Source organism: Collinsella aerofaciens, assembly GCF_009876115.1.
Classification (GTDB): domain Bacteria; phylum Actinomycetota; class Coriobacteriia; order Coriobacteriales; family Coriobacteriaceae; genus Collinsella; species Collinsella aerofaciens_N.
Genome location: NZ_WWSY01000017.1, coordinates 1 through 43,570, shown reverse-complemented (window position 1 = coordinate 43,570; position 43,570 = coordinate 1). Strand labels below are relative to the sequence as shown.

The window sequence follows — 43,570 nt, the reverse complement described above, 5'->3', positions numbered from 1 at the left end:
ACCCCGGAGGAGTTCCGGAGACAGTCCCTTGCGGCGTAGTTCTTATTTAAGCCGTCCAAGTTTTGGGGTGCAGTTCAGTGCGCAGCGGGGGTTCTTTCATGTCCGAGGACGCGCTGGGAAGTTACCCCATGCGGCCAGCGGACAACTATGTAGCCTTAGCCTAGAACATGCCCAAGAAACCGTGCACAAACAGCGCAGCCACGATAGCACCGACAAACGGAGCGATGCCAGGAACGAGCAGGCCATACATCCAGTTGTTGTCAGCCTTGTTCTTGATCGGCAGCACCTGATAGGCCATGCGAGGACCAAGGTCACGAGCCTGGTTCATGGCGAAGCCGGTGATGCCGCCCATGCCCATGCCAACAGCCCAAACGATCAGACCGACGCAGATAGCGAGCATCAGAACGTTCTCGCCGGCGCGGTTAGCGGCAGCAAGGATGGCGCTGATGAACACAAAGGTGCAGATAGCCTCGCAGAAGAAGTTACGGGCATAGTTCGTGCCCTCGGTGGTGGGGTTGGTCGAGAAGATATTGCGCTGGGCAATGGGATCGACGACACCATCGGAAGCCTTGAACTCATCGGCATACATAAGCCAAGCGATTACGGCGCCCACAAAGCCGCCGAGCATATCGGCAATCATGAAGGGGATGCAACTACTCCACGGCACCAGGCCGACGATGCACTGGGCAAGCACCATGGCGGGGTTCATGCACACGGCACCGCCAAAGACAAACAGGCAGACCGAGATGCCAAAAGACCAAGTGGTGATGGCAAACATGTGGCCGGAGCCCTGATACTTGGTGCCCTTGAGCACCGTATCGCAGTGCACGCCCACGCCAAAGATGATCATGAGGGCCGTTGCGCCGAATTCGCAGAGGAGTTTGGTAAGCATAAAACCTTATCTTTCTTGTCGGTTATAAACGATTCGTTTGGGCCACGCACTAGTGCTGCGCGACGACAACGCCCAGGCCATCGGGAATAACGGCAACCTTGGCATCGGCACCCTTCATCTCAAAGGCGAGCTTGAGTGCCTCCTCGATAGTGTTGACCGGCGTCATGTGCATATCCTTGAGCATCTGGTGATCGCACAGATCGGTGACCATGATCACGGGGTGATGCGCCAGGATGCGGGCAAAGATCTGGCTCGTCCACTGATCGGGCAGGGTCTCGTCCTTGGGACGATCGATGCAGGCGCGCTCAAACTCTGCCGGATCGTTGTCGGCGATGTTGTGATAGAAGCCCTCGCCGCCGTGACCGTCGGCACAACCGGCGACGTCGATGATCACACCGCCCTCGGGAAGCGTGGCCTCGGCAGCGCACATGCCCTTCACGGCCTGATAGATGTTCTGATCGAGAGGATAGCCACCGTTGGTGGTGATGGCGATCTCGCACTCGACGGGCTCAACGCCGGCAAGGCTCTTCACGAACTCGCAGCCGGCCTCGTGCGCCTTGTGGATGTCGCCGGCAAAGGAGCCGATGACCTCGTGCTTGCCGTTGAGCACCACGTTGAGCACAAAGGCAAGGTGAGCCATCTCGGCGGCGGCAAACATGTCCTCGCTCACGTGGTTGTGGCACAGGTTGCCGGCACGCGAGTGGGAATCATTCACAAACTGACCGTTGTGGTTGTACATGATGGTCTTGTAGCTGGCGATGCCAGGCAGGACGGACTTGCGGCTGCCAGAGAAACCGGCAAAGAAGTGCGGCTCAATGAAGCCCTCGGCAAGCAGCAGATCGCAATCGGCGGCAATCTTGTTGATGATGCACTCGCCGCCAGAAGGCAGGGTACCGATCTTTTTCATCATGCTGTCATCAGTCGCGACATGCATAACGATTTCCTCGTTGGCAACGATCTCCTCGCCGTACTTGTTGACGAGCTCCTCGTGCGTCGACGGACGATGCATGCCCGTAGCAACCAGAATGCGAACGCGCGCCTCAGGCGCAGCGGAGTGGATGTGATGCAGCAGAATAGGCATCGTCACACGCGAGGGAACGGGACGCGTATGGTCGGAGCTAATGATGACGATATCCTTCTTGCCAGCACAAAGCTCCTCGAGCGAAGGCGAGCCATAAGGGTTGGCAAGCGACTCCTCTACCAGCTCTTCCTGAGATTTTGTAGTCTTAAACTCGTTTTGATGACCTTCCATCACACCCGCGAAGTTCTTATCCTCGAGCTCCAGATGCAACGTCTTGTGGTCAAACGGCAGTTCACATTCAAACAATGATGAGCGCCCTCTTCCTTTCAACTGACACACTAGATAAACCGTTGGAAGGATACGCCGCTCACCGAAAAACACCACCGTCCACCGACTCATTAACACAACGTTCATATTTGACCCACAACAAAACGGCCGCGATCCCAAACGGGACCGCAGTCGCTACAGTCGTGAGGTGAGAATCGCCAAATGCATCTCAATCCCGATCGATAAGACGCGAGGCGCGAAGCGCCAAACGCGCCGCCGGGACAGACCCCATTCAAAAAGCGCGAAGCGCACTTTATTCTCATCAGCTCCAATCCCTGAAGACCGAGGACGAAGGGACCCGAAGGGTTTCCCTCTGAATGCATTCCGCAGCACGAAGCCCCCTTATCCGCAGCTCCGAAGGAGCAGGATAAGGGGGCTTCAAGTGCGAGGACGCATTCAGAGGGAAACCCTTCGGGTCCCGGTGAGAGCCACAGGGCTATTGATTACCCCGTGTTCTGCAGTCCTGCCGAAACGCCGGTCACAGTCGAAAGAATCAGGCTCATGTACTCGGCCTTCTTCTCCTCGGCCATCTCGTCCTGGTTCATACGCACCTCGCGAAGGGCGCGGACCTGGGCGATGGACAGGGCGTCGACGTAGGGGTTGCGCACGCGGACGGCGCAGCCGAGCACGCGGCGGCGCTGCAGCGGCCACTCGTCACCGACGATGGCAAGGACCCACTTACGCGTGAGCTGCATCTCGGTGAAGACCTTCTTGGACAGATCCTGGCGGTCGCCCAGGTGCAGATACATCTTGGCGATACGCTGGTCAGTCTTGGCGATCGACATCTCGATGTTGTCGATAAAGGTGCGGAAGAACGGCCACTCTTGGTAGGCAGCCTTAAGCTGGTCCAGATCGCCAAACTGCTCGCAGGCGGTACCCAGGCCGTACCAAGCGGCCAGATTGATGCGCGCCTGGCTCCAGCTAAAGATCCACGGAATGGTACGCAGGTCATCGAGCGACTTGGCGCCCAAGCCGCGCTTGGCGGGACGCGAGCCGATCGGCAGCAGACCGACCTCGGTCAGCGGCGTCACGGTCGAGAACCACGGTGTAAAGTCCTCGGTGTTCAGCAGGTCCAGATAGCGCTCGTGGCTTGCGGCGTTGAGCTTGTCGGCCATATCCCAGAACTTCTGCGTGGTCTCGGTGTTGATCTTCTCGACACTCGGGGCCGACTGCAAAAGCGTTGCGGCGGCAACGGACTCAACATGGCGCTGAGCCAGCGTGCGGTTGCCGTAACGGGCAAAGATGACCTCGCCCTGCTCGGTGAGCTTAAAGAAGCAGTTGACCGAACCCTTGGGCTGCGCCAGCACGGCCTTGTTGGCCGGGCCGCCGCCACGGCCCACGGCACCGCCGCGACCGTGCATGAGCACCAGGTCGATATCGTTCTTCTCGGCCCACTTGGCGATGCGCTCCTGCGCGGAGTGCAGCGCGAGCATGGCCGTGGTAGGACCGGCATCCTTGGAAGAGTCGGAGTAGCCCAGCATGACCTCCATGCGGCGGTTGGTCTGGGCAAGGCGCTTTTGCACCACGGGCAGCGTAAGCATCTGGTCGAGCACGTCGACGCAGCCCTCGAGGTCCTCAAGCTGCTCGAACAGCGGGATCACGTCGAGCTCGGGGACATCCTCTTCGTGTGCAAAAGACAGGTGGGCGAGCTCAAAGACGTCGGCCACATGCTGGGCGCTCTTGGTGAACGAGATGATGTAGCGGTGCGCCATCTTCTTGCCGTAGCGCTTTTGGATGGAACCGATGGCACGGAAGGTGTCGATGACCTCGCGCGTCATGGGCTGCAGGTCGCCGTGGATACCGTTCTCGTGGATATCCTTGAGGGCGCGGGCGTGCACCACGGAGTGCTGACGGAACTCCATCTCGACCATGTGGAAGCCGAAGGACTCGACCTGCCAGATGATGGTCTGGACCGGGCCGTAGGCAGCACGGACGGCACCGCAAGCGGCCAGCGAGCGCTGGACGACGCGCAGGTCCTCCAGGAACTCATCGGCGCTGTGGTACATGGTGTCGGTGATGCGACGCACGGTGGCGTTCAGACGGTCGGCCATGACGAGCATGACGGCGCGATGCGGCTCATGCTCGGAAATCAGCTCGGCGCGAGCCGTGTACTGGGTGCTCATCTCGACCTGATGGTTCCACAGGTTGATGAGCTCGGCAGACGGCTTGCTGTAGGTGGCCTCGAGCGTGAGGTTGCGGCCAATGCGGCGGCACTTGTCCTCGAGCTTGAGCACCATATGGGTGAAGTACTTGGCGGCGACCTCGCGGCTCACCTTGGCGGTAACGTTGGGGTTGCCGTCACGGTCGGAACCGATCCAGCTGCCGGGGTGGAAGAACGCCGGGCACAGCGGCGGCACGGTGCCGGCCTTGTCGCCCAGCACCCAGTCGTCAAAACGACGGTAGATGACGGGGATAACGTCGAACAGCGTGTTATCGAAGATGTCGATGATGGTATCGGCTTCCTCGACCGGCGTGGGCTTCTTCAACGCGATGGGGCTCGTACGTACCAGGGCGTCAATCTCCTGCAGCATATGGCGCTCGTTCTCCACCAGGTCGGAGCCGCCCAGACGCGGACGCTCCTCCAGCAGGTTGGAGATACGGCGAATCTTGCCCTCAACGGCCTTGCGACGGGCCTCGGTGGGATGCGCGGTAAAGACGGGATGGAACTCAAGCTTGCCGAGCAGCTCGTTGGCGCCCTCGGCGCCCAGCTCATTTACCAACTGGTGATAGGCGACGGTGAGTTCGTTGGCGGGATCGACCTCGGTATCGGTCGATGCGCCGGCCTCGCGCTCGCGCAGCTGCGCCACGCGGTAGTTCTCCTCCGACAGGTTTGCCAGATGGAAGAAGCTCGTAAAGGCGCGAACGATGACTTGCTGCTTATCGAGCGGCAAGCTGTCGATCAGATCGACGACTTCGCGAAACGCCACGGCGGTGGGTTCATCGGCGGTGGGCACGCCCTGCTCGTCGACGGCCTCGTCGGCAGCACGGCTGCCGGGGTTACCGGCATTGGCCACAATCTCGGCTGTCAAAATCTTGTCGAACAGGTCCGCGATCTCGGGATCATACTCGCTAAGCACGCGGCGCTCCAGGCGCAAGAACAGCGCCAGATTGTCGCGCAGCTCCTCGGGGATCTCGATCTCGGCGAGACGCTCCTTGGATTCGGCATTCGAGCCGATTCGGTTAACGAGGCGGTTGACCACGGCAGCGACGCGCGCCGCGGCTTCGGGTACAGACTGGTTGCTTAGGTTCTCAGCCACGTTTCCTCCCATTCCTCCTTCTATGCACGTAACATGCGGTATTCATTATAGGCACTTGGCAAAAACTTTCGACGCTGATTGCGCTTTACCACACAAAAGTATTTTCTGCATTGCAAGGCTTTTTGCCCCAAATGGTCGTATTTCTCGGTGGGCGGCATATGCAAACGGGGGCATTCCGCATAAATGCGAAACACCCCCGTAACAATCGCTCTCCATGAGCAGGGCACGCTAGCAGACCCGCAGCTCAAAAATCATGCGCTACAGGCGCTCGCGAACCGCCTCGACCACGTTGGCCAGATCGGCGAGAACCTCGTCATGGCTCTGCATGTCGCGTACCTTGACCTTGCCGGCGGCAAGCTCGTCGCCGCCCAGGACTAGGATGAGCTTAGCGCCCACCTTGTCGGCCTGCTTAAACTGAGCCTTGAGCGAACGACCCTGGTAGTCGGCCTCGGTCACGATACCTGCAGCGCGAAGCTCCTGCGTAATGGCGAAGACGTTCTGGCGCAAGTCCTTGCCGGCGTTGGCGACGTAGACACACGGGGCCTCATCGGCACCCAGGTCGCTGCCAAAGGCCTGCAGGGCCAGCAGGGCGCGCTCAAAACCGACGGCGAAGCCGACGCCGGCCGTAGGCTTGCCGCCCTCGAGCTCGACCAGGCCGTCGTAGCGACCGCCGCCACCGATGGAGCCGACACCGGCGCCGGGGGCCTCGACCTCAAAAACGGTGCGGGTGTAGTAGTCCAGACCGCGCACCAGGGTCGGATCCTCGACATACTCGATGCCGGCGGCATCCAGATAACGCTTGACCTGCTCGTAGTGCTCGCGGCACTCGTCGCACAGGTTGTCGCCCATCAGCGGAGCCTCGGCCATGATCTCGCGGCAATGGTCGTTCTTGCAGTCGAAGGCGCGCAGCGGATTGAGCTCGGCGCGCTCGCGGCACTCGTCGCACATCTCGTCGGCGTGGTCGAGAATGAACTGCTTGACCTGCTCGCGATAGGCCGGACGGCATTGGGCATCGCCCATCGAGTTAATGAGCAGACGGAGCTTGGAAAGATCGAAGCCCAGGCGCTTGTAGAACTCCATGAGCATAATGATGCACTCGGCGTCTGCCGCCGGATCGGGAGCGCCGAGCCACTCGATGCCCACCTGGTGGAACTGACGCAGGCGACCCTTCTGGGGACGCTCGCCACGGAACATGGCCTCGGCGTAATAAGCCTTAAACGGCGTGGAGCCCTGCGGCACCAGGTTGTTCTCCACGACGGCGCGCACCACGCCGGCCGTGCCCTCGGGACGAAGCGCCAAGCGCTGTTTGGGCTTGAGCTTGGTGTCGGTGCCCTCGGTAAAGACGCGCTCCAGGTTGGCGCCGCTAAACACGCGGAACATTTCCTTGCGCACGACGTCGGTCGACTGGCCGATGCCGTGGACAAAGACGTCCACCTGCTCGATCGCGGGCGTCTCGATGGGCTTAAAGCCAAACGGCTCGAATACGCCGGCCGCAATCTGCTGCATCTTTTGCCAAGCGCGCATCTCGGCGCCGATAAGGTCGCGGGTTCCCTCCGCCTTCTGTGCCTGCATGGGCAAACACCTTTCTTTTGTATCGCGTCATAGGTAGTGGTCATTATACGGCACAAACACAAACAGCGGCGGCGCGTCTGACCGAACGAGGGTATGGGGACTCGTTCGGCCAGACGCGCCGCCGCTGTTTGTGATCCCTTTTCCTCCGTCCCCTTCGGATCACGTGATCTGTTGGGGACGGAGGAAAAGGGATCGCCCTTTGGCCTGCGGCGACCTTGGAAACCGAATGATGGTACGAGCATCCATTCGGCTTCCAGGGCGGCCGCAGACAGAACGGGGCGAACAGAAAAGAGCGACGGACGTCTACTCCCCCGCCACGCTCGCGCGCAGCCTGGCGGCGATGGGCTCGGATGCCAGCAGGAACACGAGCATGACCACGGAGCACGCCAGGCACACAATCCAGGTGCTCGCAAAAGAGCCCGTGGCGTCGAACAGCACGCCCGACACGATGGCGCCCACGGTGCCGCCGACCATCTCGAGCGAGGTAATGGTGCCCGTGACCTTGCCGAGATCGGCCATGCCAAACTGCTTGGACGCGGCAATGGTAAGCGTGATGGTGCCCATGCACGTTCCGATACCAAAGCTCACAGCGGCCACAATAGGACCAAGGTCCGTCGTCGGGAAGCACAGCGCCACACAGGCGACAATACACGCAACGGAACCCAGCACGTTGCCAAAGCGCAAACCAAAGCGATCGTAGATGGCGCCGAGCGAAATCTTGGCGATAACGACGGTAACCATGTAGGCCGAAAGCACGGTACCTGCCCACATAGGGTCGTGGCCGCCCGTGACGATCTTGGCGCCGATGACGGTAACGCTCGTCATGTTGGTGACCTGGTTGGGCAAGATGGCGCCGTTAACGAGTCCCATAAAGAGGAAGGCGACGACAAGCAGCCAAAACGCCGGGCTCTTCTTGATGCGAGACCAACCAACGTTAACCTCGGGAGCAGTGTGCTCGTCCTTGTCGCCAGCCGTCGAGACGGACGGATCGCCCAGGTTCTCGCCGAGCGGTTTAAGGCCGATCTCGGAAGGCTTGGTGCGGAAGGAATAGTCATGCAGTTAACGAAAATCGTGTAGCACGTGGCCATGATGACAAAGCCGGAGACCACCACGAGCCAGCCAGGGAAGAACTTACGCTGCTGGGACATACTGCTCCCTTTTAAACAAACGAGTAGCAAGATTGGGTGCTACCGGTGGTCGGCGATGTAGCCCAAAGCGACGGCGGCATAAGCCGCGGCGCCAAGGGGAAGCTCGGCATCGCTAAAACGTGCCTTGGGATGATGCTGAGCAAAATGCTCGTCCGTATCAGTCACGGCAGCGCCCACGGTAAAGTACGCACTCGGGATCTCGCTCGAAATCAACGCGAAGTCCTCGCTCGCCATGGCGTGGAACAGCGGCAGGAAGGTGGCCTTGGGCAGCGTCGCACCCACATAACCAAGCGAAGCCTGGGTCATATCGTCATCGAGTACCAGCGGCGGAACATCCGAGAGCGTCTCGATAGTCGCCGGCGTACGATAGGTCGTGGCAACGCCGTTGACGACCTCCGCGATGCGGGTCTTGAGGTGCTCCATGAGCTCGACGTCGAAGCCGCGCAGCGTGCCTTCGAGCACACAAGTGTCGGGGATGACATTTGCGGCCTGACCGCCGGCAAACTTACCAACGGTCAGTGCGACCTCCTTGGCCGCCGGCACTTCGCGAGCGATGAGCTCCTGAAGCGCCAGGTGCACATGCACGCCGGCCGTGATGGGGTCGATGCAGATCTCGGGGCTCGAGCCATGGCCACCCTTGCCCTGCAGCGTGATGCGGAAACCGTACACGCCCGAGAGTGCCGGGCTCCCATAGAGCACCAGGCCAAGCGGCGACTGGCTGTTGACATGCATGGCAAAAGCCGCCTGAGGACGCGGGTTCTGCAGCAGACCGTCGGCGATGGCGGCGCGGGCACCCTCAAAGGTTTCCTCGCCCGGCTGGAACAGCAACTTGACCGTAGCGTTGGCATCAACAAGCTCTGCCTCGCGCGCTTTGAGCATACGAGCCGCACCAAGCAGCGCCGTCGCGTGCATATCGTGTCCGCATGCGTGCATGCAGCCATTGATAGAGGCAAACGGCTCTCCCGACTCCTCGGCAACAGGCAGGGCATCCATATCGCCACGGAGCATGATGACCGTGCCGGCCTGATCGTCCGCGCACGTACCGTTACCCCGAGCAGCAGCTGCCGCGCCGGCACCGATAAGGCCAACGACACAGGAGCCGTCAACAAGCACGGCATAGGGAATATCCATCTCGTCCAGACGTGCCTGGATAAAGGCGGACGTCTGCGGAAGGTTGTTACCGAGCTCAGGCGTTTGATGGAGATCGTGTCGCCACGCAGCGAGCTCGTCTGCAAAAGCCTGAGCTTCTGTGACCAGGCCATTGCCGATAGCGGCCTGCGCCACCGTAGTGGTCTGAGGCGCTGGTTGCGGTTGAAGATCGGACAGAGCTGGTGCCATAAATGCCCTCCAGTAACGTTTTTGCAGCAAGCACTTTGATAGCGTAAAGTGCAAGGTACAACTTTAAGGGCGACGCATAAAAAATGCCGCCCCGGGAGGGCGGCGCAACAAGTTGTTTACAATTGCGGGCGCGGCTTTTTGCGCAAAAAATCGAAGTGAGTCTCGCTCAAGATAATCGACAGGAAGATAAGCACGAAGCCGGCGAGCAGGCGCGAGGTGAGCGCCTCCCCCATCAGCAGCACCGAAAACAACACGCCCGAAGGCGACTCCATCGAAAGGAGCAGCGAGCCCGTCGAGGCTGGGACATGCGCCAGGCCGACGTTTTGGATGAGCAGGGCCACGCACGTGCAGCCCACCGAGAGAAACGCCATCACACCGATAAAGTTCGGCGTCCACACGGACAGAGGCGCCTGGGTCTCGAATAGCAGCGACGAGACCAGGCTCAGCACGCCGTTGCCCACAAACATCCAAAACGTGATAACGTTGATGTCCATTTTGCGACCGTACTTGGCGGTCACCGCCATCTGGATGGCGAAGAAGACCGCGCCTGCCAGCGTAATGACGTCACCGATGTTGAACTCGACGCTATCGAGCGCCACCAAGCCAATGCCCGCCAAGCACAGCAGTGCCGCGCCCAGGTTATAGCGGGTGAGTTTTTCTCCGCTCAGAAAATAGCTCGCGAACGGCACGAAGATGCAATACGTGCCCGTCAAAAAAGCATTCTTGCCCGCCGTAGTATGTGCCAGACCGACCGTCTGCAACGCATAGGCCGCCCACATGAGCACGCCCATACTCAGGCCAACGATCAGATTGCGAGCATTGAAATGTGCGGTGATGCGCTTGTGGAAGACGGCAAACATGACCAACGCTGCAGGCAGAAAGCGTACATAGAGCAGCTCGAACACCGGAATGGTGCCGAGTGCGTCCTTCATAGTGGTAAAGGAGTAGCCCCAGATGACCGCCACTGAAAGTAGCAAAACTTTCCAGAACAGCGGAGAGCGTGCGCCGGCGCCCCTGGGAATACCGCCCGCGCCCAAATCCTCACGGGCCACAGGGCTATCGGGCATGTTTTCGATTTCGTTGGCAGCGTATTGGGCCATGGAACATCCTCACACTCAATCTGGGCGTGGTGTCCGCACGCGTATGGCTGCGTGCCGCCTCATGGTCAAATAAAAACGGGGCGCACCGGACCCCCGGCGCCCCCCGCTACTGTAGCAACAACCAAGCAGCCCACGCAATTCACCGCACTAAAGCGTCGGTACAGAAAACCTCGATGTTCCGGCAACGTCAGATTGCCGCTTAGGGGCGTTTGCAGCGTCGAGCCGTTACGCGGTTTGGTAAAACCGCGTAACTAAATAAGTTTAGTACTCTCCAGCTTTTCGATAATCCAGTCGTTGGCTTTGATGACCGGACGGCGGAAGACGACGCCCAGGGCCAGTGACGGAATCAGATAGCTCGCCAAAATGCCCAGCTCAACCCAGTACTCCATATGGTAGGCGCCAGCCATGGCGGCATGCATGGCGTTGATGCCGTGGGTGAACGGCAGGAACGGATAGATTGCCTGGAACACGGGGCCGGTCATCTCGATGGGGAACGTGCCGCCCGAACCACCGACCTGCATGACCAACAGCACGACAGCGAGCGCCTTGCCGATATCGCCAAACGACACCGTAAGCGTGTAGACGATATTGGAGAACACGAGGCTCGCGACCCAGCCCGCCAACACAAACTGCAGCGGGTTATCGCACTGGATGCCAAAGAACAGGATGTCGCCCGCGCACACGAGCGTTGCCTGCAGCAGGGCCAGACCGCCAAAGAACAGGTAACGGCCCAGATAGATCTCGTGCAGGCGCACAGGGATAAGCTCGTTGACGAGCTCATCGTCAACCGAGACCTTCATCATGGCCGCCAGTACGATCGAGCCGACCCAGAGCGACAGAATCGTGTAGAACGGTGCCATGGCAGAGCCGTAATTGCGAATCGGATAGACCGGCTTGCGGTCGAGCGCGACGGGGCCGGAAAGCGACACGGCCAAACCCTCGGGATCGTTGCCGATCATCGTCTTGATCGTGGCCAAATCGTCCGACATAAGGGCACCGTCGAGCTCGTCCTTGAAAGCGCTAATCTTGTCCGACGCCTCACCCAGCTGGTCAGAAGCCTTGTTGACGAGCTTTGCGGCTTTGGAGAGGCCCTTCGCCAGCGAACCGGATGCGTCGGTCAGGCCGTCTACGGCGCTATCCAGATCGCTCGAAATACCATTCAGTGAATCCAGAACCCCCGAGACGGTCTTCTTGAGCTCCTTGGCCTTAACCGAAAACGTAGAGTCGTAGTCAGTCTTGGCGCCCGAGATACCAGCCTTGGCATCGGCGATGGCCTGATCGACCTCGGCACGCGACTTATTAACCTCTGCCATGCTGTCAGAGAGAGACTTCGCGGTGGCCGTCAAGTCCTTGGCGTTGTTGCGATACTCCACAGCAATCCTGCTCAGCGATGTTGCCACAGACTTGAGGCTGTCCTGGAGTTTTTCGTCAGTCACCTGATCGGCAAAGCTGCGGAGCTGGTCGGCCGTGGCGTCGATATCGTCGGCACGCGTGTTGAGCGCCGCCGCGGCATCGTTGAGCTGGGACACTGTAAGGTCGACATGTTGATTCGCGGCATCAAATGCCTTCGCAAGCTCGGCGGACACGTTGTCAAACGAGCCCGCGCTTCCGTCAATCGCGGCATTGATGGCGTCGTTGGCGTCCTTCAGCGCTTCCTTGGAATCGCTAATACCGCTCTTGACATGCTCCATCAGCTGCTTCGTTGACTCATCGACCGTGCCCGTCTGCTTGAGCATGCCGCTCGCCGACGTCAGCGAATCGGACGTGGAGCTCAAAATGCCCGCCAGCGACGAAGCATTTGCCCGAACGTCTCGCAGGTCCTCAATCGAATCGCCGAGCGTCGAGGACAGGTTGGCGATAAAGTTACCCACCTGGTCGGTGCTCATGTAATCGAGCAGGCTGGACACCGTCTTAAGACCGATCGTCGTAATGGTCTCGGTAAAAGTTTTGTTAACCTGGCTCTGGACGGCGCTCGAACCCTTCTCGGTCACGATCTGCGCAATGGCGTTGGCCTTCTGATTCTCGTAGAACTCGATATCGGCATGCTTCACGTCGGTCGAGAAAAGCGTCATCATGTCAGCGCTAAACGTTTTGGGGATAACGACGGCAGCATAGTACGCGCCCGACTTAACGCCCTCGATAGCCTTTTCGCGATTGTTGAGCACAACCCAATCGAAGCTCTCGTTGCCGCGTAGGGTGGCGGTCACGTTTTCGCCCACGTTAACCTCGACGGGGATCAAATCGCTCTCGTAACCCTCATCGGTGTTGACCACGGCGATCTTAAGATTGCCGGTGTTGCCGTACGGATCCCAGCTGCCGGCGATGTTAAACCACGCGTACAGACACGGTACGATAATGAGGCCCATCACGACAACCAAGCCGATCACGGAGCGAGACACGTTTTGGACATCGCGCTTAAACAGATGCAGGATGTTCTTCATTTATGCCTCACCTCCTTTGGAGTGCTTGCCAAGCGCGGTGGTATCTCCATCATTTGTGGCTGTGCTGTCGCTGCCCTGAGATTTATGGTGCGAGCCGATATGCGGCAAGCGGCCCGTGGACTGATCGCCGCCCTTGGCACCACGCTCGCTGGCGTTGAGGCCAAACATGTGGCGGGCGGCAGGAATGGCGGCCGTGTGTTCGCGCATCTCGCGACGCAGGTCCTCATCCGAAAGCGCCGAGATGCGCATCTGGGTATTGAGGCTCGCTCGGATATATTCGATATTGATAAGCCAGCCGCAGATGGCAATAACCGAGATGATCCAAATGACAAGCAGGATGATCTTGCCGTTATTGTCGATATCGAGAACCGTCGACAGGACAAAGAGCAGGACCTGAACGCCCACCACGGCGGCAAAACCGCCCTTGATGTAGTACGGGTAGCGATGTTCAAAGGCGACCGCATGATCGAGCAGTTCGCGACGGTACGAATCGGAATCGAGCATGACGCGCATGGCCGTGCGCAGCGAGTAGCGCTGGCGCGGCAGGTCGTTGGACTCGCAAATCATCATACCGGTCGTGGAGAGCTGTTTATCAAAGAGCAGGTTAAGGTTGAGCAGCAGCGGACGCAGCTGCAGGCCGATAAAGAGCGCCACGATCAAGAACACGCCCAGAATGCACAGGTTAAACAGGTAGTTGAACGAATACATGCCGCCGACCGTCTCGCGCAGCAGATTGATGCCGTAGGTAAAGGGCAGCAGCGGGTGCAGCCACTGGAAGAAGCCGGGCATCATCTCGATGGGGTACATGCCCGACGAACCCGGGATCTGCACGATGACGAGAATGACGCCGATAGCCTTGCCGATATGCTTAAACGTGGTGGACAGCGCATAGATGATATTGACGTAGGTGAACGAAATGGCGATGCCGCCCAGCACGAACAGCAGCGGGCTGACGCACTGCACGCCAATCACCAGATCGCCTACCGTAACGATGATGGCCTGCAACGCGCCCAGGATCACCATGAGCAACCAGCGGCCAAAGTAGCCTTGGCGCGCCGTAAAGCTGCCAACACCTTCACGGTCGACCTCGAGCTTGTAAATGGCGATGAGCACATAGCCGCCCACCCAAAGCGCCAGATTGGTGTAGAAGGGAGCGATGCCCGAGCCAAAGCTCTTGACCGGATAGATTGGCTTGGACGTCAACTCAACCGGAGACGCCATGAAATCTGCCACGTCATTGACATCGACGCCCATCAGATCGGCCAGCTCGCCCATGGACTCGGAGGTCTGCAGCGCCGCGATGTCATTGGCGGCGGTTGCAAGCTTGTCCTGGACCTTGGCAAGCGAGGAATCGGTCTGGGACAGCGTGGTCTTGGCCTGGCCGAGTGTAGCGCTAAGCTGCGCCAACGTGCCGCGCGCATTTGCAAGTGTAGGTGTCATACCCGAGACGATACCGGTCAGGTCGCCCGAAACGGCAGCAAAAGAGTCGAGCGCGCTCGAGGCCTTCGGCAGCGCGTTTTGGCCCAAGTCCGTCTGGGCTTGGCCAAGGTTGGTCGCACCGGTATGAATTGCGTTATTGATAGCGTCACTGGCACCCGAAACAGCCGCTGCGTCATTCGCCATGGCGCTCGACTGCGCGGACAGACCGTCCTTGATGCTCTGAAGCTTTTCATTCTGCTCTCGAAGCAAATCGATGGTCGATACAATGCGCGCGTCAATTTCCTCGGAACCTGTCGACGTGTCATTGGCGAGAATCTCCAAGTGCCCGATAACGGCCTTATTGTGGTCGATCGTCGCTTGAAGAGACTCGAGCGAGTTGTCGATACGGGTGGTCGTAGATGTGACCGCGCCCGTCAGCTTGCCGATGGCAGCGTTCGCAGAGGCCGACGTCTTGGTGAGCGCAAGGCTGCCTTCCGAGAGCGCCTTGGAGAGCGAGGTGATGGAGTTGCCCGCCGTGGTGCGAGCTTCGCTCAGCAGATCGTTGCCCTGGGAGATCGCCTGCGTCAGCGACGGTGCCTGGCCTTGCAAGCCGGCAAGTGCCGCATCAGCCGAGGCGATAGCGCCACTCGTCTTATCGATGGCGGCATTCATATCGCCAATCGAATCGCGCACCTCGCCCAAGGTGTCGGACGCCTCGGACACCGAACTTGCCAGCGAGTCCTGAGTCTGGGTTGCCTTGTCCTTTAAATCGACACCGGCATCCTTGGCGATACCGGCAACAGTCTTGCCTACCGTAGAGACAAATTCCGAGTTGATCTGCTCCTCGATGGTGTTTGCACCGGTATCGGTAACCTTGGGCGCAATGGCGCTCTTCTTCTCATTGACGTAGTACGTGAGCTTGGGCTGATGGTAGTTGCCGTCGAGCATCGAAACCAGGTTATCCGAGAAGTTCTTGGGAATCACGATAGCGGCATAGTACTCGCCGCTCTCGACGCCCTCCTTGGCATCGGCCGTCGAGTCGACGAACGTCCAGCCCAGCTGATCGTTCTCCTTGAGCTGATCGACGACCTGATCGCCCGCGTTGAGCTCGCCCACCAGGTCGTTTTGGGTGCCCCGATCGTTGTTGGCGATGGCAATCTTGATGCCCTGGGTGTTTCCGTACGGATCCCAGTTGGCCACGATGTTGTACCAGGCATACAGCGAGGGAATAACGCACACGCCAAGGGTAACCACCAAGGCGACGGGGTTCACAAGCAGTCGCTTAATGTCGCGCTTAAATATCGCAAAGGAGACCTTTGCATTGGATAGTTTGCTGCCGAGACTCACGCTTGGACCATCCATCCTGTCGTTGAATCGAATCGTACTATCGATAACCATTGTACGTAAGCGCTTTAGCGTCTCAGAGCACAATGGTATTGAGTTTTGCGGGTAGCAATATACTACGAAGACGAATTAACGTACAGTTGTACAGTATCTTTAATTTCAGCAGGTCACAAAACCACAACCCGCACAAATTAGCAATTCAAATAGTCATCGGGGACGTTCTTAAACGACTGGTCAAACAAGAACGCCCCCAACGACTAGTTTGGACCACGGTAACATCGATGTTTTAGCAATGCCAGCGAGCGGGCGCCAGAGCGAACAAATTGGCATGAAAAGAGGACGGCATAGACCTTCTGGTCATGCCGTCCTCTTTGAATGACAAGTTGTCGCTCTGGCGCCCGCGCAGCGTCGACTGGTCCGCCGTTCGTTAGAACGGCGGAACTGAGGGCAGCGTCGAGCCGTTACGCGGTTTGGTAAAACCGCGTAAATACCTAACTACATCAAGTTGCAAACAGCTGCTGCGAAGGCAACGGGGTCCTCGGGCAGAATGCCCTCGACCAGCAGGGCCTGGTCATAGAGCAAACCGGAGTACTGCTTGATCTTGTCGGCGTCGCCCACCTTCTGAGCGGCGACGAGCTTGGAAAAGACCGGGTGCTTGGCGTTGAGCTCGAGCACGCGCTGGCTCTTGGGCATACCGTCGGGCGCGCCCTCGGGACCCTTCTGGAGCACCTTCTCCATCTCGAGCGAAAGCGGGCCCTCGGTGGTGATGCACGCGGGAGCATCGGTCAGGCGCGCAGAGACGGCAACCTTCTCGACCTTGTCGCCGAGTGCCTCCTTCATGGCGTTAAAGAGGTCCTCGTTCTCCTTGGTGGCGTCCTCGGCCTCCTTTTTCTCGTCCTCGGTCGCCAGGTCAAGATCACCGGTTGCGACGTTCTTGAGCTCCAGGTGACGATCCTCAACCTCGGGCTCGGCACCATCGGCCACGGCCTTCTCGGCAGCCTCGCGGGCGGCATCGTCCTCGTAGATCTTGGGCATATCGGCGGCAACGTACTCACGCATAGCCTGGAACGTGAACTCATCCACATCCTGCGTCAGCAGCAGCACGTCATAGCCGCGGTCGAGCACGCCCTTTACCACGGGCATCTTGGCCAAGCGCTCACGCGAGTCGCCGGCGGCGTAGTAGATGGCCTTCTGATCCTCGGGCATGCCCTTGGCATACTCGGCCAGGGTAATCATCTTCTGTTCCTTGGCAGACCAGAACAGCAACAGGTCGGCGAGCTCATCGGCCTTCATGCCATAGCTCGAGTAGATGCCGTACTTAAGACCGCGGCCAAAGTTCTCAAAGAACTTCTCGTAGGCCTCGTGGTCGTTGTCACGCATATCCTCAAGGTCGGCGGTAATCTTCTTTTCCACACGCTTGGCGATGGCCTTGAGCTGACGGTTCTGCTGCAGCGTCTCGCGCGAGATGTTGAGCGACACGTCGGCGGAATCCACGACGCCGCGGACAAAGTTGTAGTAGTCGGGCAGCAGGTCGTCGCACTTCTCCATGATCAGGACGTTGGAGCTGTAGAGCGCCAGACCCTTCTCGTAGTCCTTGCTGTACAGATCGAACGGCGCGCGTCCCGGCACAAACAGCAGGGCGTCATACTCGAGCGTGCCCTCGGCGTGGAAGCTGATGGTGCGCGCAGGATCGTCAAAGTCGTGGAACGTGGACTTGTAGAACTCGTCGTAGTCCTTCTGCTCGACATCGGAGCTGCGCTTCTTCCAGATCGGTGTCATGGAATTGACGGTCTCGAGCTCCTGATAGTCCTCGTACTCGGGCTTGTAATCGTCGCCGGCGTCCTCGGGCTTGGGTTTCTGGCGGCTCTTGGACACCATCATCTGAATCGGGTAGCGCACATAGTTGCTGTACTGCTGAATCAGGCTCTTGAGGCCCCACTCGGTCAGGAAGCGATCGTAGGTCTCGGCCTCGCCGTCGGCATCGAGCTTCTCGTTCTCGCGCAGCGTCAGGATGACATCGGTACCGTGCTCGGCGCGCTCACCGTCCTCGATGGTGTAGCCCTCAAGACCGTCGGATTCCCACACATGGGCGACATCCTCGCCATAGGCGCGGCTGACGACCTTCACATGGCTGGCAACCATAAAGGCAGAGTAGAAGCCCACGCCAAACTGGCCGATGATGTCGACATCGGAGCCCTGCTGCTCGGCGTTCTCGGTCTTAAACTCCTCGGAGCCGGAATGGGCGATGGTGCCCAGATTGCGCTCGAGCTCCTCGGCGGTCATGCCAATGCCGTTATCCGAGATGGTAATGGTGCGGGCGTCTTTATCAAAGGAGACGCGAATGGCCAGGTCGCCCTGGTTGATCTTGACGCTCGGATCCTGCAGGCTCTTAAAGTTGAGCTTGTCGACGGCGTCGCTCGCGTTAGAGATAAGCTCGCGCAGGAAGATTTCCTTATTGGTGTAGATGGAGTTGATCATGAGGTCGAGCAGTTTTTTGCTCTCGGTCTTAAATTGACGCATGTGCAGTCCTTTCGCGCTACCCCCGTCCGCAAAAACGGCCCGGTTGCCCGAGCCGCATCGCAGACCTGCTATGTTCAGACTTAGATTTTATAACCCAATAGCGCGCATATATACATACGGAATCGAAAAACTGTATGTCCGAGCGCTCCAATGCGTCAATTGCCAAGGAGTGTCCCCAGCTGCCGGCAGAAAAGGAACGTCCCTATCTGCCATCTACGCGCTTGGCCATCCAGACATGGGGCTGGCCCTCGTCTTCGTAATCTACCGGGGCAATTTGCGTGTAGCCCGCCTTTGCATAGAGCGGCAACACGTATTCCTGCGCATGCAGCTTAATAAGCTTAGCGCCGGCATCGCGTGCACACGAAGCACTGGCCTCGACGATCGCACTCGCCAGTCCGCGACGACGCATAGCCGGCAGCACGGCGACGCGCCCCATAATGTAGGCCTCCCCCGCCGCAACGCCTTCGTCCATGTCGCATGCCGGCAACACCGGAGCCTCTGCGTCAGCCGCGCGCTCAAGCTCTTCGGGAAACACGCGCGAGCAACCGGCAAGCTCGCCGTCTACATAGAGCGTCACATGAATGCAGTTCGGATCCTCGTCGATAGCGTCGAACTCATTCTCGTAGCCCTGCTCGTCCATAAAAATGACGCGGCGCACCAACGCCGCGTCATCAAAGCATCCCGTCTTAAGTTGGATATCCATGGCTGCCCTTTCATTCAATGCGAACGTTAGGGACAGATTTTAGCGAAAATGAGCTCCGCGCACGCTAAACTTCGCGCGAGCCTTCGCCAGGCAATCGTAATGACCCACGTTATGGGCATCGCTCGCGATGAAGCTGTACAGGTTCTGATCGAACAGGCGCTGTGCCGGCTTTCTCTCGCGACCAAAGCGACCGCCGGCAATAAAGTCCGCCGAAGCCTGCAGCTTGCAGCCCATATCGACCAGGCGCTCCGCCACGCTTACATCCTTTTGAACCGCACGATAGCGCTCAGGATGAGCGATGATCACCTGGTAGCCACGGCACTGCAAATCGTAAATCGTGTTCTCGTACTCTCTAAACGCATACGCATCGGCATGCGTCGAAAGCTCGAGCAGAAACTCGTTGGTCCCATCGAAATGCAAGTGCTCCGCGGCATCGATACCAAGCTCAACGAGCTTTCGATGGTTGACCTCGAAGCCCATCTGGAGCGGAAAACCGTCAGCGTTATCGCGCAGCAGCTCAAAGGCATCCCACATCTTGTCGTAATCAAAATAGGGATCACGGCAGTGAGGAGTGCAAACAATTCTGGTTACACCAGCCCGCTTGGCAGCCTCGAGCATCGCCAAGCTCTCATCGAGATCGGCGGCGCCGTCGTCTACACCCGGCAAGATATGGCAATGAATGTCACGCATAGGTCAGCCTTAATCAACTAAACGTTTGCTCGGTTGGTGAAGATGCCCTTTTTGGAAGTCCCCTGATCGTCGGAGCCCTTCTTCACCTTCTTACCGTCCTTGGTGTAGTAGGAGTAGTAGTACTCGCTGGTCTCGGTCTCGCAGTAGTTCATAACGGTACCGATGAGCTTGACCTTCTCGGACTTTTTTAGCTGACCGATGGCGTTGAGCGCCTCCTCGCGCTTGGTGAAATCCTCACGCACCACGAACAGCGTGCCGTCGGTCAGGCTGGCAATCTCGGCAGCATCGATGAAGGTGCCGACCGGGGGAGCATCAAAGATGACGTACTGGAACTTGGCGGACAGCGCCTTTACCAGCTTGGCAAAGCGGTGAGAGACGATGATGTCGGCAGGATTGGGAATATGCGGCTCGGCATCGAGGAAGTAGAAGTTCTTCTGACCCGTCTCGACAATTGCCTGGTCAATGGAGATCTGCTCGGAAAGGACCGCATAGAGTCCGCCGCGCGAACGAACGCCGAGCATATCGGAAAGGGACCTGCGGCGCATATCGGCCTCGACCAGAAGCACGGACTTGCCGCTCGTGGCGATTGCCTGAGCAAGGTTAATGGAAACCGTAGACTTGCCCTCGTTGGGAATCGAGGAGGTAACGGTGATGGTGCGAATGGGGTCGTCCACGCTCGCAAAGCGGATGTTGGCCAGAAGGGTCTTGGCGGCATTCTGTACAACGAGTTTATCGGTGTTCTTTGCCTTAGCCATGCCTATTTACCACCTTTCATAGCCGGAATTCGGCCAACAACGGGAATGCCCAGGAGCTCTTCTGCCTCTTCGGCACCGCGGATGCGGGTGTTGAGCATGTCTGCCAAAACGACATAGGCGACTGCGATAAAGATACCGGCGAGGAACGCGACAGCAACGTACAGCATACGCTTGGGACCGCTGGGGGCTTCGGGGGTCTTAGCCTCGTCGATAACGTTGATGCTCTGGGCAGCGCCGACGTTCTGAGCGACCGTACTCACCGAGCTGGCCATGGCCTTTGCGACCTTAGCCGTCTCCTTGGCATCGGTGCCGGTAACCGAAAGCGTAATGACACGCGTGGTGGTCTCGGAGGAAACAGACACCTTGTAGTCATCCAGATCGGTGAGGCCCAGTTCATTGGCTGCGCCGCTCTTAACGCTATCGCTATCCAGCAGCGTGGCGATATCGTTGGAAAGCATCTGACTCGCCGAGAGATCGTTGTAGCTCATCTGACCGCTATCGTCGGTCTTGGCGAGAATGTACATGCTCGTCGTCGCGGTATAGGTGTTGTCCATCGCAACGAAGGACACGATGCCCATGGCGATCGCGCAGACCACCGGAAGGGTGATGACCAGCTGAAGGTGCTTCTTCAGCAGCTGGAACAGTTCGAGAAGGGTCATGCAGCTTGCCTTTCATTTCCCCAGTTCGGATTGACAAAACTGTCCGTATGTTATCGCATCTTTTTACCGAGACCAAACTCTATACATAAGAAACAGGCTCTCCTGTAAAAATGTCGGAAGCAATCGTAAAATTGCACAACAACGCCGCACCCGAAAGTCAAATGCGGCGTCTGCATCAATATCTATGTTATATCGCTATGCGAATGGCTCGTCCTGCTGTATGGGAAACGTCACCGTAATGGTGGTTCCCACGCCCAACTCGCTCGACAGATCGAGCGTGGCGTGATGATACAGGGCCGCATGCTTGACAATGGCAAGCCCCAGACCGGTTCCGCCGCGTGCCTTGGACCTACTCTTGTCCACGCGATAGAACCGCTCAAATACCTTGCCCTGTTCTTCAGGCGCGATACCGATTCCCGTGTCGGCGACCGCAAGGAACGGATGGCCTTCGTCGTTGGTGCCGCACTGCAGCGTAACCGTACCGCCGGGTCGATTGTAGCGGATGGCGTTGCTTGCCAGATTATAGATGAGCTCGTCAATCAAGCGCGACACGCCCTCGATGACCACAGGCTTGGTCTCATGACTTATCGTCACATTCGCCTGACGGGCGACCTGTTCAAGACGCTGCTCGACCGCGTAGATGGCACGCGAGAGCTCAATAGGCTCCGTGGACCCAATGGGCACCGCCTCGCCCTCAGCTGCACGCTCGGCCTCGTCCAAGTTAGACAGCGTAAGGATATCGTTGACAAGCGCTGCCAAGCGGCCCGCCTCACGATAGATGCGACCGCCAAAGTTGCGCAGGTCGCCCTCGCCCTCGACCATGCCGTTTGCGATGAGCTCGGCATAGCCCGAAATCGCCGTAAGCGGCGTCTTGAGCTCATGGGTGATATTCGCCGTGAACTCGCGGCGCATACGGTCGTTGTCCGCCAGCACCGCCATTTGGCGCTTGAGCTCCTGGCGCTGCGACTCAATACGCTCAAGCATGGGGACCATCTCGGCATAGGCGTGCTCATAGCTACGGCGTGGGTGGTCCAAATCCACCTCTTGCAAAGGCGCGATGATGGCACGGGACTCGCGGCGCGCCATAAAAAACGAGAGTACCGCACCCGCTGCTGCGATAAGCAGCATCGGCGCCACCATCGACAGCAAAATCGCCGCAACGCCAGGCTGGGCCTGCGCCAAGCGGACAACCTGGCCGTTATCAAGGGCGACGGCGCGATACAGCATAATCTCGTCGAGCGTAGAGCTTGCGCGCTCCGCGGAACCCGAACCACTCTCAAAGGCCTCGATGACCTCGGGGCGATCGCCATGGTTGGGCAGTGTGGAAGGCGACGCCTCGTTGTCGTAGGCAACCGATCCATCCTTGTTAATCAGCGTGATGCGCAAGTCCTCTCGATCGAGGCTACGCAAGAACGGGATGGGCTCCTGCTGCTCGTCGAGGGCGGCAGCAATGAGCTCGGTTTCTTGCGCCAGGTTGGCACTCGTGGCATCCGCCAAGGTGTTTTGCACAAAGAACGCACCCAGCACCGTAAACGCCACGATAACCGCCATGGCGCAGACAAAGATCGTCACAAAAACGCGGTGCGACAGCGTATGTTTTCCCTGGGGGGCGAAGACCACGGGTTACTCCTCCGATGCGGTGGCCGCGGTGTCGTCACCTTCGGCACCATCACCGGCAGAAGGCTCGGCCAAGCGGTAGCCCACGCCGCGCACGGTCTCGATGGCGCTGGCATGCTCGCCCAGTTTTTGGCGAAGCGTCTGCACGTGCACGTCAACGGTGCGCGAACCGCCGTCGAAGTCCCAGCCCCACACGCTCTGCAGCAACGACTCGCGGGTAAAGACCACGCCGGGCTTGCGCATGAGGTACTCGAGCAGGTCGAACTCGCGCAGGGTGAGCTTAAGCGACTCGCCGGCAACAGTCACCTCACGATGGCTGGGCGAGAGCACGATGTCGCCCACGCTGAGCACATCGCTTGCCTGTTTGACCATGCCGCCGCGACGCAGCAGTGCGCGGCAGCGGCTGGCGAGCTCCATGAGCGAAAACGGCTTAGTCAGGTAATCGTCGGCACCGCCATCGAGCGCCATCACCTTGTCGAGCTCGGTATCCTTGGCGGTAAGCATCATGATGGGCACCGTCGCCGTCAGGCGATCGGCACGCAGTCGACGCATAATCGCCAAGCCATCGGTATCGGGCAGCATGATGTCGAGCAGGACGGCATCGGGTACCCGTCGCGCCACGGCAGCCTTAAACTCACCGTCGCACGAAAAGCCTTCGGCCTCAATCCCCTGCTTGCGCAGCGCATAGACCGTCAAATCCCTGATGTTGTCATCGTCCTCGACGTAATAGATCATGTTGAACCCCTTTGCGGCCGGCATGACCGCATCTTAACCCTAAAGGTACCTTTACTAGATGGTATCAGCCAAAACGCCCCGTCAAATAATCCGCCGTGCGCGGATCGGTCGGATTCTTGAAGAGTTGCGCGGTGGGCGCGTGCTCCACCAGCTCACCCAGCAAAAAGAATGCGACCGAATCGGAGATACGCGCCGCCTGCTGCATATTGTGCGTAACGACCACGAGCGTGCAGGTCTCTTTGAGCTCGCAGGCCAGCTGCTCCACCACCAGCGTCGACACAGGGTCGAGTGCCGAGGTCGGCTCGTCCATCAGCAGAATGTCGGGCTGCACGGCAAGTGCGCGGGCGATGCACAGGCGCTGCTGCTGTCCACCCGAAAGACCCAGGCCCGACTCCTTGAGCTTGTCCTTGACCTCATCCCATAGCGCAGCGCGACGAAGGGAATCCTCGACCAGCCCATCCAGCACAGCGCGATCGCGCACGCCCATGCCGCGCGGCCCATAGGCGACGTTGTCGTAGATGCTCATGGGAAACGGGTTGGGGCGCTGGAACACCATGCCCACGCGCTGGCGCAAACGGCAGATGTCGTAATCGCCCAGGATATCTTGACCATCGAGCGCAATCTTGCCCTCGATGCGGCAATCCTTGATGCCGTCGTTCATGCGGTTAAAGCAGCGCAGCAACGTGGACTTTCCGCAGCCCGAAGGCCCGATGAACGAGGTGATCTGCTTGTCGCGGATCTTGATATTCACGTCCTTGAGCGCATGATGGTCGCCATAGAACAGGTCGAGGCCCTCGACATCGATGCGCGTCGGCGAGGCGGCAAGATCCTCTGCCGTGGGGCGAGTCGCATCCCCAACCTCGCGCTCGTGCGCGGCCTCGGCCTGCGCTTTCATGAGTTCTTCAAGCTCCGTGGGCTCCACAGCCGCAGCAGCCGTCATACCGCATACCTCCACATCGATATCAATTCAGCAGTATCGATAGTAGGAATCGCGGCTCATATGCACGTGAGCGCATTGTCAAGTGTTTGTAAGGGCACACTGGCTATGCGGCGGGCAGCTCGATGGTGAATATCGTGTGTTCGGGCGTCGATTCACATGCAACGGTACCGCCGTGCGCGCATACGATCTCCTTGGCGATGGCAATCCCCAGTCCAGCGCCGCCGCGATTGGTCGCACGCGCCGCATCCAGGCGATAGAACTTCTCAAAGATCACCTTGAGCTTTGCCTCAGGGATGGGATCGCCCTGATTGATAAAGCGCACGCGCACGCCACCGCCGTCCCGGCGTCTGGCCTCGATCGTGATGGTCGAGCCCTCATAGCTATAGGCAACGGCGTTTTTCATGATGTTGTTGAACACGCGAGCCATCTTGTCGCCATCCACGAGCACCGTCAGGTCCTCGCGAATATCAACTTGGGCTTCCTTATGCTGCTCGTTGAGGATGGGATAGAACTCGTCAGCCACCTGAGCCAGCAGCAACCCCAGATCAACATAGCCGCGCGTGAGCACGATATCGTGGAAGTCAAAGCGCGTGATATCGAAGAACTCTTCGATGAGTGCATCGAGCCGGTGCGCCTTGTCGAGCGCCACGCCCGTAAAGTGCGCACGTTGCTCAACCGGCAGCTCGGGAGCCTCTTGCAGCAGCGAAAGATAGCCCACCACACTGGCAAGCGGGGTGCGTAGGTCATGTGCCAAGTACGTGACCAAATCGTCCTTGCGATGAGACTCGTCACGCAGAGCTTGCTGCACCTTGTGCTCACGGTCACGCACGCGGTTAAGGGCGCCCTCGACCTCCAAGAAGTCGCCGTCAATGTTGTCCCAGGTGTCGGGGTGATCGATCAGGCGATCTTGAATACGAGCGGCCAGCACACAATCGGCATGCTGCTCGCCCTGCTCGTAGCCCTGGTAGTACAGGGCGCGGCCGCACAAGAACAGCACGCACACGGCAAGCGCCAGCACAAAGCCAAGCATGTTGAATACAAAGCCGGCATCGAACAGCACCGGCCCTTCAATGCCGCCGAGCGCCATGGCGCCAATCGCCAACGTCATGGCCCACGCGGCGCCGCCAATCACCACGCAGCGGCGAACGATCTCAAATCGATCGATCAGCAAAAAGCCGATAAGCAGCACCGCCAAGATTCCGGCGATGTTATCGATGCCAATCAGCAGCAGGCTCAGCAAAAAGAGCAGCACCGTTGCAAGCGCGCGGTTGTCGACGACCGACCTCACGTATTCAAAGAGTCGATCGGGCACCTCGAATGCCTGCCTATCGTCTTTTGTCATATCCACTTCCCCACCATCAAAGGCGCTATTCGATTATGTAGCCGACGCCCCAGACGTTTTTGATAAAGCGCGGCTTTTGTGCGTCGTCGCCGATCTTTTCGCGCAGGTGGCGAATGTGCACCATCACCGTATTGTTGGAGCCGGGCATAAAGTCCTCGTTCCACACCGCGCGGAACAGGTCCTCCACGGCCGCCACGCTGCCGCGATGCTCGACCAGATACAGCAAGATGGAATACTCGATGGGCGTGAGGCGAACCGGTGAACCGTCCACTGTCACGGAACGAGCATCGCGGTTGATCTCCAGGCCGTCGAGCTGAATGGTCGGCGACTCGGCCGCCTGTGCACGGCTACCGTAGCTGGTGTAGCGGCGAAGTTGAGCGTGCACGCGCGCGATGAGCTCCAGCGGACGGAACGGCTTAACCACGTAATCGTCCGCGCCAAGCGAAAGGCCCTCGATCTTGTCTTGCTGGGCATCGCGCGCCGTCAGCATGATCACGGGATAGGTATGGCTGGAACGGATTGTACGCAGCAGCTCAAACCCATCGATATCGGGCAGCATGACATCCAGCAGCGCCAGATCGAACTCCTGCTCCAAGATTGCCTTGGCGGCATCGGCCCCGCTATAGGCAATCTGGACATCAAAGCCCTCTTTTGTAAGGTAGATACCAACCAAGTCGGCGATGGCCTTTTCGTCATCAACTACCAAAATGCGCTCGTTCATGCGTGCTCCTCTCGCGCTCCATTATGCCCGAGGCGACGCATGCCACACACAACAAGCGTGGGTGATTAAGTCGGCCTTAAGCACCCTTGTGCCCGTTCGGGCGCGGATGTGGGCCACGCACGCACGCGATGATCGCCGACGCCGGCAAACGATATACTCTAGTTCCAGAAGAGACCATCCCGTCGAAAGCGAAATCCGTGAAGTCCCTCACCTCTTTTGCAAAGCGCTCAGCCCAGCTTGCCGCCGGCTTTGTCTGCGCTATCGCCCTTGCCGCTGGCGTGCCCACCGTCGCCGGCGCCCAAGTGCTCATGACCGACAATGTCTGCGGCAAAACCGCCGATGCGCGCGGCATCACGGCCGAAAACCTGCCCGATATCGATGCGACCAATGCCCTCGTCATGGGCAAAGACGGCACCGTCTACTATGCCCGTGGCGCCGATGAGCAGGTCAAGATCGCCTCGATCACCAAGGTCATGACCGCGATCCTAACCGTCGAGAATTGCAAGATGGACGAGAAGGTCACGGTAAGCAACGCCGCAGCCACCGTGGGTAATTCGACCGCCGGCTTGCTCGAAGGCGACGAGCTTACCGTGGAGCAGGCACTGCGCGGCCTGATGATTCCCTCGGGCAACGACGCCGCCATCGTGCTCGCCGAATATGTGGGCAAGAAGATCGACCCTAAGACCAAAGACGCCGAGGCCACATTTGTGAAGGCCATGAACGAGCGCGCTAAGAAGCTCGGCTGCACCGGTACGCTTTTTGAAAACCCGCATGGTCTGGACTTTGATGAGTGGGCTGGCGATATGCACTCAACCGCACATGACGTGGCGCTGATGATGCAGGAGGCCATGAAAAACGACACGATCCGCGAGGTCGTAGCGAGCGAGGATTCCTGGATCGAGGTCACGGGCGCCGACGGCACCGACCATTCGCATTCCATGGACACGCATAACTATTTGCTGGGCCAAGATGGCAACATCGGCGGCAAGACCGGCACCACCGACGACGCGGGCTATTGCTTTACGAGCGCCTACAACCGCGACGGCGACGAGATCTACACCGTCGTTTTGAACTCCACCACCACCGACCAGCGCTTTACCGATACCGCAACCCTTGCCAATTGGTACTACGGCCACAAGGTCACGGTCGCGATCGCCAACACGCAGGAAAAGACCGCCAACGGCAACCCGCTTATGGCACGCATTAGCCAGACAGATTGGACGGACAAGACAATCGACGCCACGCTCGCCGATCCCACGGCGCAAGCGACCGTGTTTTCTCTTGCCGGCGAGGTGACCGAAAAGGTTAGCTACGACGATCTTTCGGGCACGGTGCATGTGGGCGACAAGGTAGGCAGCGTTACACTCAAGCAGGATGGCACCAAGATTGCCGTCGTGGATTTGGTTGCCGACGAGGAAGGCTCGGGGCCGAATCCCATTGAATGGCTGCTCGTGAAGCTCGATCGCTTGGGCCGCCGCATCGACAACCGCCCACTTGCGGCAGAGAGCGAGACCGTCGCCAAGGCTCCTGAGGTGTAGAGCGCAAGAATAATCAGCCCACTGAAAGGAGGCGTCCGAAAGGATGCCTCTTTTTTTGAGGGTTCGAATCCCCAGCCTCCTTTCTCCACACAAAAAAAGGGCCCCAAATGGGGCCCTTCTTTAAATTCGTACTGGCGGAGAGCTGGGGATGTCCGGGCATGCTACGCATGCCCTCCGGCTTCAAAGCCTGGCGGCTTTTCGCCCACGGGCTACAAACGCTTTCGCGTTTGCTTAACGCCCGTGCCCTCTCGGGTTCGAATCCCCAGCGCCCTTTCTCGATAATAAAAAAGGGCCCCCGATGGGACCCTTCTTTAAAGTTAAACTGGCGGAGAGCTGGGGATTCGAACCCCAGATGCCCTTTTGGGGCATACTCGCTTAGCAGGCGAGCACCTTCGGCCTCTCGGTCAGCTCTCCGTAACAGCCGTTCTATAGTAACCAAACAGCCAAGGATGGGCAAGAGGAAATTTTCTAATTGCCTAGCATCCTTTCCTCCTTGGAGGCTTCGCCTACCCCAGCGAGCGGTTGAAGGAGCCGAGCTCGTCGTTGCCCATGGTGCGCCACATTTGGAAGATGCAACCGCGTGCCAGGAAAAAGAAGCCGTTGTCGACCAGTTGAACAGCGGCATCTGCAAGCTGATTCGTCACGGCGGACACTGGCGGCAGCTCGAGTCCAGCCTTGCGGATGGTCTCGACCGCTTCCTCGAACGTCGGAGGCTCGCTGACGCCCATCTCGTTCATAAGGCCCTGCATTTCTTCCAGCGCGCTGCTGCCCGATTCCTCACCGCGCGGCACCAGACGGTAACAAGCCAGCGCCAGGTCGAGCTGATCGCAATTCCAATAGGCAAACGCCAAGCGGTAGAACAGGTAGCCAATTGCAGAACGATCGCTGGCAATACGTAGGCCGTGGCGCGCCACCTCGATAATCTCGTCAAAGCGCTCCAGACGCGCAAGCACGTTGATGAGCGCAAAGTGCGATTGCATGGACGAGCGCGCCAGATCGTAAAGATGGCGCACCTCGGGCAGTGCTCGTTCAAAGTCCTCTTGCTCGGCGTAAAAGCTGCAAATCTCGTGCTGGGCAAAGTACAGCGCATCGGGCGCACGAAGGATCCGCACCGAGCGGTCTTCTTCCAACACCGGTAGCACCATGCGCACCAGCTGGTTATCGCAAAACTGCGTTTGAACCGGACCTGTCGCCAAAAGCTCGGCGACGGCGCACTTAGCCTCCAACTCCTCGACAAGACGGGAAAAGCCTTCAAAAGCACCTGTACGGTCGACTTTTGCCTGCTCGCGCAATTCAACAACACGGGCCACGTATGGGTCGTCGTCCTCTTCCATGACCTCCAACTCGTCAGCCGTATCGGCAAGCAGCAGATTGCGCAGCGCCGGCGGCAGCGTGCGATGGTCATCACGCGGACGAGCATGAACCTCCGCAGGCTCAATCGTCTCCGGAGCGGTTGACTCATACGCCTCAAGCACACGCTTGCACGGCATATCGTCCATGTCCATGCTCTCAAGATCCTTGGCGACAGGCACGCAATCGGCCAGATAGGCCGCACGCCCAAAGAAATACGTTGCGACAACGCGCTCGCCCTGCTCACTGTCGGTAGCAGCAATCTGCACATAGCAGCGCGTGATGCAGGTGCCCGCGGCAAAACACGCTGCCGCAAGCGTGAGTGCCACGCGCGCATCGTGCTCCGCGGCCCAGATCGCCCGCGTGTCCTCGTCCAGCTCGCGCCAGGCGTCATCCTGAGCGTCGTATTCACGTTGCGGCATGGCATCAACGACAGACTGCCCAAACCGAACGAGCATAATCCCCTCGGCAACGTTTGCCCGATAGGTATAGTCGAGCCGCGTGACCACGTTGAGCGCCTCAACGATTCGCGCAAAACGGGTGCGCACGTCCCACTCGCCGCCCGGCTGGCAAGCCACCGTACCCGGCTTGCCCCACGGGTTATCGCTCGAAGCCGTATCGAGCAGTCGGGGAACATCGTTGGTCGTCTTGGCGATATGCCACGCATCAAAGAGCGCGCAGCCCTCAAGGCTCGGCGAGGATGCCGTAGGGACCAATCCGGCCCCGATGCGCTCAAGGATGCCGGAGAGGCGGTTGAGACGGCACTCGACGGCAAGCAGCATGTCAATCTCGTCCTGGTCCAGCAGGCTACGATCAAAATTGAGATAGAAAATCTTTGAGCGATCAATGCGAGCCAGGCTCATCTCGGACTTGGCAGCGATGGTGCGCAGGCGGGGCAAGTCAATTTCGCTCATAAGGGCGGCGGCATAGCGCTCGATACCGCTCGGATTCTCGGCATGGTCAACGCGGTAAAGCAGCGTCTCGATAGCATCGGGGAGCGGTGCCGTGTTAAAGCCCAAAAACACCTCGACCGGCTCGGGCAACTTTACGAGCTTGATCTTGTCGACTACGTTTTGCATACCCTCGTCGAGTCCGCCGGCGTCCGCCGTGTTCACAATAGCGCTTTCGGAGTTGGCAAATATCACGTAGCGCAAGAACATCGAGGCCATGAACTCGCCGTAAGGAAGGGCGCGGGTCGAATTCCATGTCTCGTGGTCGGACTGCTCGCGCATGGGGCCTTCGGGAGAGCCGGCAGTTTGCGCACACGCGCGCATTGCACCGTTGGCTTCCCTTACCATAATCTCACCAATACTGGAATCCGACTCGTCAAGGACCAGTTCCATGTCGGGATCGTTGGGCAGCGGAGCCTCGCAGACGGGGCGGTCCACCTTGTACACCTCACCCGAAACGCTTACGTAGCCCAAAAGCGACACATGACTTTTGCCAACGAATTCGACGACATAACAAGATTCATGCTGGTCCTCGCCAAAGAGTTTCCAGACCACGCCATATGAGCGCCCCGCAGGCTGCTCGGGCATCGCCGGAAAGCGCTTTTTGGGATCGAGAAACCTGAGCCTGTATGTCGGACGCTCTGCCACGAAATATCACCCTGATCGGTCGTTGAGAGAAGGAGTGGTCGCGGACGGGCCGCGACACCTACTCGGAATCTTACACGAGTCGACAGGAAATCGTCCCTTTGGACGAAAGCACTCAAGCTGGCGTAAAAGAAAAGCCCCCGTTGCCGGGAGCTTTAATCTCAAATGGTGCGGCGTATAGGATTCCGCGCATCCGCTGCGCGGATCCGCACCGGCTTCGCCCGCCTGCCGGCGCGCTCGCCCGCGGGCTAAAATCGCTCCGCGTTTTCTTTACGCCCGCGCCTCGACCGAGGTTCGAATCCATGCGGTGGCGGCATAAAAGAAAAGCCCCCGTCGCCGGAGGCTTTCAATTTCAATTGGTGCGGCGTATAGGATTCGAACCTATGACGTTCTGATTCGTAGTCAGACCCTCTATCCAGCTGAGGTAACGCCGCGACTTGTTGATTATTATGCACATCGACTGAATAAAGGTCAAGCAATTTTCGAAAAAAGTTATCAAATTTGATTTTTACTCATTTTGACCACTTGATGCTATCTTCGACGCATCGCGATATAAGAAAAGCCTCCGTTACCGGAGGCTTTAAAGTTCAGTTGGTGCGGCGTATAGGATTCCGCGCATCCGCTGCGCGGATCCGCACCGGCTTCGCCCGCCTGCCGGCGGACTCGCCCGCTCGCTAAAAACGCTCCGCGTTTTCTTGACGCTCGCGCCTCGAACGAGGTTCGAATCTCCGCAATGCCCCCGTAAAGGAAAAGCCCCCGTTTCCGGAGGCTTAAAACTCAATTGGTGCGGCGTATAGGATTCGAACCTATGACGTTCTGATTCGTAGTCAGACCCTCTATCCAGCTGAGGTAACGCCGCAACGCACGGATTATTATGCACGTGACCCCTCGATGGGTCAAGCGACAATTTGGAAAAATTTTACGAAGTGATGATTAAGATGCTCGCACCTCGACCGAGGTTCGAATCCGTGCGGTGCCGGCGTGAAAGAAAAGCCCCCGTTGCCGGAGGCTTTCGATTTCAATTGGTGCGGCGTATAGGATTCCGCGCATCCGCTTCGCGGATCCGCACCGGCTTCGCCCGCCTGCCGGCGGACTCGCCCGCGGGCTGAAAACGCTCCGCGTTTTTTTGACGCCCGCGCCTCGACCGAGGTTCGAATCCATGCGGTGCCGGCGTAAAAGAAAAGCCCCCGTTGCCGGAGGCTTCAAGTTCGATTGGTGCGGCGTATAGGATTCGAACCTATGACGTTCTGATTCGTAGTCAGACCCTCTATCCAGCTGAGGTAACGCCGCAGCGCAAGACATATAAAACCACTTTAGCTTATTGGAGTCAAGCTCAATCTCAAACTTTTTTGTGAAACGCAGTTTTGTCATGCTGCTCCGCATATACCGCCGTTCCCCGTACGATCGATTGGCTTTTCGATCACGTCAAACTTGGCATCAAGTTCCCTCAGGAGCGATCTCACCCGCTGGGCACAATCATAATCGGCAAACGAGATGCTCAGCATGCGCGCGACCTGGTTGGAAGTCCCAACTCCATAGAAGTGCTCCAGCGCCACAAGCCCCACGTGCGTCACAAAGGTCTCGACCACATGCGGCGACTCCTCAAAACACCATTGTGTCAACGGACCCTCACTCGTCTGTCGAACCACCAGGCCACCCATGCCAGACGGCTCACACGTTACAAGCAGGTACTCCCCACCCTCGTCGCTCTCAAACAAAACCACCCGATCATCAAACAGCTCCATCGCGTCCCCTTTCTCTCGCTCTTATTTAGCAAAAGCATAACAGGTAGATAGCTGTATACAGAACAGTTGTTCGTGTGTTTTCTATTGAGCTGTCCGCACGGCATGATATGGACCTGCGCACGAAATAGGGCGCCCCCGAAGGAGCGCCCTTGCATATCCCCTATGCAGCCAAGTTACGCGACCGGCTCGATCTTCTCGAGACCGCCCATGTAAGGACGCAGAACCTCGGGAATCGTGATGGTGCCGTCGGCGTTCTGGTAGTTCTCCAGAATGGCAGCCATGGTGCGGCCGGCCGGCAGGCCGGAACCGTTGAGCGTGTGCAGGTAGCGCGAACCCTTGAAGTTCTCGGGGTCGCGATACTTGATGTTGGCGCGGCGAGCCTGGAAGTCACCGCAGTTGGAGCAGGAGCTAATCTCCTTGTAGGCGTTGTAGCTCGGCAGCCAGACCTCAACGTCGTAGGTCTGACGGGCAGAGAAGCCCAAGTCGCCGGTGCACAGGCTAATCACGCGATACGGAAGGCCCAGCTGCTGCAGCAGGTACTCGGCCTCGGCGGTCATGCTCTCGAGCTCCTCGTCGGACTCCTCCGGCTTAGCGAACTTGACCATCTCGACCTTGTCGAACTCGTGCTGACGGATGATGCCGCGGGTGTCGCGACCGGCGGAACCGGCCTCCTCGCGGAAGCAGGGGGTGAAGGCGGTGTAGCGGCGCGGCAGGGTGTCGGCATCGAGGACCTCGCCGGCGTGCAGGTTGGTAAGCACGACCTCGGCGGTGGGGATCAGGAAGTTGTCGCCCGAGACGTGATAGGCGTCGTCCTCGAACTTGGGCAGCTGGCCCGTGCCAAACATGGTCTGACGCTTGACGACGATAGGCGGCCACCACTCCTTGAAGCCACGGCTGGTGTGCGTATCGAGGAAGAAGTTGATGAGGGCACGCTCCAGGCGGGCACCGGCGCCACCGAGAACGGTGAAACGGCTGCCGGAGAGCTTGTTGCCGCGCTCGAAGTCAAGAATGTCGAGGTCGGTGCCCAGATCCCAGTGCGGCTTAAAGTCGAAGTCGAACTCGCGCGGGGTGCCCCAGCGGCGACGCTCGATGTTCTCGTCCTCGTCCTTGCCGTACGGCGTGGCCTCGCAAGGAATGTTGGGCAGGTGAGCCATGAAGTCGTACTGCTCCTGCTCGAGGGCAGTACGACGCTCGGCCAGACCGTCAATCTTCTCGTTGACGGCGCGCACGGCCTCCTTGGCGGCCTCGGCCTCGTCCTTCTTGCCCTCCTTCATCAGGACGCCGATCTTCTTGGACTCGGCATTGCGCGTGGCTTGAAGTTCCTCAACCTCAGTGATGACGGCACGACGCTCGTCGTCGAGCTCAAAGAACTTCTCGCGATCCCAAGACGTCTGGCGGTTAGCCATGGCGACATCGATGGCATCGGGGTTCTCGCGAACAAACTTGATATCAAGCATTAGATCCTCCGGCGATATACATTCCATTTAGGTTGCAACCTTGTACATGTATGGGCAAGTATATACTTATGAGCGTTTACGACCCAACTCAACTACGCAAGAAGGCACCCAATGGACGCAGTTTTTTCCTTTTTGTTTGGCACCCGCACCGGTTTTGCCATCCTTTTCGCCGGCGGCATCCTGCTGTTTGCGATTATTGCCTTTGTAATGGAGAAGCGCACCCATAAGATGTATGTCGACCGCGGCCCCAAGTCCGAGGACGAAGAAGACAGCTTCTGGGACTAACCTGCCAAAAAGGGACAGGTTTATTTTGGTCGGTTTTATCTGGGCAAACGCAAGTGCCCCGCAACTGGAATTGAGCCAGTTGCGGGGCACTTTTCGCTAAAAGGACAAAACCGCAGGAAAAACCTGCCAACATAAACCTGTCCCTTTTTTGGTCGGTTTTACTGGAGGGTTGCGTCGATTGCCTTGACCAGGGCGCTGCGCATGCCGGCGTCCTCGAGCGCAACGACGCCCTTGATGGTGGCACCACCGGGCGAGCATACGGCATCCTTCATCGCCGCAGGATGCTGGCCAGTTGCAAGCTGCAGCTTTGCCGTACCCAGCACCATCTGGCTCACAATGCGATAAGCATCCGCACGCGGGATACCGTGCTTGACCGCCGCATCGCCCAGGGCCTCGATTGCCATGGCGACAAACGCCGGAGCGCAACCACCCACCGTGCCGCCCACAAACAGCAGGCTTGTGTCGAGCTCGACGACAGCGCCAAGCTTACCGAGCAGGTCGAGCACCACAGCACGCTGCTCGTCGTTAAGCGTCGAAGCCTTCTCGCAGGCGATGACGCCCTCGCCTACCGAAACCGGCGTGTTGGGCACCGTCGAGATATGCGCGACGCCCGGCAGGACCTGCTCCCACTTGGCACTGTCCCAGGTCCAGGCAACCGACAGAACGACCTTTTTGGCAAGAGCATCCTTGAGCGGGGCGAATACCTTCTCGATCATGTACGGTTTGACCGCAGCGACCACGATATCGGATGCGGCGACAACCTCGGCGGCATCGTGGCAGGCGACCATGCCGCGCGCCTCGCAGCGCTCAACCAGCGCGTCGTAGCGACCCGCGCAGGCGCACATGTCGCTCGCAGCTACACCGGCAGCGATCCAGCCATCGGCCATAGCGCTCGCCATATTGCCAAAACCGACAAATCCAATCTTCATATCTCATAGTCCTTTCAGACACATTCCTCAAAACGAAAGGTATTGTCCCACGCCATTGTTTCGTATTGCCGACCTATTTGTGATACGGCTCGCCACGACTGATCTTGCAGGCACGGTAAATCTGCTCTAGCAGCACCACACGCGCCAGGTTATGCGGCAAGGTAATGCGTCCAAAGCTGAGCATCTCGTCGGCGCGGGCGCGCACCTCATCACTCACGCCGTCCGAACCGCCGATTACAAAGGCAATGTCGCTGCTGCCTCGCAGCATAAGATCGTCGAGCCTCGCCGAAAACTCCTCGCTCGAGCGCTCCTTGCCCTCGATAGCCAGCAGGATCAAATGCGCTCGAGATGGCAAGGCGGCAAGAATCGCCGCCCCCTCCTTGTCGCGCGCGGCATCCACGCCGCCCGCCTTAGCCGGGTCGATATCGGCCACCTCGCGGATATCCACCTTGGCATAGGCACCTAGGCGCTTGGTGTACTCAGCGCACGCGTCCTTCCAAAAGCGCTCTTTGAGCTTACCGACGCAAACGACGGTGTATTTCACGCGCGTCTACTCCTTCGAATCGTTTTGAACTTTGCCGGCGGCCAGCATCTGCTCGAACATCGAGGCCGACTGCGAAAAGTCGCTCGGCAGCACGACCGTCGAGGTTTTACCCGTGCGAGCGAACTCCGTCATCATCTCGGACCACTGCGTAAACATGAACAGTTGGTTGGCCTCGTCATTGCCGACACCCGTCTCCTGGATGATCTCGAGCGAATCTTTGATACCCAGCGCGATGGCCTTGCGCTGGTTGGCGATGCCCTCGCCCGCCTTTTCCATAGCCTCGGCCTCGGCGGTCGCCTCGGTGACGCGCTTGATGCGATCGGCCTCGGCGAGCTCCTGTGCCGCAGCGCGCTTGCGCTGGGCGGCGTTGATGTCGTTCATGGAGTTCTCAACCTCGGTCGGCAGTGCGATTTTGGTGATGAGCGTCGACACGAGGGTGAAGCCGTAGGCGGCCATCTGCTCGGAAACGGTAGCGTTGACATCCTTGGCGATGTCATCCTTCTTGGCAAAGACCTCATCGAGTGTGTAGACGGGGATGGAGGAGCGCAGGGCGTCGGTGATGAAGTCGCGCATCTGGTCGACGGGCTCCTGCAGCATATAGTAGCTCTTGTAGATGCCCGAATCTGCCGGGCCGGCGCCCATGTCATAGCTCACGTGGTACTGAGCGGAGACCTCAAGGCCAATGGTCACGTTGTCCTGGGTCTTAACGTCGATGCCAAAACCATTTTTCATGGTGCGCAGACTCACCGTGGCGGCCTTGCGGTCAATCACGGGCACCTTCACGTGGAAGCCCGCGTTGACGATACGATTGAACTTACCCAAGCGCTCGATGATCACAGCGTGCTGCTGCTCAACGACGTAGCAGGCGTTGGGGAGCAGCAACAACAGGATGATGATGGGAATCAAAAGGCTGGTAAGGGCGGCGATGATACCGGAAAACAGCATGGTCTCTCCTCTGATAGGCACACGTTGGCATTAGGATACCCGTCCAAGGAGATCGTGCATAACAAAAAAGCTCCCATTGCTGGGAGCTCTTTCAATCCATGGTGCGGGCGAAAGGACGTCCGCGTATCCGCTTCGCGGATCCGCACCGGCCTCGGCCGTCTGCCGGCGTCCTCGCCAGCTCGCTAAAAACGCTCCGCGTTTTCTTGACGCTCGCTCCTTCCGCAGGTTCAAGTCCCCGCGATGGGCACATAACAAAAAAGCTCCCATTGCTGGGAGCTCTTTCATTTAATGGTGCGGGCGAAAGGACTTGAACCTTCATGGGGTTGCCCCCATACGGACCTGAACCGTACGCGTCTGCCAATTCCGCCACGCCCGCGTGCAGGAATTAGAATAACGGAGCGCCACCGCGAACGCAAGAACTATTTTTGAAAAAGTTTGCAGGCATTTTCCCAAGCGGCATGCGCGATTGTTTCGGCGTCCTCACCAGTGCGATCGACACGGTCGTTAACCAGCGCGTTTGCCGTAATGGAGATCATTGCGGGCTCGCATTCAAGACCGCGGATGGGCTCCGGAGCCATATACGGGCAATCCGTCTCGAACAAAATTCGATCGAGTGGGGTTGCCGCAAATGCCTCGCGCACGTCGTCGTTGCGCTTAAAGGTGGCCGCACCACCATAGGCGATATAGCAGCCCAGCTCCACAAAGCGCTCCATCGTGGCGCGGTCCTCGCCAAAACAGTGCAGCACACAACCGGCCTGGGGCACGCCCACCTCACGAAGCACGTTGTAGGCGTCCACGTGCGAGGTACGCTCCTGGTCCATGTCCTCGTGACGCAGATGCAGCTCCACCGGCACGTTACGACACACGGCAAGCTCGAGCTGGCGCGCCATGCAGTCAATCTGCACGTTATGGGGTGCCGGCGCGATATCGTCGTCATAGTCCATGTGGTAGTCCAGACCGATTTCGCCAATACCGGCGCACAAAGGGTCATCGAGCGCAGCAACAACCTGCGCGTGAATGTCATCGGTATAATCCGGCGCGCCATACGGATGCACGCCGGCAAGATACTTGATCTGCGGGATATCCTGCATCGGCAGAATCTCGCGCGTCAGCCAGTCGCTATAGTCCGTCACGCTGCGCTTGTCGGCGATGGGGTCGAGCATCGTCACCAACAGGTCGACGCCCGCGGCTTTGGCGCGCACGAGTGTCTCGAGCACATCCTTGCCCCAGAACGAAAGCAGATGCGCATGCGTGTCGGCAAGCGGTGCCAAGGGCACGGGACAAGCAACCGTCTTCTTTTTCTTGGTAAACGTCACACGTTCGGCATTAGGCATCATGGATTAGCTCCTGGGCCAGACGGACAAAGTCGGCAACGTCAAGCGTCTCGGCGCGCGTGGTGGGTGCGATACCGCAAGCCTCAAAGGCGGCATCGAGCACGTCTTTGGCAAAGCCGTTGGCGCTCATGGAATTGCGGATGGTCTTGCGACGCTGGGCAAATGCAGCATCAATCACGCGGGCCACAAATTCGCGATCGAGTCCTTCGGGCACCACACCGTCAACACGGTCGATACGCACGACGGCCGAGTCCACGTGCGGCGCCGGCATAAAGCAGCGCGGCGGCACCTCAAAGCGGCCCGTCACCTGCGCATACAGGCCGAGCTTTGCCGTATAGCCGCCATAGGTCTTGTTGCCCGACACTGCGGCAATGCGATCGGCAACCTCCTTTTGCACCATGACGACGGCACGCTTGAGCGCCGGCATCGTCTGGAAAAATTGCAAAATGATCGTCGCCGCCACGTTATAGGGCAGGTTCGCGACAAACACCGTCGGCTCACCGCCCGCAGCCTGCTCAATCTGCTCCGGGCCCACCTTGAGCGCGTCGCCCATGATAAAACGGAAGTTGGCATAGTCAGCGGCATGGGCATCGAGCACCGGCTCGAGCTCGGGATCGGCCTCGATCGACATGACGCACGATGCCTCCTGCAGCAGCGCAAGCGCGAGCGTGCCAACACCTGGGCCAACCTCGAGCACGCGCTCATCGCCCGCAAGCTCGGCAAGCTCGCAAATACGCTCGATCACATGGTTGTCAATTAGGAAGTTCTGGCCCAAGCGATGCTTGGTCGCAAGGCCAAACTCCTCCAGCAGCTCCCTGGTTGCCGTGGGGTTTGCCAAAGGCGAAGTTGTCATGGTTGCCTCCTTAACATGGTGGCTGCATCGTAAAGCAAAAGGGCATGGACCGTTGCGGCCATGCCCTTACATCTAAACAGCAAATTGCCGATATGGCGCGCGGCGTCTTAGCCCAGACGCGGGAACAGCGGATCGCCCTTCTCGACGGGCTGACCACCAGCAAGCAGGCCCCAAGCGCAAATGCCCTTGAGGTCGTCGCTCGCGGCCTCGTCCTCGCAGGACAGGCGGCGCAGAGCCTCGGCAGAAGTCTGGGGCATGAGCGGCATCAGCAGGTGAGCGGCAATGCGGATGGCCTCGAGCAGGTTGTAGATCACAAACGCCAGCTCGTCAGCCTTGGCCTCGTCCTTGGCAAGTGCCCAAGGCTCGGAGTCCTCGATGTAGTGGTTGGCGGCATGGATGAGCTCCATGACCTCGTCCTTGGCTCCGCCGTAATCGAGCACGTCCATCTTGGCCATGTAGCGCTCGACCAGGCCATCGGCGATCTTTGCCAGCGGGTTGTCGAACGCATCGAACGATGCGGGCTTGGCGGGCGCGCAACCATCAAAGTACTTGCCGCTCATGTTGAGCGAACGCGAGATAAGGTTGCCCCAGCTGTTGGCCAGGTCGGCGTTGTAGACCTGCTCCATGCGATCGAAGCTGATGGCACCGTCGGTGCCGGGGACGACGTCGGTCATAAAGTAGTAGCGATAGCCCTCGACGCCCAACATGTCGATAACGTCCTGCGGAGCGATGGCGTTGCCGCGGCTCTTGGACATCTTCTCGGCCTTGCCGGTCTCGGCATTGCGCACGGTCAGGAAGCCGTGGGCAAAGACGTGCTCGGGCAGGGCCTCGCCGATGGCCATGAGCATGGCGGGCCAAATGACGCAGTGGAAGCGGATGATGTCCTTGCCCACGATGTGGAACTGCGCGGGCCAGCGATAGGCCAGCTCGGCACGCGCCTCGTCGGTGTCGACACCGTAGCCGACGGCCGTCATATAGTTGAGCAGCGCATCGAACCACACGTAGGTCACGTGACCCTCGTCAAACGGGACCTGAATGCCCCAGTCAAAGCTCGTACGGCTCACGGAAAGGTCATTAAGGCCGCCCTCGACAAAGCTACGTACCTCGTTCATGCGGAACGCAGGCTCGACAAAGTCGGGGTGCTCGTCGTAAAGCTTGAGCAGCTTGTCCTGGAAAGCGGAAAGCTTAAAGAAGTAGGACTCCTCCTGCACGCGCTCAAGCGGACGGTGGCAGTCGGGGCACAGGTGCTGGCCGACGCTGCCGTACTCCTCGTCGCCCTTCTGGACCTGCGTATCGGTGAAGTAGGTCTCGTCAGGCACGCAATACCAACCGTCGTAGCTGCCCTTATACAGGTAGCCGGACTCCTTCATGCGCTCCCACAGGTACTGCACGGCATGATGCTGGCGCGGCTCGGTGGTGCGGATGAAGTCGTCGTTGGAGATCTCGAGCTTGCTCCAAAGCTCCTTGAAGTGCGGGGCCTGGCTATCGGTCCACTCCTGCGGCGTCATGCCATGCTTGGCTGCGGCCTCGGCGACCTTCTCGCCATGCTCGTCCATGCCGGTCAGGAACTTGACGTTATAGCCGGCGGAACGGCGATAGCGAGCCTGAACGTCGGCGATGATGGTGGAATAAGCCGTGCCCAGGTGCGGATCGGCGTTGACGTAGTAGATGGGCGTCGTGATAAAGAACGAAGGCTTGCTTTGATCCATGGGGTTTGTCCTCCAGAAAAACGTTGCATACAGAGGATGATTCTAGCGCAAGGGCTGGATATCCTCCATCTATTGCATATCGAGCACCATGGCATAGACATCGCGCTTGCGGCGCGAATACTTCTGAGACAGGCGCTTGGCCACCGCAGACGCGGGCTCCCCCTCCTCGAGCGCGGCGCGGATATCCTCGCGCAGGGCCTCGTCGGGATCCGCTGCCGTGGCGCCGACCGGCACGATACCGGCCTCCTCATCCTCGCTCGGCGGCGCGATGACCAGCGCGATCTCGCCCTTTACCTCGCCGCGAGCGCGCAGTTCCTCGGCAAGCTGGGCAGCGAGCCCGCGCAAGACCTCCTCGTGCAGCTTGGTGAGTTCGCGGCAGACGGCAACCTCACGCTGGGGAAAGACCTCCGCCACGGCCTCGAGCGTCGCCACGATGCGATGTGGAGACTCGTAGAAGATGAGTGCGCCGGGCACCACGGCAAGGCGCTGCAAACGGCGCACACGGTCGCCGTGCTTTCGGCCCAAAAAGCCCTCGAAGAAAAAATGCTCGCAGGGAATGCCGGACGAAACAAGCGCCGTGACGCAAGCAGAGGGCCCGGGAATAACTTCGACGGGTACATCGGCCTCACGCGCCGCCTCGACCAGCGCCTGGCCGGGATCGGACACGCTCGGCATGCCGGCGTCCGAGGCAAAGGCGAGGGTCTCCCCCGCCAGCAGACGGTCGACCAGGCCGGCAGCGCGGCTAGCGATCACATTCTCGTCGCAACGGACAAGCGGCTTGGAAATGCCCAGGTGCATCAGCAGCTTTGACGTCACACGCGTGTCTTCGCAGCAAATGGCATCGGCGGCGGCAAAGGCCTCGCCAACGCGCGGGGACAGGTCGCCTAGGTTGCCGATGGGCGTGCCGACCACATAGAGTTTGCCCGTATGGGCGCTGTTTTGCGTCATATCAACCTATTCAATCATGCCGCGCTCGAGCGTACCGAGCGCCGCGCGGGCGTCCCATGCTGCAATGCGCTTCTCGGTCTTCCACGTTTGGAAGAACCAACCGGCAGCCGGCGCAAACGAAGCCAGCTGGTTGGCGATAAACACGCGCTCGTAGGCATTGCGGCCCTCGGGCGTAACCGACGAGTTGGCAAAGATCGCCGCGCCCGACCATTCGCCCACCAGCACGGGGAACCCAGTCGAAATCGCTTCTTTAAGCTCGCGCTTGTTACGCGAAATCGCCGTCGTCAGCCCGCGAGGGCTCGTGATGTCGAGCGCATACTCGTCGCGGTAATGGTACAGGTGAAGGTCCATGTAGACGTTCTTGTACTTGGCGCCGCGCATAAAATGCTTCCACTCGCTGGGATGCCCCGACGACGAGAAGACGACGATTTTATCCTCGGGCATATACGAACGGACGAGCTCGTAGGCATCGCGATAGAAATTGCGCAGGTAGTGAGCGGGAATGCCATCCGTCATGGTGAAGAGGCTCTTGCGAACGCTCATCTGCGGCGTGTCCAGCAGCTCAATGCCCAGCAGGCTCTCGGCCTCGCCATAGCGATCGGCCAAGCGCTCGAGCACGTCGAGTGCGACATGACGGCCGTTGGTGGACGAATGCCACTCGGCAACAGCCTCCGGCGTGGTGGGCGAATCGTTGGAATCGCCCTGGCCACCGGGCACGGTTGCCAGATCGAGCAGCACGCGGATGTCGTACTTGGCAGCCCACTCAATTGCGCGGTCGATGTAATCGACAACCGATATGTAGGAGGCATCGGACTCCTGTGAGCCAAAGGCATACCAGGGCACCGGCAGACGCACGGCATTGAGACCGATCTGCGCCATGCGACGAAAATCGTCCTCGCTCACAAACGTCTCGTAATGGCGGCGCATGCGCTCGTTATAGGCGGCGGTACCCATGGCCTCCTGTAGCTCGGCCGCGTTGGATGCACCGGTCGCCGCGTACAGCGACGGGGTCACCCAAGGCTCGGGAATAAACCAGCCAGAGAGATTAACGCCGAGTATCCTCTCCATCACTGCCCCCTTCGGATCATGCAGGTCGAACCCGCATCGTATTGCATAGGATAAGTATCGTTTTGAGTATACCCGCGTGTGCGGACAGGCGACCGAACGGTCTGTAAAGTGACGCGAAAGTGGGAGGAATGTCTGGGGCGGGCGGGCTCGGAATGGTGCGACGAGGTGTGTACGCGCGCCGGAGGCAGGCACCGGAAAGTGTGTCCCGTTCTGAGCCCTTATTCTGGGACGCAGTTTCCGCAGAACCCTACATAAAAGAAAAGGACCCCTTTGCAGAGGTCCTAGTCAATTCAAGGTGGCGGGGAAGGGAATCGCGTCCGCGCGCTGCGCGGACGGACCGCTGCGGCGCTTACGCGCCTTGCGAGCTGCGCTGGCAAACGCTTACGCGTTTACTCAGCTCCGCGCCCTCACGGGGTTCGATTCCATGTGGGGGCTGCATAAAAGAAAAGGACCCCTTTGCAGAGGTCCTAGTCAATTCAAGGTGGCGGGGAAGGGAATCGAACCCCTGACACGAGGATTTTCAGTCCTCTGCTCTACCAACTGAGCTACCCAGCCATTTGAGGTGTGCCTCGTTTCAAGGCTTGATTAGTATAACCAAGGACGCGTTCCGGTCAACCGAGAATTTTAAAAAAGTTTTTGAGCACAGCCTCGGCCTTGATTATCAACTTTATCCGAACACCTCCCACATTCATCCGCACATGTGCGGATGAATGTGGGAACCCGATACCC

The 43,570-nt window shown here is 59.2% G+C and carries 32 protein-coding genes and 6 tRNA genes; 2 read left to right on the top strand and 36 right to left on the bottom strand.

Annotated features, from left to right (window positions below):
* Positions 1-160 precede the first annotated feature (160 nt).
* The 19 genes from larD to GT571_RS08240 form a co-directional block, all read right to left on the bottom strand.
* Complete coding sequence (larD, locus tag GT571_RS08330; protein ID WP_161156595.1) at positions 161-892, bottom strand: D/L-lactic acid transporter LarD; 732 nt, start codon at positions 890-892, stop codon at positions 161-163.
* 49 nt (positions 893-941) lie between these two features.
* Positions 942-2,219, bottom strand: coding sequence for a nickel-dependent lactate racemase (gene larA, locus GT571_RS08325; RefSeq protein ID WP_117647964.1), 1,278 nt, complete (start codon positions 2,217-2,219; stop codon positions 942-944).
* A 464-nt stretch (positions 2,220-2,683) separates the two neighbouring features.
* Positions 2,684-5,497, bottom strand: a complete 2,814-nt coding sequence (locus GT571_RS08320; RefSeq protein WP_422110314.1) for a phosphoenolpyruvate carboxylase — start codon at positions 5,495-5,497, stop codon at positions 2,684-2,686.
* A gap of 258 nt (positions 5,498-5,755) precedes the next feature.
* Complete coding sequence (hisS, locus tag GT571_RS08315) at positions 5,756-7,069, bottom strand: histidine--tRNA ligase (RefSeq protein WP_161156591.1); 1,314 nt, start codon at positions 7,067-7,069, stop codon at positions 5,756-5,758.
* Positions 7,070-7,372: 303 nt separating this feature from the next.
* Positions 7,373-8,065, bottom strand: a complete 693-nt coding sequence (locus GT571_RS08310) for an MFS transporter (RefSeq protein ID WP_422110315.1) — start codon at positions 8,063-8,065, stop codon at positions 7,373-7,375.
* Between the two features lie 191 nt (positions 8,066-8,256).
* A complete protein-coding gene (locus tag GT571_RS08305) occupies positions 8,257-9,555 on the bottom strand; it encodes a M20 family metallopeptidase (protein WP_192934680.1) in 1,299 nt (432 codons plus the stop codon).
* A 116-nt stretch (positions 9,556-9,671) separates the two neighbouring features.
* Positions 9,672-10,655 carry a DMT family transporter gene (locus GT571_RS08300; protein WP_161156587.1) on the bottom strand — a complete coding sequence of 328 codons (984 nt, stop codon included), beginning with the start codon at positions 10,653-10,655 and terminating at the stop codon, positions 9,672-9,674.
* 251 nt (positions 10,656-10,906) lie between these two features.
* Complete coding sequence (locus tag GT571_RS08295) at positions 10,907-13,096, bottom strand: YhgE/Pip domain-containing protein (protein WP_161156585.1); 2,190 nt, start codon at positions 13,094-13,096, stop codon at positions 10,907-10,909.
* On the bottom strand, positions 13,097-15,862 hold the full coding sequence (locus GT571_RS08290; protein ID WP_338400661.1) for a YhgE/Pip family protein: 2,766 nt from the start codon (positions 15,860-15,862) through the stop codon (positions 13,097-13,099).
* 492 nt (positions 15,863-16,354) lie between these two features.
* Positions 16,355-18,379 carry a molecular chaperone HtpG gene (gene htpG / locus GT571_RS08285; protein ID WP_161156581.1) on the bottom strand — a complete coding sequence of 675 codons (2,025 nt, stop codon included), beginning with the start codon at positions 18,377-18,379 and terminating at the stop codon, positions 16,355-16,357.
* A gap of 202 nt (positions 18,380-18,581) precedes the next feature.
* A complete protein-coding gene (locus GT571_RS08280; RefSeq protein ID WP_161156579.1) occupies positions 18,582-19,082 on the bottom strand; it encodes a GNAT family N-acetyltransferase in 501 nt (166 codons plus the stop codon).
* Between the two features lie 39 nt (positions 19,083-19,121).
* Positions 19,122-19,772 (bottom strand): tyrosine-protein phosphatase, encoded by a 651-nt coding sequence (locus GT571_RS08275; RefSeq protein WP_161156576.1) that lies wholly within the window; start codon positions 19,770-19,772, stop codon positions 19,122-19,124.
* 17 nt (positions 19,773-19,789) lie between these two features.
* Positions 19,790-20,527: a CpsD/CapB family tyrosine-protein kinase gene (locus GT571_RS08270; protein ID WP_055309657.1), complete on the bottom strand. Its 738-nt coding sequence runs from the start codon at positions 20,525-20,527 to the stop codon at positions 19,790-19,792.
* Positions 20,528-20,529: 2 nt separating this feature from the next.
* Positions 20,530-21,186, bottom strand: coding sequence for a YveK family protein (locus GT571_RS08265; RefSeq protein ID WP_022094058.1), 657 nt, complete (start codon positions 21,184-21,186; stop codon positions 20,530-20,532).
* A gap of 195 nt (positions 21,187-21,381) precedes the next feature.
* The gene (locus GT571_RS08260; RefSeq protein ID WP_161156574.1) at positions 21,382-22,806 is read right to left on the bottom strand and encodes a sensor histidine kinase; all 1,425 of its coding nucleotides are present in this window, start codon (positions 22,804-22,806) and stop codon (positions 21,382-21,384) included.
* Between the two features lie 3 nt (positions 22,807-22,809).
* A complete protein-coding gene (locus GT571_RS08255) occupies positions 22,810-23,538 on the bottom strand; it encodes a response regulator transcription factor (RefSeq protein ID WP_050766101.1) in 729 nt (242 codons plus the stop codon).
* Positions 23,539-23,602: 64 nt separating this feature from the next.
* A complete protein-coding gene (gene pstB / locus GT571_RS08250) occupies positions 23,603-24,478 on the bottom strand; it encodes a phosphate ABC transporter ATP-binding protein PstB (RefSeq protein WP_192934679.1) in 876 nt (291 codons plus the stop codon).
* A gap of 103 nt (positions 24,479-24,581) precedes the next feature.
* Positions 24,582-25,820, bottom strand: coding sequence for a sensor histidine kinase (locus tag GT571_RS08245; RefSeq protein ID WP_161156572.1), 1,239 nt, complete (start codon positions 25,818-25,820; stop codon positions 24,582-24,584).
* A gap of 25 nt (positions 25,821-25,845) precedes the next feature.
* Positions 25,846-26,541, bottom strand: coding sequence for a response regulator transcription factor (locus GT571_RS08240; RefSeq protein ID WP_099432635.1), 696 nt, complete (start codon positions 26,539-26,541; stop codon positions 25,846-25,848).
* A gap of 197 nt (positions 26,542-26,738) precedes the next feature.
* Here GT571_RS08240 and GT571_RS08235 point away from each other — a divergent pair, with 197 nt between their 5' ends.
* On the top strand, positions 26,739-28,079 hold the full coding sequence (locus tag GT571_RS08235) for a serine hydrolase (RefSeq protein ID WP_161156570.1): 1,341 nt from the start codon (positions 26,739-26,741) through the stop codon (positions 28,077-28,079).
* Between the two features lie 323 nt (positions 28,080-28,402).
* Here the strand turns inward: GT571_RS08235 and GT571_RS08230 are convergent.
* The 7 genes from GT571_RS08230 to serS form a co-directional block, all read right to left on the bottom strand.
* Positions 28,403-28,493: transfer RNA gene (locus tag GT571_RS08230), tRNA-Ser, on the bottom strand.
* A 92-nt stretch (positions 28,494-28,585) separates the two neighbouring features.
* A complete protein-coding gene (locus GT571_RS08225) occupies positions 28,586-31,027 on the bottom strand; it encodes a tetratricopeptide repeat protein (RefSeq protein WP_147579408.1) in 2,442 nt (813 codons plus the stop codon).
* A 354-nt stretch (positions 31,028-31,381) separates the two neighbouring features.
* Positions 31,382-31,458 (bottom strand) — tRNA-Arg (locus tag GT571_RS08220).
* Positions 31,459-31,806: 348 nt separating this feature from the next.
* Positions 31,807-31,883, bottom strand: a tRNA-Arg gene (locus GT571_RS08215).
* A gap of 354 nt (positions 31,884-32,237) precedes the next feature.
* Positions 32,238-32,314: transfer RNA gene (locus GT571_RS08210), tRNA-Arg, on the bottom strand.
* A gap of 77 nt (positions 32,315-32,391) precedes the next feature.
* On the bottom strand, positions 32,392-32,769 hold the full coding sequence (locus GT571_RS08205) for a hypothetical protein (protein ID WP_022094533.1): 378 nt from the start codon (positions 32,767-32,769) through the stop codon (positions 32,392-32,394).
* A gap of 173 nt (positions 32,770-32,942) precedes the next feature.
* Positions 32,943-34,226, bottom strand: a complete 1,284-nt coding sequence (gene serS / locus GT571_RS08200; RefSeq protein ID WP_161156568.1) for a serine--tRNA ligase — start codon at positions 34,224-34,226, stop codon at positions 32,943-32,945.
* A gap of 111 nt (positions 34,227-34,337) precedes the next feature.
* On the opposite strand from serS, the gene GT571_RS09955 reads away from it, so the two are divergent.
* Entirely contained in the window at positions 34,338-34,511 is a 174-nt protein-coding gene (locus GT571_RS09955; protein WP_168170424.1) for a DUF6724 family protein, read from the top strand.
* Positions 34,512-34,669: 158 nt separating this feature from the next.
* Here the strand turns inward: GT571_RS09955 and proC are convergent, their stop codons facing one another.
* The 10 genes from proC to GT571_RS08150 form a co-directional block, all read right to left on the bottom strand.
* Positions 34,670-35,440 carry a pyrroline-5-carboxylate reductase gene (gene proC, locus GT571_RS08195; protein ID WP_089572672.1) on the bottom strand — a complete coding sequence of 257 codons (771 nt, stop codon included), beginning with the start codon at positions 35,438-35,440 and terminating at the stop codon, positions 34,670-34,672.
* Positions 35,441-35,513: 73 nt separating this feature from the next.
* Positions 35,514-35,984 carry a 23S rRNA (pseudouridine(1915)-N(3))-methyltransferase RlmH gene (gene rlmH / locus GT571_RS08190; RefSeq protein ID WP_161156566.1) on the bottom strand — a complete coding sequence of 157 codons (471 nt, stop codon included), beginning with the start codon at positions 35,982-35,984 and terminating at the stop codon, positions 35,514-35,516.
* A gap of 6 nt (positions 35,985-35,990) precedes the next feature.
* Positions 35,991-36,929 (bottom strand): SPFH domain-containing protein, encoded by a 939-nt coding sequence (locus tag GT571_RS08185; RefSeq protein WP_055250521.1) that lies wholly within the window; start codon positions 36,927-36,929, stop codon positions 35,991-35,993.
* 289 nt (positions 36,930-37,218) lie between these two features.
* A tRNA-Leu gene (locus GT571_RS08180) sits at positions 37,219-37,305 on the bottom strand.
* Between the two features lie 43 nt (positions 37,306-37,348).
* Positions 37,349-38,266 (bottom strand): TatD family hydrolase, encoded by a 918-nt coding sequence (locus GT571_RS08175; RefSeq protein ID WP_161156564.1) that lies wholly within the window; start codon positions 38,264-38,266, stop codon positions 37,349-37,351.
* Complete coding sequence (gene rsmA, locus GT571_RS08170; protein WP_161156562.1) at positions 38,256-39,116, bottom strand: 16S rRNA (adenine(1518)-N(6)/adenine(1519)-N(6))-dimethyltransferase RsmA; 861 nt, start codon at positions 39,114-39,116, stop codon at positions 38,256-38,258. The genes GT571_RS08175 and rsmA overlap by 11 nt, the downstream gene beginning before the upstream one ends.
* Before the next feature lie 107 nt (positions 39,117-39,223).
* Positions 39,224-40,825 (bottom strand): methionine--tRNA ligase, encoded by a 1,602-nt coding sequence (metG, locus tag GT571_RS08165; protein ID WP_161156560.1) that lies wholly within the window; start codon positions 40,823-40,825, stop codon positions 39,224-39,226.
* Positions 40,826-40,894: 69 nt separating this feature from the next.
* Positions 40,895-41,773: a 16S rRNA (cytidine(1402)-2'-O)-methyltransferase gene (gene rsmI, locus GT571_RS08160; RefSeq protein WP_118206060.1), complete on the bottom strand. Its 879-nt coding sequence runs from the start codon at positions 41,771-41,773 to the stop codon at positions 40,895-40,897.
* 6 nt (positions 41,774-41,779) lie between these two features.
* Entirely contained in the window at positions 41,780-42,841 is a 1,062-nt protein-coding gene (locus GT571_RS08155) for a glycoside hydrolase family 5 protein (protein WP_055309641.1), read from the bottom strand.
* A gap of 482 nt (positions 42,842-43,323) precedes the next feature.
* Positions 43,324-43,396 (bottom strand) — tRNA-Phe (locus GT571_RS08150).
* Between the last annotated feature and the right edge of the window lie 174 nt (positions 43,397-43,570).

Excerpts from the sequence above, each read along its gene's own strand:
- larD (WP_161156595.1), bottom strand. The coding sequence starts at position 892 with ATGCTTACCAAACTCCTCTGCGAATTCGGCGCAACGGCCCTCATGATC.
- hisS (WP_161156591.1), bottom strand. The coding sequence starts at position 7,069 with ATGCAGGCACAGAAGGCGGAGGGAACCCGCGACCTTATCGGCGCCGAG.
- GT571_RS08305 (WP_192934680.1), bottom strand. The coding sequence starts at position 9,555 with ATGGCACCAGCTCTGTCCGATCTTCAACCGCAACCAGCGCCTCAGACC.
- GT571_RS08300 (WP_161156587.1), bottom strand. The coding sequence starts at position 10,655 with ATGGCCCAATACGCTGCCAACGAAATCGAAAACATGCCCGATAGCCCT.
- GT571_RS08295 (WP_161156585.1), bottom strand. The coding sequence starts at position 13,096 with ATGAAGAACATCCTGCATCTGTTTAAGCGCGATGTCCAAAACGTGTCT.
- htpG (WP_161156581.1), bottom strand. The coding sequence starts at position 18,379 with ATGCGTCAATTTAAGACCGAGAGCAAAAAACTGCTCGACCTCATGATC.
- GT571_RS08280 (WP_161156579.1), bottom strand. The coding sequence starts at position 19,082 with ATGGATATCCAACTTAAGACGGGATGCTTTGATGACGCGGCGTTGGTG.
- GT571_RS08275 (WP_161156576.1), bottom strand. The coding sequence starts at position 19,772 with ATGCGTGACATTCATTGCCATATCTTGCCGGGTGTAGACGACGGCGCC.
- GT571_RS08270 (WP_055309657.1), bottom strand. The coding sequence starts at position 20,527 with ATGGCTAAGGCAAAGAACACCGATAAACTCGTTGTACAGAATGCCGCC.
- GT571_RS08265 (WP_022094058.1), bottom strand. The coding sequence starts at position 21,186 with ATGACCCTTCTCGAACTGTTCCAGCTGCTGAAGAAGCACCTTCAGCTG.
- GT571_RS08255 (WP_050766101.1), bottom strand. The coding sequence starts at position 23,538 with ATGATCTATTACGTCGAGGACGATGACAACATCAGGGATTTGACGGTC.
- pstB (WP_192934679.1), bottom strand. The coding sequence starts at position 24,478 with ATGACGGCTGCTGCGGCTGTGGAGCCCACGGAGCTTGAAGAACTCATG.
- GT571_RS08245 (WP_161156572.1), bottom strand. The coding sequence starts at position 25,820 with ATGACAAAAGACGATAGGCAGGCATTCGAGGTGCCCGATCGACTCTTT.
- GT571_RS08240 (WP_099432635.1), bottom strand. The coding sequence starts at position 26,541 with ATGAACGAGCGCATTTTGGTAGTTGATGACGAAAAGGCCATCGCCGAC.
- GT571_RS08205 (WP_022094533.1), bottom strand. The coding sequence starts at position 32,769 with ATGGAGCTGTTTGATGATCGGGTGGTTTTGTTTGAGAGCGACGAGGGT.
- serS (WP_161156568.1), bottom strand. The coding sequence starts at position 34,226 with ATGCTTGATATCAAGTTTGTTCGCGAGAACCCCGATGCCATCGATGTC.
- GT571_RS09955 (WP_168170424.1), top strand. The coding sequence starts at position 34,338 with ATGGACGCAGTTTTTTCCTTTTTGTTTGGCACCCGCACCGGTTTTGCC.
- proC (WP_089572672.1), bottom strand. The coding sequence starts at position 35,440 with ATGAAGATTGGATTTGTCGGTTTTGGCAATATGGCGAGCGCTATGGCC.
- GT571_RS08185 (WP_055250521.1), bottom strand. The coding sequence starts at position 36,929 with ATGCTGTTTTCCGGTATCATCGCCGCCCTTACCAGCCTTTTGATTCCC.
- GT571_RS08175 (WP_161156564.1), bottom strand. The coding sequence starts at position 38,266 with ATGATGCCTAATGCCGAACGTGTGACGTTTACCAAGAAAAAGAAGACG.
- rsmA (WP_161156562.1), bottom strand. The coding sequence starts at position 39,116 with ATGACAACTTCGCCTTTGGCAAACCCCACGGCAACCAGGGAGCTGCTG.
- metG (WP_161156560.1), bottom strand. The coding sequence starts at position 40,825 with ATGGATCAAAGCAAGCCTTCGTTCTTTATCACGACGCCCATCTACTAC.
- rsmI (WP_118206060.1), bottom strand. The coding sequence starts at position 41,773 with ATGACGCAAAACAGCGCCCATACGGGCAAACTCTATGTGGTCGGCACG.
- GT571_RS08155 (WP_055309641.1), bottom strand. The coding sequence starts at position 42,841 with ATGGAGAGGATACTCGGCGTTAATCTCTCTGGCTGGTTTATTCCCGAG.